General features: G+C 62.1%; 55 protein-coding genes and 1 tRNA gene (1 of these 56 only partly in view). 19 read left to right on the forward strand and 37 right to left on the reverse strand.

Translation table 11 applies throughout. The features are described 5' to 3' along the window. The 5 genes in view from C8D77_RS32485 to cpaB are tightly spaced (at most 59 nt apart) and all read right to left on the reverse strand, a layout consistent with a single transcriptional unit that may run on beyond the window. A protein-coding gene (locus C8D77_RS32485) for a TadA family conjugal transfer-associated ATPase (protein ID WP_109671511.1) crosses the window boundary here: on the reverse strand, positions 1 to 355 show its 5' end (the start). 1,067 nt of this gene lie to the left of the window's left edge; the window shows 355 of its 1,422 coding nt (coding positions 1-355); its start codon is at positions 353 to 355; its stop codon lies beyond the left edge, outside the window. After that, positions 352 to 1,566 (reverse strand): CpaE/TadZ family protein, encoded by a 1,215-nt coding sequence (locus C8D77_RS32490; RefSeq protein ID WP_109671512.1) that lies wholly within the window; start codon positions 1,564 to 1,566, stop codon positions 352 to 354. The genes C8D77_RS32485 and C8D77_RS32490 overlap by 4 nt, the downstream gene beginning before the upstream one ends. Positions 1,567 to 1,610: 44 nt before the next feature. Then, positions 1,611 to 1,880 (reverse strand): hypothetical protein, encoded by a 270-nt coding sequence (locus tag C8D77_RS32495; RefSeq protein ID WP_109671513.1) that lies wholly within the window; start codon positions 1,878 to 1,880, stop codon positions 1,611 to 1,613. Between the two features lie 4 nt (positions 1,881 to 1,884). After that, positions 1,885 to 3,303: a type II and III secretion system protein family protein gene (locus C8D77_RS32500; protein WP_425453784.1), complete on the reverse strand. Its 1,419-nt coding sequence runs from the start codon at positions 3,301 to 3,303 to the stop codon at positions 1,885 to 1,887. 59 nt (positions 3,304 to 3,362) lie between these two features. Beyond that, a complete protein-coding gene (gene cpaB, locus C8D77_RS32505) occupies positions 3,363 to 4,289 on the reverse strand; it encodes a Flp pilus assembly protein CpaB (protein WP_245462837.1) in 927 nt (308 codons plus the stop codon). 238 nt (positions 4,290 to 4,527) lie between these two features. On the opposite strand from cpaB, the gene parE reads away from it, so the two are divergent. Further along, positions 4,528 to 6,582 (forward strand): DNA topoisomerase IV subunit B, encoded by a 2,055-nt coding sequence (parE, locus tag C8D77_RS32510; RefSeq protein ID WP_109671562.1) that lies wholly within the window; start codon positions 4,528 to 4,530, stop codon positions 6,580 to 6,582. 46 nt (positions 6,583 to 6,628) lie between these two features. Further along, on the forward strand, positions 6,629 to 8,695 hold the full coding sequence (locus C8D77_RS32515) for an FUSC family protein (protein WP_109671516.1): 2,067 nt from the start codon (positions 6,629 to 6,631) through the stop codon (positions 8,693 to 8,695). Here the strand turns inward: C8D77_RS32515 and C8D77_RS32520 are convergent. Next, on the reverse strand, positions 8,692 to 9,816 hold the full coding sequence (locus C8D77_RS32520; RefSeq protein WP_109671517.1) for a DUF2336 domain-containing protein: 1,125 nt from the start codon (positions 9,814 to 9,816) through the stop codon (positions 8,692 to 8,694). The two genes, C8D77_RS32515 and C8D77_RS32520, sit on opposite strands and share 4 nt — an antisense overlap. A 153-nt stretch (positions 9,817 to 9,969) precedes the next feature. On the opposite strand from C8D77_RS32520, the gene C8D77_RS32525 reads away from it, so the two are divergent. Both C8D77_RS32525 and C8D77_RS32530 read left to right on the forward strand, forming a co-directional pair. After that, a complete protein-coding gene (locus C8D77_RS32525; protein WP_109671518.1) occupies positions 9,970 to 10,422 on the forward strand; it encodes a MaoC family dehydratase in 453 nt (150 codons plus the stop codon). Positions 10,423 to 10,425: 3 nt separating this feature from the next. Then, positions 10,426 to 11,307, forward strand: coding sequence for an HpcH/HpaI aldolase/citrate lyase family protein (locus C8D77_RS32530; protein ID WP_109671519.1), 882 nt, complete (start codon positions 10,426 to 10,428; stop codon positions 11,305 to 11,307). 12 nt (positions 11,308 to 11,319) lie between these two features. On the opposite strand, the gene C8D77_RS32535 is transcribed toward C8D77_RS32530, so the two are convergent. Continuing rightward, the gene (locus C8D77_RS32535) at positions 11,320 to 11,994 is read right to left on the reverse strand and encodes a methyltransferase family protein (protein ID WP_109671520.1); all 675 of its coding nucleotides are present in this window, start codon (positions 11,992 to 11,994) and stop codon (positions 11,320 to 11,322) included. Between the two features lie 146 nt (positions 11,995 to 12,140). Between C8D77_RS32535 and C8D77_RS32540 the strand changes: the two genes are divergently transcribed. Beyond that, on the forward strand, positions 12,141 to 12,875 hold the full coding sequence (locus C8D77_RS32540; protein WP_109671521.1) for a TetR/AcrR family transcriptional regulator: 735 nt from the start codon (positions 12,141 to 12,143) through the stop codon (positions 12,873 to 12,875). On the opposite strand, the gene C8D77_RS32545 is transcribed toward C8D77_RS32540, so the two are convergent. From C8D77_RS32545 to C8D77_RS32555, 3 genes are all read right to left on the reverse strand, one after another. Further along, positions 12,853 to 14,754, reverse strand: coding sequence for a CASTOR/POLLUX-related putative ion channel (locus tag C8D77_RS32545; protein ID WP_109671522.1), 1,902 nt, complete (start codon positions 14,752 to 14,754; stop codon positions 12,853 to 12,855). The two genes, C8D77_RS32540 and C8D77_RS32545, sit on opposite strands and share 23 nt — an antisense overlap. Before the next feature lie 157 nt (positions 14,755 to 14,911). Next, entirely contained in the window at positions 14,912 to 15,520 is a 609-nt protein-coding gene (locus C8D77_RS32550; RefSeq protein WP_109671523.1) for a flavin reductase family protein, read from the reverse strand. Next, complete coding sequence (locus tag C8D77_RS32555) at positions 15,521 to 16,105, reverse strand: nitroreductase family protein (protein WP_109671524.1); 585 nt, start codon at positions 16,103 to 16,105, stop codon at positions 15,521 to 15,523. It lies immediately after the preceding gene. A gap of 157 nt (positions 16,106 to 16,262) precedes the next feature. Here C8D77_RS32555 and C8D77_RS32560 point away from each other — a divergent pair, with 157 nt between their 5' ends. Then, the gene (locus tag C8D77_RS32560) at positions 16,263 to 17,225 is read left to right on the forward strand and encodes a hypothetical protein (RefSeq protein ID WP_109671525.1); all 963 of its coding nucleotides are present in this window, start codon (positions 16,263 to 16,265) and stop codon (positions 17,223 to 17,225) included. 12 nt (positions 17,226 to 17,237) lie between these two features. On the opposite strand, the gene C8D77_RS32565 is transcribed toward C8D77_RS32560, so the two are convergent. From C8D77_RS32565 to C8D77_RS32585, 5 genes are all read right to left on the reverse strand, one after another. After that, positions 17,238 to 18,176 (reverse strand): lysophospholipid acyltransferase family protein, encoded by a 939-nt coding sequence (locus tag C8D77_RS32565; protein WP_109671526.1) that lies wholly within the window; start codon positions 18,174 to 18,176, stop codon positions 17,238 to 17,240. 84 nt (positions 18,177 to 18,260) lie between these two features. Further along, positions 18,261 to 20,237, reverse strand: coding sequence for a threonine--tRNA ligase (thrS, locus tag C8D77_RS32570; RefSeq protein ID WP_109671527.1), 1,977 nt, complete (start codon positions 20,235 to 20,237; stop codon positions 18,261 to 18,263). A gap of 126 nt (positions 20,238 to 20,363) precedes the next feature. Further along, positions 20,364 to 21,191 carry a class D beta-lactamase gene (blaOXA, locus tag C8D77_RS32575; RefSeq protein ID WP_109671528.1) on the reverse strand — a complete coding sequence of 276 codons (828 nt, stop codon included), beginning with the start codon at positions 21,189 to 21,191 and terminating at the stop codon, positions 20,364 to 20,366. A 146-nt stretch (positions 21,192 to 21,337) separates the two neighbouring features. Next, complete coding sequence (gene yidD, locus C8D77_RS32580) at positions 21,338 to 21,709, reverse strand: membrane protein insertion efficiency factor YidD (RefSeq protein ID WP_109671529.1); 372 nt, start codon at positions 21,707 to 21,709, stop codon at positions 21,338 to 21,340. 79 nt (positions 21,710 to 21,788) lie between these two features. Beyond that, entirely contained in the window at positions 21,789 to 21,947 is a 159-nt protein-coding gene (locus C8D77_RS32585; RefSeq protein WP_109671530.1) for a hypothetical protein, read from the reverse strand. A gap of 91 nt (positions 21,948 to 22,038) precedes the next feature. Between C8D77_RS32585 and C8D77_RS32590 the strand changes: the two genes are divergently transcribed. After that, positions 22,039 to 22,944, forward strand: coding sequence for a LysR substrate-binding domain-containing protein (locus C8D77_RS32590; RefSeq protein WP_109671531.1), 906 nt, complete (start codon positions 22,039 to 22,041; stop codon positions 22,942 to 22,944). A 17-nt stretch (positions 22,945 to 22,961) separates the two neighbouring features. Here the strand turns inward: C8D77_RS32590 and C8D77_RS32595 are convergent, their stop codons facing one another. Further along, a complete protein-coding gene (locus C8D77_RS32595) occupies positions 22,962 to 23,408 on the reverse strand; it encodes an iron-sulfur cluster assembly scaffold protein (protein ID WP_109671532.1) in 447 nt (148 codons plus the stop codon). A gap of 240 nt (positions 23,409 to 23,648) precedes the next feature. Between C8D77_RS32595 and folE the strand changes: the two genes are divergently transcribed. From folE to C8D77_RS32610, 3 genes are all read left to right on the forward strand, one after another. Next, the gene (gene folE / locus C8D77_RS32600; RefSeq protein ID WP_109671533.1) at positions 23,649 to 24,284 is read left to right on the forward strand and encodes a GTP cyclohydrolase I FolE; all 636 of its coding nucleotides are present in this window, start codon (positions 23,649 to 23,651) and stop codon (positions 24,282 to 24,284) included. Between the two features lie 34 nt (positions 24,285 to 24,318). Then, a complete protein-coding gene (gene hisI, locus C8D77_RS32605; protein WP_109671534.1) occupies positions 24,319 to 24,777 on the forward strand; it encodes a phosphoribosyl-AMP cyclohydrolase in 459 nt (152 codons plus the stop codon). Positions 24,778 to 24,858: 81 nt separating this feature from the next. Beyond that, a complete protein-coding gene (locus C8D77_RS32610; protein ID WP_425453781.1) occupies positions 24,859 to 25,833 on the forward strand; it encodes a patatin family protein in 975 nt (324 codons plus the stop codon). Between the two features lie 113 nt (positions 25,834 to 25,946). Here the strand turns inward: C8D77_RS32610 and recJ are convergent, their stop codons facing one another. The 8 genes from recJ to C8D77_RS32650 form a co-directional block, all read right to left on the reverse strand. Continuing rightward, positions 25,947 to 27,731 (reverse strand): single-stranded-DNA-specific exonuclease RecJ, encoded by a 1,785-nt coding sequence (gene recJ, locus C8D77_RS32615; protein WP_109671564.1) that lies wholly within the window; start codon positions 27,729 to 27,731, stop codon positions 25,947 to 25,949. Between the two features lie 160 nt (positions 27,732 to 27,891). Beyond that, positions 27,892 to 28,116: a DUF6434 domain-containing protein gene (locus C8D77_RS32620; RefSeq protein ID WP_109671535.1), complete on the reverse strand. Its 225-nt coding sequence runs from the start codon at positions 28,114 to 28,116 to the stop codon at positions 27,892 to 27,894. A gap of 73 nt (positions 28,117 to 28,189) precedes the next feature. After that, a complete protein-coding gene (gene glpX / locus C8D77_RS32625; RefSeq protein WP_109671536.1) occupies positions 28,190 to 29,173 on the reverse strand; it encodes a class II fructose-bisphosphatase in 984 nt (327 codons plus the stop codon). Between the two features lie 203 nt (positions 29,174 to 29,376). Continuing rightward, the gene (locus C8D77_RS32630) at positions 29,377 to 29,544 is read right to left on the reverse strand and encodes a Thivi_2564 family membrane protein (protein WP_109671537.1); all 168 of its coding nucleotides are present in this window, start codon (positions 29,542 to 29,544) and stop codon (positions 29,377 to 29,379) included. A gap of 72 nt (positions 29,545 to 29,616) precedes the next feature. Next, positions 29,617 to 29,973 carry a hypothetical protein gene (locus C8D77_RS32635; protein ID WP_109671538.1) on the reverse strand — a complete coding sequence of 119 codons (357 nt, stop codon included), beginning with the start codon at positions 29,971 to 29,973 and terminating at the stop codon, positions 29,617 to 29,619. A 136-nt stretch (positions 29,974 to 30,109) separates the two neighbouring features. Further along, the gene (locus C8D77_RS32640; RefSeq protein WP_109671539.1) at positions 30,110 to 31,423 is read right to left on the reverse strand and encodes a homoserine dehydrogenase; all 1,314 of its coding nucleotides are present in this window, start codon (positions 31,421 to 31,423) and stop codon (positions 30,110 to 30,112) included. Between the two features lie 46 nt (positions 31,424 to 31,469). After that, the gene (locus C8D77_RS32645; protein ID WP_109671540.1) at positions 31,470 to 32,687 is read right to left on the reverse strand and encodes an LL-diaminopimelate aminotransferase; all 1,218 of its coding nucleotides are present in this window, start codon (positions 32,685 to 32,687) and stop codon (positions 31,470 to 31,472) included. Positions 32,688 to 32,732: 45 nt separating this feature from the next. Continuing rightward, the gene (locus tag C8D77_RS32650) at positions 32,733 to 33,179 is read right to left on the reverse strand and encodes a hypothetical protein (protein WP_245462835.1); all 447 of its coding nucleotides are present in this window, start codon (positions 33,177 to 33,179) and stop codon (positions 32,733 to 32,735) included. Between the two features lie 43 nt (positions 33,180 to 33,222). On the opposite strand from C8D77_RS32650, the gene phaC reads away from it, so the two are divergent. The 5 genes from phaC (at position 33,223) to C8D77_RS32680 (ending at position 37,936) form a co-directional block, all read left to right on the forward strand. After that, positions 33,223 to 35,058, forward strand: a complete 1,836-nt coding sequence (gene phaC, locus C8D77_RS32655; protein ID WP_109671541.1) for a class I poly(R)-hydroxyalkanoic acid synthase — start codon at positions 33,223 to 33,225, stop codon at positions 35,056 to 35,058. 216 nt (positions 35,059 to 35,274) lie between these two features. Beyond that, a complete protein-coding gene (locus C8D77_RS32660) occupies positions 35,275 to 36,510 on the forward strand; it encodes a D-Ala-D-Ala carboxypeptidase family metallohydrolase (protein ID WP_109671542.1) in 1,236 nt (411 codons plus the stop codon). A 224-nt stretch (positions 36,511 to 36,734) separates the two neighbouring features. Next, positions 36,735 to 36,809 (forward strand) — tRNA-Glu (locus tag C8D77_RS32665). Between the two features lie 88 nt (positions 36,810 to 36,897). Beyond that, positions 36,898 to 37,332, forward strand: coding sequence for a type II toxin-antitoxin system VapC family toxin (locus tag C8D77_RS32670; protein WP_109671543.1), 435 nt, complete (start codon positions 36,898 to 36,900; stop codon positions 37,330 to 37,332). A 361-nt stretch (positions 37,333 to 37,693) separates the two neighbouring features. Next, positions 37,694 to 37,936 carry a hypothetical protein gene (locus tag C8D77_RS32680; protein ID WP_109671545.1) on the forward strand — a complete coding sequence of 81 codons (243 nt, stop codon included), beginning with the start codon at positions 37,694 to 37,696 and terminating at the stop codon, positions 37,934 to 37,936. Between the two features lie 372 nt (positions 37,937 to 38,308). On the opposite strand, the gene C8D77_RS32690 is transcribed toward C8D77_RS32680, so the two are convergent. The 7 genes from C8D77_RS32690 to C8D77_RS32720 form a co-directional block, all read right to left on the reverse strand. Beyond that, entirely contained in the window at positions 38,309 to 38,713 is a 405-nt protein-coding gene (locus C8D77_RS32690; RefSeq protein ID WP_109671546.1) for a TadE/TadG family type IV pilus assembly protein, read from the reverse strand. Then, positions 38,703 to 39,143, reverse strand: a complete 441-nt coding sequence (locus C8D77_RS32695) for a TadE/TadG family type IV pilus assembly protein (RefSeq protein ID WP_170136885.1) — start codon at positions 39,141 to 39,143, stop codon at positions 38,703 to 38,705. Before C8D77_RS32695 ends, C8D77_RS32690 begins: the two co-directional genes overlap by 11 nt. A gap of 5 nt (positions 39,144 to 39,148) precedes the next feature. Continuing rightward, complete coding sequence (locus tag C8D77_RS32700; protein ID WP_170136886.1) at positions 39,149 to 40,375, reverse strand: pilus assembly protein TadG-related protein; 1,227 nt, start codon at positions 40,373 to 40,375, stop codon at positions 39,149 to 39,151. 427 nt (positions 40,376 to 40,802) lie between these two features. Further along, entirely contained in the window at positions 40,803 to 41,234 is a 432-nt protein-coding gene (locus tag C8D77_RS38565) for a DUF6074 family protein (protein ID WP_245462834.1), read from the reverse strand. A 42-nt stretch (positions 41,235 to 41,276) separates the two neighbouring features. Continuing rightward, positions 41,277 to 41,573, reverse strand: a complete 297-nt coding sequence (locus C8D77_RS32710; RefSeq protein WP_013532001.1) for a DUF982 domain-containing protein — start codon at positions 41,571 to 41,573, stop codon at positions 41,277 to 41,279. A 152-nt stretch (positions 41,574 to 41,725) separates the two neighbouring features. Next, entirely contained in the window at positions 41,726 to 41,965 is a 240-nt protein-coding gene (locus C8D77_RS32715; RefSeq protein WP_109671548.1) for a hypothetical protein, read from the reverse strand. A 111-nt stretch (positions 41,966 to 42,076) separates the two neighbouring features. Further along, positions 42,077 to 42,496, reverse strand: a complete 420-nt coding sequence (locus C8D77_RS32720; protein ID WP_109671549.1) for a hypothetical protein — start codon at positions 42,494 to 42,496, stop codon at positions 42,077 to 42,079. A gap of 200 nt (positions 42,497 to 42,696) precedes the next feature. Between C8D77_RS32720 and map the strand changes: the two genes are divergently transcribed. Beyond that, positions 42,697 to 43,524 (forward strand): type I methionyl aminopeptidase, encoded by an 828-nt coding sequence (map, locus tag C8D77_RS32725; RefSeq protein ID WP_109671569.1) that lies wholly within the window; start codon positions 42,697 to 42,699, stop codon positions 43,522 to 43,524. Positions 43,525 to 43,554: 30 nt separating this feature from the next. Here map and C8D77_RS39000 read toward each other — a convergent pair whose 3' ends face one another. The 3 genes from C8D77_RS39000 to C8D77_RS32740 are packed head-to-tail and all read right to left on the reverse strand — an operon-like array spanning position 43,555 to position 46,519. Continuing rightward, positions 43,555 to 44,880, reverse strand: coding sequence for a sensor histidine kinase (locus tag C8D77_RS39000; RefSeq protein ID WP_109671550.1), 1,326 nt, complete (start codon positions 44,878 to 44,880; stop codon positions 43,555 to 43,557). Continuing rightward, positions 44,877 to 45,644 (reverse strand): response regulator transcription factor, encoded by a 768-nt coding sequence (locus C8D77_RS32735; RefSeq protein ID WP_170136887.1) that lies wholly within the window; start codon positions 45,642 to 45,644, stop codon positions 44,877 to 44,879. The genes C8D77_RS39000 and C8D77_RS32735 overlap by 4 nt, the downstream gene beginning before the upstream one ends. Positions 45,645 to 45,661: 17 nt before the next feature. Continuing rightward, the gene (locus C8D77_RS32740; RefSeq protein ID WP_109671551.1) at positions 45,662 to 46,519 is read right to left on the reverse strand and encodes a MipA/OmpV family protein; all 858 of its coding nucleotides are present in this window, start codon (positions 46,517 to 46,519) and stop codon (positions 45,662 to 45,664) included. Between the two features lie 258 nt (positions 46,520 to 46,777). On the opposite strand from C8D77_RS32740, the gene C8D77_RS32745 reads away from it, so the two are divergent. From C8D77_RS32745 to C8D77_RS37380, 3 genes are all read left to right on the forward strand, one after another. After that, positions 46,778 to 47,434 (forward strand): JAB domain-containing protein, encoded by a 657-nt coding sequence (locus C8D77_RS32745; protein WP_109671552.1) that lies wholly within the window; start codon positions 46,778 to 46,780, stop codon positions 47,432 to 47,434. A 147-nt stretch (positions 47,435 to 47,581) separates the two neighbouring features. Then, positions 47,582 to 48,835: a tyrosine-type recombinase/integrase gene (locus tag C8D77_RS32750; protein ID WP_109671553.1), complete on the forward strand. Its 1,254-nt coding sequence runs from the start codon at positions 47,582 to 47,584 to the stop codon at positions 48,833 to 48,835. Beyond that, entirely contained in the window at positions 48,832 to 49,098 is a 267-nt protein-coding gene (locus tag C8D77_RS37380) for a hypothetical protein (RefSeq protein ID WP_146211848.1), read from the forward strand. The genes C8D77_RS32750 and C8D77_RS37380 overlap by 4 nt, the downstream gene beginning before the upstream one ends. A 190-nt stretch (positions 49,099 to 49,288) precedes the next feature. On the opposite strand, the gene C8D77_RS32755 is transcribed toward C8D77_RS37380, so the two are convergent. From C8D77_RS32755 to C8D77_RS32765, 3 genes are all read right to left on the reverse strand, one after another. Then, on the reverse strand, positions 49,289 to 49,708 hold the full coding sequence (locus C8D77_RS32755; protein WP_109671554.1) for a hypothetical protein: 420 nt from the start codon (positions 49,706 to 49,708) through the stop codon (positions 49,289 to 49,291). Positions 49,709 to 49,720: 12 nt separating this feature from the next. Then, a complete protein-coding gene (locus tag C8D77_RS32760) occupies positions 49,721 to 50,326 on the reverse strand; it encodes a BRCT domain-containing protein (RefSeq protein ID WP_109671555.1) in 606 nt (201 codons plus the stop codon). 33 nt (positions 50,327 to 50,359) lie between these two features. Then, a partial coding sequence (locus tag C8D77_RS32765) for an excalibur calcium-binding domain-containing protein (RefSeq protein WP_146211849.1) occupies positions 50,360 to 50,744 on the reverse strand: 385 nt, incomplete at its 5' end.

Here is a 50,744-nt window from a genome sequence, read left to right on the forward strand (position 1 = left end):
GACCGACCATCTCGTCGACGATGTCGTCGACCAGCGCATCAAGTTCGACGGTGTTGATCGCCATCCGCTCCTGCTTGGTCTTTTCCGACACGAAATCATGCACTTGCCGGCGCATCTCATCCTTGGGCAAACGCTCCAGCGCGACGAGATTGATCTCCTCGAGCAGCAGCCGGTGGATGCGCACGCGCGCATCGAGCACCTTGTTGGCATTCTTTGCCGGTGCTGCTTCCGGCTTTACCGGCAAAGCCTTTCGGCTCGTCGGAATGACGACGGCATGATGGGCGACCGGCATTGGCTCGGCAGTCCGCTGCGGACGCGCATCGCGGTTCTGCAAGGTGGAGAAGCGGCTGGTCATCCGGCTTTCCTCTTCAGCAATCCACGGCCCATGCCAAACAGCGAGCGTGATTTCGCTCGGGTTGGGACCGCTTCCTCCGGCAGGATGATCTTCTTCAGATCATTAATGACATTGGCGTTCGGATCGATCTCGTGCAGCGGCACACCGCGATCGACCGCCTCACGCACCAGCCTGTAGTTGTTGGCGATGCCGCCGACGAAATGCTCGCCGAGAATTTCCTGGACGTCCGCCTGCTTGATGCCGTTGTCGAACATCTTCTGTTCGAAGCGGTTGACGATGACGTTCGGCTTCACCTCCTTGCCGGCGGTCTCGTAGACCGCCTGGATCAGCCGCTGCGTATGGCGCAGGCACGGCACCGTCATCTCCGCGACGATGTAGAGCTTGTTGGAACCGAGCAGCACCGTCTCCGTCCATGGAAACCAGGTGCGCGGCATGTCGATGACGACATTGTCGAAATAGGCCGAAACGAGATCCAGCATGCGCACCACGACATCGGTCTTGAACGAGCGCATTTCCGACGGATGCGTCGGTGCCGCCAGCACGCAAAGTCCGCTGGCGTGCTTGGACAGCATCACATCGAGCAGTTGGCGATCGAGGCGCTCGGGCTGGTTCTCGATCTCGGTGATGTCGAAGCGCGGTTCGAGGTCGAGATATTCGGCACAGGCGCCCTGCTGGAAATTAAGGTCGACGACGCAGGTCGAGGCGCCGCGCGTCACCGAATGATGCAGCTGGAAAGCGGTTTGCAGTGCCAGCGTCGTGGTGCCGACGCCGCCCGCGGCCGGCATGAAGGTGTAGATCTGCGACTCGGTGTTTTCCTCGCGCCCGGGTCCTTGCAGCGCTCGCACCACGGAGCGTACGAGATCGGCGGTGGTGATCGGCTTGACCAGGAAATCCGCGACCTTGAGCTGCACGAGAATGCGCACCGCGGCCGCGTTGAACTCCTGCGTGACGACGACAACCGGCACCTTGTCCTCGAGCCGGCGCATGACGCGCTGCAGCGACTCGACCTCCTCCAGTCTTGCCGCATCCATGTCGACGATGATGGCGCCGAAGTCGGCTTCCTGGATCTCGCCGCGCAGCTCCGTAACACTCTTCTCCACTGTCGAGAGCTGGATGATCTCGGAGGCGGCGAATGCGGTCCGCGTGTCCTGCACAAAGGTCCTATCGGTCGATACGAGCAGGATCTTCCTGGTCTTGATGCCGTTTGCCATTCTGTCAGCCTGTCAGGTCGCCATTGGACCAGTTGCCCGTTGGATCAATTAGTCGTGCTGGACTGCGACGCCTTCGTTTCGGCCGCCTGATCGGGGGTGACGGCCGCAGCGGCGCCTCGCTGGGCCGGCACCAGAAGTCTGGTGTTCTGGACTCCGTACTTCCAGGGATCGACCATCTGCATGACGGTGTTGGCAGCCTGCGCTTCGCCGGCGCCGATCGTCGGCCCTTCGCTGCGCACATAGTCGTCGCTGGTGCAGCCGGCGGCAAAACCTGCCAGCAGCAAGGCGATGCTCGATCTCAAGACCAGGCGCATGACTTCAGTCCTTCGGCAGGTCGAGGAAATGCCCGACCGTGGTGACGGCAGCCGGCTGCGCGACGCTGCCGTCGGCCATTGCCAGCGCGCGGTTGGCGTCGGACGTCTTCACTTCCTCGGTGTTGTTGAGAAAATAGTCGGCGTTGCTGGCCGGCTGCGTGCCGTCGGTCGGCTCGACGAGCTTCTTCGACGGATCGACCGGCTTGACCAGATAGGGGGTGACGATGATGACTAGGTCGGTCTCACGCCGCTGATAGGATTTCGAGGAGAACAGCGCTCCAAGCACCGGCATCTTGCCGAGACCGGGAATGCGCGACGTGGTGATGTCGTTTTGCGACTGCAGCAATCCGGCGATCATGAAGCTCTGGCCGTTCTTCAGGTCGACCGACGTCCTGGCACGGCGCACGATGAAGCCGGGAACCGAGATGGTGCCGATATTGTAGGAGGCCGAAGCGTCGATCGAGGAGACTTCCGGCGCGATGTCCAGGCTGACCAGCCCGTCCTTCAGGACGGTAGGCGTGAAATCCAGGCTGACGCCGTATTTCTTGTAGCTGACCGAGATCTTGCCGTTGTCCTCGGAGACCGGGATCGGGAACTCGCCGCCGGCGAGGAAGCTCGCCGTCTGGCCGGACCGGGCGATCAGGTTCGGCTCGGCCAGCCGCCGCGCCAAGCCGCGCTCTTCCAGCGCCTTGATGGCGATATCGATCGACACACCGCTCGACAAAAGCCGGCCGATGATCTCGCCGGTGCCGGCGGTCGGTACTGAACCCGGATCGATCGTCACGTCGCGTCCGCCGATGCCGTAGGCGAAATTGGCGGCGTACTTGGCACCCAGCTCCTGGCCAGCCTGGCGGTTGATTTCGACGAAGCGGACGTTGAGCTGGACCTGCTGCGACGACGAGATGTTGACCGAGTTGATCACCTCTTCGGTGCCGGAAAAGCGCGTCGCGATCTTGTTTGCCTTTTCGGCGGCGACGGCGTCATCGGCCTCGCCCGACAGCACGACACGGCCATTGGCCGAGCCGACCTTGATCCTGGCATCCGGCACGCTGGCGCGAATGGTGCTGGCCAGTTGGTCAGTGTCGAGCGTCACCTCGATGTCGATGGTGCCGACAAGCTGCTTCTTCTCGTCGAACAGCGCGATGCCGGTGGTGCCGAGATTGTTGCCGAGCACATAGAAGGACTTGTCGGTCAGCGGATTGACGTTGGCGATCTCCGGATCGCCGATGACGATCTGGTAGAAGGCGGCACTTGTCATGATCGTCTTTGGCTTGCCCTTGGCAACCTTGATCGACGCATTCTTGGTCGACGACACATAGACGATGTCGTTGTCGGCCTTGGCGCAGGTGCCGAAGGCCAGCATCGTGGCGGCAGCCAGCGAAGCCGCGACAGCCACGGTGCGCAAAACGCGCAACCGTCCCATGACCCTGTATGTGATCAGCCCGAACATTGTCCCGTCCCTCACCCAGTCCCCACTGGCTTCTATTTCTGGTCCGGCGAAGGAACCTGGTATTCCTCGGCCTTTGTGCCGCGCGTTACGATGACCGTCTTGAATTTCGGCTTCTCCGGCTCCTTGGTGACGGCGTCGAACAATGAGCCGGCCGCGGCCTGCACATTCGAGGCGACGGATCCACCGAAGGAAGAGATGGTGGTGACGCCGTTCTTGTCGTCTCCGCCTTCGCTGGAGGACCGAAGCGACAAGGACAAGGTGCCGACGGTGCGGGCCAGTGCCACTTTCTGCGCGCCGTCGGTCGTCACCTCGATGGTCACGGAATTGGAAATCTGCGGCGTCGTCTGGCGCTCGTCGGCGCCCTGCCCGACGCTCAGCACCTTGGCATCGGCAACGACGATCTCGGAAGTGATGGTGGAACCGGCAGCGCCCTGAGCGTTCTTGGCCACTTCCTGGATTTCGCCGGCATCGCGTGTCAGCACGACATCGACCCGGTCGCCCGGCGTGACGAAACCGCCAACCCCGGCGATCTCATCGGTACGGATGGTTACCGCCCGCATTCCGGGCGTCATCATGTTGGAGAGCGTCGCGCGGCCATTTGGCCCGGACAACTTGGTCAGCAGCACCGGTTCGTTGACTTCGATCGGCGACAGCACCACGCGGCTACCGTCGGCGAGCAACGCATTGATAGTGGTGAAGGCGCCCTGCGGCACGGACTCTTCCGACCACGGAATTTCGCTAAGCTGCGCCCGGTCGAGTTCCATGCCGTAACGCAGCGGCGCATTCGCCACCACGATGGTCTTGAACTCTACCCTGGGCACGACAGGTGCCGGGATCGACGCCGTCTTCTCTTCGGAATCGGCCTTGGCCTGGCTCTTGACCCAGAAATCCGCGGCAAAGATCGAGATCGCGCCAAAAACGGCGGCGATGCCGATCATCGATATGGCCTTGCCCCTCACGCCGAAACCCCTGATGCCCGCAGTTTCTTGTTTTGTTGGGCTTAACCCTAGGCGGCATTGTTAAAGAATCAGGAATTTCGCACGGTGGTATCCGACCTATTTCCGCCGACTTGGTTATCGAATGGTTTTGGGTTAAGAAGGACCATATCCCCGAACGGAACAGGAACCTCGGTCGCTTGGCGCTGAAAAGCGTGGCAGTATCGCGAGGTGATTCGCAGCATCGGACCCTATGGCAGGCATGGACGACAACAACGATCTCTTCGGCAATATGGACAAGCAGCCGCAGCCGGTTCGCACGCCGGCGCGGCCGGCGGATCCGCTGGTTCAGGCCACCAAGCGTCCTGCCGCGACCAAGGATGGCAGCGAAGGCTATAGCGCCGCCGACATCGAGGTGCTGGAAGGGCTGGAGCCGGTGCGCCGCCGGCCAGGCATGTATATCGGCGGCACCGACGACAAGGCGATGCACCATCTGTTCGCCGAGGTCATCGACAATTCGATGGACGAAGCGGTGGCTGGCCATGCCACCTTCATCGATGTCGAACTCTCGGCCGACGGCTATCTCGCCGTCACCGACAATGGCCGCGGTATCCCGGTCGATCCGCATCCGAAGTTCAAGAAGCCGGCGCTCGAAGTGATCATGACGACGCTGCATTCGGGCGGCAAGTTCGACTCCAAGGTTTACGAGACATCGGGCGGCCTGCATGGCGTCGGTGTGTCCGTGGTCAACGCGCTGTCGGACCATCTCGAGGTCGAGGTCGCACGTGGCCGCCAGCTCTATCGCCAGCGCTTTTCACGCGGCGTTCCCGTGACCGGCCTGGAACAATTGGGCGAGGTCCACAATCGGCGCGGAACAAAAATCCGCTTCCACCCCGACGAGCAGATTTTCGGCAAGGGCGCGGCATTCGAACCGGCGCGGCTCTACCGCATGACGCGTTCGAAAGCCTATCTGTTCGGCGGCGTCGAAATCCGCTGGACCTGCGATCCGTCACTGATCAAGGAAAAGGATCCGACACCGGCCAAGGCTGAATTCCATTTTCCCGGCGGCCTGAAGGATTATCTCAAGGCATCGCTCGGCGACGACTTCCAGGTGACGCGCGAGATTTTCGCCGGCAAGAGCGAGAAACAAGGCGGCCATGGCTCGCTCGAATGGGCGGTGACCTGGTTCGGCGGCGACGGCTTCATCAATTCCTACTGCAACACCATCCCGACCGGCGAAGGCGGCACCCACGAGGCCGGCTTCCGCAATGTACTGACGCGGGGCCTGCGCGCCTATGCCGATCTCGTCGGCAACAAGCGCGCCTCGATCGTCACCTCGGAAGACGTCATGATCTCGGCGGCGGGCATGCTGTCGGTGTTCATCCGCGAGCCGGAATTCGTCGGCCAGACCAAGGACAGGCTGGCGACGATCGAGGCAATTCGAATTGTCGAGACCGCGATCCGTGATCCGTTCGACCATTGGCTGGCCGACAATCCGCAGGAAGCCTCGAAGCTACTCGAATGGGTGATCGCACGTGCCGACGAGCGGGTGCGCCGGCGGCAGGAAAAAGAGGTGTCGCGCAAGAGCGCGGTGCGCAAATTGCGGCTGCCGGGCAAGCTCGCCGACTGCACGCAAAATGCCGCGGCCGGCGCCGAACTGTTCATCGTCGAAGGTGACTCGGCCGGCGGATCGGCCAAGCAGGCACGCGACCGCGCCAGCCAGGCCGTCCTGCCGCTGCGTGGAAAAATCCTCAACGTCGCCAGTGCCGGCAACGACAAGCTCGCCGGCAACCAGCAGATATCCGACCTGATCCAGGCGCTCGGCTGCGGCACGCGATCGAAATATCGCGACGAAGATTTGCGCTACGACCGGGTGATCATCATGACCGACGCCGATGTCGATGGCGCCCACATCGCTTCGCTGCTGATCACCTTCTTCTACCAGGAGATGCCGGCGCTGGTGCGCGGCGGCCATCTCTATCTTGCGGTGCCGCCGCTTTACTCGATCAGGCAAGGCGGCAAGGTCGCCTATGCCCGCGACGACGCGCACAAGGACGAACTCCTGCGCACCGAGTTCACCGGGCGCGGCAAGGTCGAACTCGGCCGCTTTAAAGGTCTGGGTGAGATGATGGCCGCGCAGCTCAAGGAAACCACCATGGATCCGAGGAAGCGCACGCTGCTTCGGATCGATGTGATCGATGCCGAGGCGGCGACCAAGGACGCCGTCGACGCGCTGATGGGCACCAAGCCGGAGGCCCGCTTCCGCTTCATCCAGGAACGCGCCGAATTCGCCGAGACGGAAGTGCTGGATATCTAGCCGCCAGCCAGTCCATAACACGAGCTCCAGTTGCGGAGACGAGCATGTGACCTGGGTGCGGCTGAAAGGCTATTTCGAAACCAGTTTAGCCGGGTTGACCCAACCGACGCGCTCGGACTGGATTTTTGCCCTGCGCACCGTTTCGGCCGGCCTGATCGCGCTGCTGGCCGCCTACGCGCTGAAACTCGACCACCCGCAATGGGCTATGATGACGGTGTTCATCGTCGCTCAGCCGGTTGCCGGCATGGTGCTGGCGAAGGGCTTCTACCGGCTGCTCGGCACGCTTGCCGGCGGCGTTGCGGCGATCGGCATCACCACGGTTTTCGGCACCAACCCCTGGGTGCTGGTGACGGTGCTTGCCGTCTGGATCGGCATTTGCACCTTCGTCTCGTCGCTGCTGCGCAATCCCGAAGCCTATGGCGCCGCCCTTGCCGGCTACACCGCGATGATCATCGGCCTGCCCGCCTTCGGACAACCGCACCTCGTCGTTAACCTCGCCGTCGCACGCTGTGCCGAGATCGTGCTCGGCATTGTCTGCGCCGGCCTGACCAGCCGGCTGATCCTGCCGAAACTGGCGAGCGACGCCATCATCTCGCGCCTGAAACGCTGCATCCTCGATCTTGCCACCTATGCCGGCGGTGCTTTCTCCGGCGGCGATCCCGCAACGCTCTCCGGCCTGCATCGAAAGCTGGTCACTGACACCCAGACGCTTGGCGAGATGCGCGCCTATGCCAGGCTCGAGGCGCCGAGCTTCGCACCGCGTGCACATCCGGTCCGGCGCACCATAGGACAGCTGCTCTCGGCCCTGTCGGCGGCACGCGCGCTGCATTCGCACGCTGCCCCGAAGAACGCCGCACTCATTCCGGTGCGCTCGGAATTGCAGGCTCTTGTCGGCGAACTGGCAACCAAGTCAGGCGCGCTGGATGACACCGCACCCTGGGTGGCGCGGCTCGACGCCATTTCGGCCAAGGCCCGGCAAATGCCCGATGCCTCGACCGACCAGGGCGACGACAGGGTCGGCACCATCACCCGCCTCACCATCGCCGCCGATTTCGCCGAGGCGCTCAAGCAGGTACTGCGCGGCCTCGACGCCTTGCGCGCGCCTGCCACGCGCCCGGTCCGGGGCAGCAGGCAGCCTGCGCTGGTGGTGCATCGCGATTACCCCGGCGCGTCGCGCAATGCCGTGCGCGCTGCCCTTGCCACGCTGCTGGTCGCGGCCTTCTGGCTGACAACGAAATGGTCGGAAGCGGCGGGCACGGTCATTCTCGTTGCCGTCGTATCGAGCCTGTTTGCCGCTCGCCCCGACCCGGTACAGGTGGCCTGGGGCTTCTTCAAGGGAACGCTGCTGGCGCTCCCCTTTGCCTTTCTGGTCGGCCAGATCGCGATGCCTGCCCTGCCCGGCTTCGGCTGGTTCGTCCTGTTTGTCGTGCCCATCCTGGTGCCGACGGCGCTGGGCATGGCCAATCCGCGCTATGTCGGCGTGGCCACGGCCTTCGCCATCAACTTCCTCGCTTTCCTCAGCCCGCATCAGGCGATGACCTACGATCCTGGCCCGTTCTTCGCCGGCTCGGCATCGGTGCTGGTTGGTATCCTGCTGGCGATCGGCGTTTTCATCCTGGTGCTGCCCGCCGATCCGTGGCTGGCGGCCAATCGCATCGTGCGCGCCATGCGAGAGGATCTGGCGCGGCTTTGCCTGCATGAGCGGGTGCCGAGGCGTTCGGCCTTCGAGAGCCTCGCCTATGACCGCATCAACCAGTTGATGCCGCTGGTGCAGAACGCCGGCAGGAAGGGCGATGCGGTTTTAGGCGGCGGCGTCGCCGCCGTCACCGTCGGCCTGGAGATTCTGCGGCTGCGCGACGCAAGCCAGGGCCATGCCATCCCATCCGAGACCGCGCTTTCGATTGCCAACTTCCTGAGGGGGCTGGCGCGCGAACTGCTCTTCCGCGCCCCCGGCGATCCGCAGACCTCGACGGTCACCGTCGCCCGCCAATATGCGGCTGGTATCGCCCAACGAAACGGTGCCGGCGAGATGCTGCAGATCGCGGCATCACTGCGTATCATCGCCGCGGCGATGGAGGATTTTCCGGATTTCTTCGCAAGGGATAAAGGTTAAGCGGCAGCGATCGCCAGCGCGTGGCCCCGCGCGTTCTCGCGCAGCGCATCGAGATGGATCGACTTGACCAAGGCGGCGAGATCGCCTTCGGCGGATTGCCCGCCCACCTCCTTTAGCATCAGCCAGCTGACCTCCTGCACTCCGGCGACGCGCTTGCCGTTGGCGACCTCGCGCCAGGTCTTCAGCGCGCGCAGGATAATGGCATGCGTGGCAGCGGCGAGGCCGGCGCTGCGGAACAACGCCTGCAAGGCAACGTCGTGCCCGCCGGCCAGAAGCGCCCTCACCCTTTGTTCGGACTGCTGGCTGAGCGCGACCAGCGCCGAGCCGAAGAAGTCGACCTTGCCATGCGCGATGGTGCGGATGAGGAAGCTCGCGGTCAGATCGCCGCGCAGCCTGAGATGCTCGATCAGTGCGGCATGCTCTTCCTGGCGCGTGCCCTCGATCAGCGTCACCGAAGCCTTGACGCAGGCGTCGTGCATGACGCGGTCGGCTCGCGCCGCGCCCATCAGTGCCATCACCAGCGGCGACGTTTTCAGCATCTCTCCGAGCTTGACGAGCAGCATATGCCGGCAGTCGGCAGGCAGGCGGGCGTCCGATATCAGCGCCTCGCGCACCAAAGGCAGATGCCCGTGCCGTTCGGCCATGCGGCGGAAACTGAGCGAAGCGATGTCGGCGCCGCTGTTGGCGAGCAGCACGGCGCAGGCTTCCGCCTCGCCGATCTCGGCGATGGCCGCCGACAGCGCCATCGAGACGAGCGGCCGGTCGGCGATCAATTTTTGCGTCGCCCTCGGACTTGAGGCCACGCGGTTGATGAGATCGGCGTCGGTGAGCAGCGGCGAGCGCGCCAGCACCACGCCGGCGACTTCCGGCTGGTCGGAGGCAAGCACGCTGATGATCTGCAATGGCGCGTGGTGGCTCATGGACAGCGCCTCGGCCATCGCCAGACGCACCTTCGACGAGGCATCGTCGAGCAACAGCGTCAGCGCTGCCTCGGCGGCGCAACGGTCCTCGAATGGCAGGTCGGAATTTACATAGGCCCGGGCCAGCGCGCTGGCCGCGGCGGCGCGCTCCGACACCCTGGCGGTGTAGATCCATTTCAGGAAATGCGAAACAACAACCATGCCCGCCTGCTTACGCCCCTTGCCAGAAGGTTTCTGGCCCCAGTCAGGACCGTAGGCAGAAATGGTTTACGAACGGTTCACCATGTTCATTAACTGGCTTGCGAGCCCTGAATGCAGCGCCTATCAACCGTCAAACAGTGGAGGAGAGAGAAAATGGCCGGGCTTTATCTCGAAGAGTTCGTCGTCGGCCATGTCTTCCAGCACACGCTGCGTAAGACCGTAACCGAAAGCGACAACATGCTGTTTTCGGTGATGACGCTGAACCCGCAGCCGCTGCATATCGATTTCGATTTTGCCGCCAAGAGCGAATGGGGCAAGCCGCTGGTCAACTCGCTGTTCACGCTCGGGCTGATGATCGGCATTTCGGTCAATGACATCACCGTCGGCACCACGGTGGCCAATCTCGGCATGAAGGAAACCGTGTTTCCGCATCCGGTCTTCCATGGCGACACCATCCGGGTCGAGACGACAGTCATCTCGGTGCGGGAGTCGAAATCGAAACCCGATCGCGGCATCGTCGAATTCGAGCATCGCGCCTACAACCAGCATGGCGATCTCGTCGCCAAATGCACCAGGCAAGCGATGATGCTGAAGAAGGCGATCTGACGCATGCGTTCGCTGCTGTTCGTCCCCGGCGATTCCGAGAGGAAACTGGAAAAGGGTTTTGGTGCCGGTGCCGACGTGGTCATCGTCGATCTTGAAGATTCCGTGGCGCCGCACAACAAGGCGCTGGCACGCGAGGTGGCGGCGCGCTTCATCGCCGAGCGCAGGGCGCAAACCAGCTCGGCGATCTACGTCAGGGTCAACGACCTGTCGACGGGGCTGACGGATGACGATCTGGCGGCACTCGTTTCAGCCAAGCCCGACGGCATCATGCTGCCCAAGTCGAACAGCGGCCAGGATGTGCAGCACCTGTCGGCAAAGCTCAGGGTTCGCGAGGCTGAAAACGGCCTGGCCGACGGCGCGATCAAGATCCTGCCAATCATCACCGAAACGCCGGCAGGCGTGCTGGCGGCGGCCACCTATGCCGGGACGAGCGCGCGGCTTGCCGGTCTCACCTGGGGCGCGGAAGACCTGTCGGCGGCGATCGGCGCACGCATGGCCCGCGACGAACATGGCCGCTACACGGACGTGTTCCGTCACGCCCGCACCATGACAATACTTGCCGCTGGTGCGGCGGAGGTCGCGGCGATCGACACCGTCTTCCCGAATTTTCGCGACATGGCGGCCTTCCAAGCGGAATGCATGGAAGCCGAGCGCGATGGCTTCACCGGCAAGATGGCGATCCACCCCGCTCAGGTGTCGGTCATCAACGCCGCCTTCACGCCGTCGGGCGAGGCCGTGAGACAATCGGCGGCAATCGTCGCCGCGTTCGCGGCAGCGGGAAATCCCGGCGTCGTCGGCATCGACGGCAAGATGTACGACCGCCCGCATCTGCGACTGGCCGAACGACTTCTGGCGCGGGCAAAGGCGGCAGGTGTTTCCGCCTGAGCGCCCGAATCGCTACCAGACCAATGGAATCAGGCGGTAGCGAACATGGGCCGCATAGTCGTCATAGCCTCGCAGGCCAGTCCGAAGCGTGCTTTCTTCGATGAATGTGCGGATGGCCAAAAGAATGATGAACACGAGCACCGATGCCAACCCCCACCAGGAGCCAAGCAGGAGTGCCGTGCCGGCAAAGAAGAGAATGGCGCCGGCATACATCGGATGGCGGATGTAGCTGTAGGGACCCGTGGTGATCACGCGCTGTCCGCGCTCGTCCTGGATCTTCACAACGGGCGCCGCGAAACTGTTCTCCAGCATCGTCAGATAGCAGATCCAGATGCCGAGCAGCAGGACAGCCGCGCCTATCACCTGTACCCAGACGGGAACCGCCGACCAGCCGAAACGGATGTCGAGCCCCATGAGGGCCTGCCAACCGAAGATAGCGGCCAGCAATACGCTCAACAGCACCTTGTCAGCTGCGGTCTGATTCTTCTGGATGGGAGGGCTCAGTCTCTCATTCATCAGGCCGGGATCGCGCCGGGCCAGCGCTACGCCCAAGCTGAGGCTAAGCCCCACCATCACCACCAGGAACACCCAGGCTCCCGGCCAGTGCAGCGTGCCGGCCGACAGGAAGAGCAAGGCGCCCATGACGCCGAACCACACGAACGTCTGGAGAATCAACTTCGATATCATGACAAACCTTCCGCGATATGCCCCCGCCAGCATTGGCCTGACTAGACCACTGGTCTATTATACCGACCGACGGTCTACCATTCAAGTGGATCGAGGACCATCACGCATCTGGACGAGAGCGGCCATCGCGTGCAGAAGCTTTTGTCATGCCCCGTGTCATCAAGCATCCTGAGCTCAGGCGAGAAGAACTTCTGGATCATGCCCAGGCCCTGTTCCTGACGCAGGGCTACGACAAAGCGAGCCTCAACGACGTGATTGCGGCTGCCGGCATCTCGAAAGGCGCCTTCTATCATTACTTTGCCTCCAAGGACGCTCTTCTGGTGGCGCTGGCCGAGCGCTTCGCGAGACAGGCATTGGCTGGAGTCCAGGACATACTCGACGATCCCGATCTCGATCCGCTCAGCCGCCTGAATGGCCTGCTTGCCCAGTCGCGGCGGGCCAAGATCGAGACTGCACCGGAAGCCTGGGCTCTTTTCGAAACGCTGTTTCGGCCGGAGAACCTGGTGCTTTTCCACCGCATCAACCTGGCCGCCAGCGCGTCGTTTTCACCCTTGCTGGTCAAGATCATCAGGCAAGGCATCGAAGACGGCACCTTCAGGACATTCGACCCGGAGGGTGTCGCCGACATCGTCATGCAGTTCGGCATGGCCACTCACGACATCATTGCCAAGGCATTCGCCGGCGGCACCGACGCCGACATGGACGTCGCCATCGAAGCCCTGGAGACACGCGTCAGGCTCTACGAGATCGCTCTCGACCGCATACTCGGCCTCCCCGATGGGAGCATTCGCATCGGCGAGCCCGGCTACGTGCGCGCCGTCATGACAGCCAGGCGGCGGACGAGTGCCGGCACGGCCCTCAGTCCCGCGCCAGCACGATGATCCGGTCCTCCGGCAGATAGGCGAGTGCTTCCGACCTCAGCGGGTTGACGGTGACGCCGCCCAGCGCCCGCTGGTCGGCCTCTCCGGCGCGGATGCGCCGGTAACCTATGGCGATTTCGCTGCGCAACCGCGCCGATTCCGCGATCGTCCAGAAGGTCACCGGCCGGTCGATGGCGACATAGTCGGCGACCGGACGCATGTAGATTTCAGAACCCTTCTCGTCGAGCAGGTCGTCGAAGATCGCAGCGAGATACTGATTCTCGGATGCCTGCGCCAGCATCAGGCTGACCAGCCGGTTGCTGACGACGAAATCATCGGCCTTGGTCACCGCCGCAAGCTCTCGGTTGCGCACGTCGATCATCTCGCTGACGATGCTGATGTGCATGCCGGCATCATCTGCGATCTTGCGCAGATGCAGCAGCGTCACCAGCGTGCGCGTATCGGCCGGCTGTGCTGCCATGGTTTCGCTGTAGCCGAGGACGAGCACGTGGTCGTAGGAAGGCACGTCCAGGCTTGCCAGCGCGGCGCTGCTCGACGTGTCGGTGACGCGGCAGGATACCGACAGATTGTCGCCCGCGACCGGCAGTTCGGCAACTTCCTGTTCGAGGCCGGGCGTATCGGCGGCGATCGTCAGGATCGACCCAGGCGCGACATAGCGCGACAGTTCATAGGTGATGATTGGACCGCGCCGATTCCAGCCGAGGATCAGCGTGCGCTCCGGCTTCGCCTCGATGGATCGCGGGCCGAGGATCGCTGCTGCGTCGATCTTGATCCCAGCGCTTCCCAGCTTTATCGCGGCATCGTCCTCGGCGATGATAATGGCGCGCATGTCCTTGCCGATCACCAGATCCGACGGCGGGTTGAGATTGACGCGGCCCTCGCGGTCGCAAAGCCCGATCAGCGCGCAGTGCTCGTACGCCATGACCGCCTCGCCGAAGCTTTTGCCGGTGAGGTCCGGCTGCTCGGTCGTGTAGATTTCACAGCCGTCGAAATCGAGCAGCTCCGAATAGACGCCGCTGAGACCTGACTGCCGGCTCGAATGCACGACGATGCGCGAGATCAGCTGGTCGGCCAGCACGAGTTGAACCTCGGCTCCGCCGACGACCCGGGCGACCTCGGCATTCTTGCCATCGCGAATCTCGGCGGCGATGTTGTAGGGGGCGGTGCGCCGGTTTGGATCGTTGACCAGCGCCAGCACCGTCTTGATGACCTGCGAATCCGGGTCGTCGCCGTCCGGCGACAGCACGATGACCGACCGCGAGGTCTGCGGATTGACGATGACCAGATCATAGAGATCGGTCGGGTCGCCGCTGCGGCAGATGATGCGCGTGTTGCCCAGTTTGCCGACCTTGGCCGCGATCTCGTCCTCCATCTCGACCTTGTCCATATTGGCCATCACGACGATGCGCGGACGGCGGCGGCTGGCATTGGCAATGACGAGTTCGGAGATGACGTCGAAGATCGACGGCGACCAGTTGAGGATGATGGTGTGATCGGTCTCCAGCACCCGCGAACGGCCCTTGCGCAGTTCGTCGAGCTTGCTGTCGACGCCGGCGCTAAGCACGCCGATGAGGGCCGACACGACGAAGATACCGGCAAGCGTGACAAACAGCATAACGAGGCGGAAGGCCCAGCCTGTGTCTCCGCCCATCGTGCCGGAATCGAGCGTGCGCATCAGCGATTCCCAGAACGCTTCGACGAAGTTCAGCGGCTCGCCGCCTTCCGGCGCGATGCGGGTCACCGCAAGGAAGCCAGCGGCGGCGATGATGATCAGCAGGGAAACAACGGCGAGCCAACCGATCAGCGCGATCGGGCCGGCGGCCATGCTCTTGTCGAACCAATAGCGCAGCCGGGTTCCCAGCGAGTCTCGTTTCTTCATGTCGCCCGCGCCCCGCAATATCCCCAAGGTCGATGCGTAACCCCAACGCATCGCCGAAGCCGCTCTCTTAGCGTGTGTTCAGATAAAGGGGAATCGCTTTCGCGTGCCCACGGCTATTGAATCCGGCGACGCGGCGGACGGCGGCCGAACCTAAGACTTAGTCCTTGTCCCAGCGCGGCCTTCGCATCGAAAACACCTCGTCGACGCTGGCATAGTCCATGTAGCCGAGACGAGCGACATTGCCGGCTTTGGTGATGTCGAACAGGCCGTCTGTCAGGAAGGCGTCGTCGATATGCACGCCGACCACCTCACCGGCGACGACGACGGCACTTGTCGGCGATCCGTCCAGCGCCTTTGGCCGAAAGACCTCCGTCACCCGGCATTCGAGCGCTGCAGGCGCTGCCGCCACGCGCGGCGGCGCGACCAGGCGCGACGGCGCCATGGCAAGATCGGCGTAGACGAACTCATTGACGCCGCGCGGTGCGCTGACGGATGTGCGGTTCATCTTCTCCGCAAGATCGCGACTGACCAGATTGGCGACAAACTCGCCGGTTTCCTGGGCAAAGGAGGCGCTGTCCTTCTCGCCTTCGGAGGAGAACCAGACGATGAACGGCCGCGTCGAAACGGCATTAAAGAAAGAATACGGAGCGAGGTTGATCTCACCAGCCTTGTTCAGCGTCGAAATCCAGCCGATCGGACGCGGTGCCACGATCGCCTTCGACGGGTCGTGTGGCAGGCCATGGCCCTTTGAAGGCTCATAAAACATTCAGCCGTTCCATGGTCCCGAATAGTCGCCGTAAAGCTTTGCCGGATCGGGCCGCGGCCGCTCCGGCGCCGGGCCGGCATAAGAGCCGATATGGATAAAGCCGATGACCCGCTCCTGCGGCGCCAATCCTAGCAGCGCCCGGCCCTCCGGTACATCGGAATACCAGTTGCTGATCATGTTGGTGCCATAACCCAGCGCGTTGGCTGCTATCATCAGGTTCATCGCCGCCATACCGCCCGACAGGAACATTTCCCATTGCGGGATTTTTGGATTCTCCCTGGGGATAGATACAACGCCGATCACCAGCGGCGCGCGCGAGAACCGCGCCAGTTCCTGGTTGCGGCGGCCTTCTGGCAAGGGCCCCTCCCGCTGCTCGGCAAGGGCTGCCAGTTGCCTGCCGATCTCGACGCGCGCTTGGCCACGGTAGACGATGAAGCGCCAGGGCTCCAATCGGCCATGGTCGGGCACCCGTGAGGCAGCGGCGATCATCGTTGCGATTTCCGTATCGCTCGGCGCCGGCTCCTTCAGATCCGGAATTGGCGCGGAGTTTCGGGTCAGCAGGAAATCGATGATCGGCGACGCCATGGGCGCAAGTCTCCTAGACATTCTGTTTTGAGCTGAAGCGCACCATCGGGAATTCGGGCGGCTCGGGCATTGGCGCGGGATACGCCGGACGGAAGAGTCCTATCGATCGGACTCTTAAGCCTTGAAATTGCCACCGCCATGGGCTTCAACGCAAGGCATGTTTGAGGGGACTGTCCGTCTTTTCCTGATCTGGCTCGGCGCCCTGCTGTTGATGGCGCCGGTTTCGTTCGCCATAGCGCAGAACGTCGACGGTGTCAGTGACCTGAAGCTTCCGGGAATTTCAAGCTATGCGACGCCGAAAGGCGAGACATCGCTGGCGTTGAGCGGCGGCGGCGCCATCACACTGTCCGCCCAGTTGACCGACAAGGGTTCCGACATCACGCGCGGCATCGTCTGGCGGGTCTTCAAGCCCGAAGCCGTCAACGGCAAATTGCCGATGGTCGCTTCCTCCCATGGCGGCACCGCCGTCTTCCAGCTCGAACCCGGCAGCTATCTGGTTCATGCCTCCTACGGCCGGGCCGGCGCCACCAAGCGCATCACTGTCGGCAAGGATGCCAAGCGCGAAAGCCTCGTGCTCGATGCCGGCGGCCTCAAGCTCGACGCCGTGCTGTCCGGCGGCGTGCGCATTCCACCGAAGAACCTGCGCTTTTCGATCTACGAGGGCACCGCCGAGGCCAATGGCGACCGCGCGCTGATCATTCCCGACGTCGAGCCCAACAGTGTCGTGCGGCTCAACGCCGGCATCTACCATGTCGTCTCGACCTATGGCGCGGTCAATGCGGTCATCCGCTCCGACATCCGCGTCGAGGCCGGCAAGCTGACCGAAGCCACCGTCGAGCACCATGCCGCCGAGATCACGATGAAGCTGGTGCGCGAAACCGGTGGCGAGGCGATCGCCGATACCTCCTGGTCGCTGCTCAACGAATCCGGCGATCCAATCAAGGAAACCGTCGGCGCCTTCGCCTCGATGGTGCTGGCCGAGGGCGACTACACCATCATCGCCAAGAACCGCGACCGCATCTATCAGAAGGATTTTACCGTCGTGGCCGGGCAGAACCAGGAGATCGAGGTTCTGGCCACCGAGGCTGCGGCGATGGATCCTGAAGAAGGCGCGGACTAACCGCTTCTGACTTCAGGCCGCCAGCTTGGTCCGCGCCGGCAGGAACGGAATGCGCCGGCGCGCCACGACTGGCGCCAGGTCGAACACGCCGCGATAAAGCCGGTCGAGCAACGCCTTGCGGTCGCGCAACGGCTCCAGTTCGCTCCAGTTCAGCACATCGCCGACGCGCACGTCGATCGCCTTGCCGGACAGCCGCGCGAATTCATGGATTAGCAGCGACGTGCGCAAGGTCAGCGAGGCCTTGCCGACGAATTTCGCCACCCGGCCGTCGCGCTCGGCCATGTTCATCGGCCCGCTGACCAGATGGAACAGCCTGCCGTTCTGCCCGGAAAAATGCATCGGAATGACCGACGCCTTGGCGTCCTGGACGAGACGGGCCGGAAACATCTTCCACGGCAGGTCGCGCGCCCGGCCAAAGCCCTTCGGCGCGGTGGCGACACCGCCGGCCGGAAACACCACGATGGTGACGCCCTCTTTCAGCAACCGCACCGCTTCATGGCGCACGGCCATGTTGTTCTTGAGCGCGTCCTTGGTCTCGGAGAAGTCGATCGGCAGCGAGTAAGGCTCCATCTCGCGGATCTTGAGCAGATCCTTGTGGATCATCACCCGGAACGGTCGTCCGAGCTGCTCGGCCAGCGACAGCACGGCAATGCCGTCACCGATGCCGAACGGATGATTGGCGACGATCACCAGCGGCGTATCCGGCAATTGTGCGGGCGGCCATTGATCTGATGTCCGCACCCGGACGTCGATCAGGTCGAGCATGCGGCTGAACACGCGTTCACCGGTCGGCACGACCTGGCGGCGCCAGAAATCATAGAGCGCGGTGTAGCGGTCGCGGCCCGACAGGCCCTCGACCGAATGAATGAACCAGCGCGTCAGCGCCGGCTGGCGCGGATTGGCATAGGAAAGCTCGGGAAAGGGTCGTTCGCGAAATTTCAGCTTGAGCATAGGGGCTCGTTACAAGGTCGGCGTGACAGGGATATGAAAATGGCGGTGGATCGCTCCACCGCCATGTCGTCGGAACTGTGCCGATTACGCAGCGCGTTTGCGGCGGCGATCAGGTGTCATGGCCTCTTCGGTCAACTGCGCGATCGCCTGGTCGAGGCCAAGCGATTCCTGGTCGCGTGAGCCCAGCCGGCGCATGTTGACCGTCTGCTCTTCCGCCTCACGCTTGCCGCAGACGAGGATGACCGGAACCTTGGCCAGGCTGTGCTCGCGGACCTTGTAGTTGATCTTCTCGTTGCGCAGATCCGCTTCCGCCAACAGCCCGGCGGCCTTCAGCCTTGCCACCACCTCGGTCGCATAGCCGTCGGCGTCCGACGTGATCGTCGCCACCACCACCTGCAGCGGCGCGAACCACAGCGGGAAATGGCCGGAATAGTGTTCGATCAGGATGCCGAGGAAGCGCTCCATCGAACCGCAGATGGCGCGGTGCACCATGACCGGCTGCTTCTTCTCGGAATCCGAGCCGATATAGAAGGCGCCAAAACGTTCTGGCAGGTTGAAGTCGACCTGCGTCGTGCCGCACTGCCATTCGCGACCGATGGCATCCCTGAGCACATACTCGAATTTCGGCCCGTAGAAGGCGCCCTCGCCCGGATTGATCGAGGTCTTGATCCGATTGCCGGACCTTGCCCTGATCGTCTCCAGCACGTTGCCCATGATTGCCTCGGCGTGGTCCCACGCCTCGTCGGTGCCGACGCGCTTGTCCGGTCGTGTCGACAGCTTGACGCTGACTTCTTCAAAACCGAAATCGGCATAGGTCGACAGGATCAAATCGTTGATGCGCAGGCATTCCGCTGCCAGCTGTTCCTCGGTGCAGAAGATGTGCGCATCGTCCTGCGTAAAGCCGCGCACGCGCATCAGCCCGTGCAGTGCTCCGGACGGCTCGTAACGGTGCACATTGCCGAATTCTGCAAGCTTTACGGGTAGATCGCGATAGGACTTCAACCCATGCTTGAATATCTGCACATGGCCCGGACAGTTCATCGGCTTCAGCGCGAAGACGCGGTCGTCATCGGTGTCGTCGCCGGCGACCGTCACCTTGAACATGGCGTCGCGATACCAACCCCAGTGGCCTGACGTCTCCCACAGGCTCTTGTCGAGAACCTGCGGTGCGTTGACCTCCTGATAGCCCTGCTCGTCGAGGCGGCGGCGCATGTAGTTGACCAGATTCTGGAACATCTTCCAGCCCTTGGCGTGCCAGAAGACGACGCCCGGTCCCTCTTCCTGGAAATGGAACAGGTCCATCTCGCGGCCGATCTTCCTGTGGTCGCGCTTCTCGGCCTCCTCCAGCATCGTCTGGTAGGCTTCTAGCTGCGCCTGGTCGGCCCAGGCGGTGCCGTAGATGCGCGTCAGCATCGGATTGTTCGAGTCACCGCGCCAATAGGCGCCGGCCACCTTCATCAATTTGAAGGCGTTGCCGATCTGCCCGGTCGAGGCCATGTGCGGGCCACGGCAAAGGTCGAACCAGTCGCCCTGCGCGTAGATCTTGAGATCCTGATCCTCGGGAATGGCGTCGATCAGCTCGAGCTTGTAGCGTTCGCCCTTGTCGGCAAACACTTTTTTCGCCTTGTCGCGCGGCCAGACCTCTTTGGTGAACAGCTTGTTGCGCGCAATGATTTCGCGCATCTTCTTCTCGATCACCGGAAAATCGTCAGGCGTGAACGGCTCGTTGCGGGCAAAGTCGTAGTAGAACCCGTTCTCGATCACCGGCCCGATGGTCACCTGCGTTCCCGGCCATATCTCCTGCACGGCTTCCGCCAGCACGTGTGCGGTGTCGTGGCGGATCAGTTCCAGCGCGCGCGGATCATCGCGGGTGACGATCTCGACCTTGCCGGACTTACCCAGCGGGTCACTGAGGTCGCGCACGGTCCCGTCGATGGCGTAGGCGACGGCCTTCTTGGCCAAGGACTTCGAAATCGATTCGGCTAGGCCAGCACCGGTCATCGCCGCGTCGTATTCGCGAACGGAGCCGTCGGGAAATGTCAGGGAAACGGAATTCAGCATGTGTATCTCCTATCCAGTCCCGCAAACGAGCGCGGGTGGTCGTGGGAAAAGCCGGATGCGTCCGGCGGCGGCTGTCTTTTATGGACAGATTCCGCCGCCGTAAAGCCCGGCTCAGGTGTCAGGCCTTCATTTGATGAGCAGCGGCAGATCCTTCAGGAACGCGGCCCGGGTCTTGAGGCCCTTCGGCATATCGGTGCGGTTGGTGTCGACGACAAGCCGCGCAAAGACGATCTGGCGGCCATCCTTGTTCGCCCAGCCGACGAACCAGCCGAGCGAGCGCTTGTCCTGGACCTTGTCGGCGTCGTTACGCAGCCTGGTGCTGCCGGTCTTGCCTTGCACCGTCCAGCCTCCGGCCTGGAAGGTCGGGATAATGGCTGATGTCATGTCGTAAGCCTTGGCCGAGACCGGCAGCTTGCGGGCCAGTAGCTTGCGCAGGAAATCGACCTGCTCGACCGGCGTGATCTTGAGCGAGGAATTCACCCAGGACTGGGTCAGACCATCATTCTTACCGGGATTGCCGGAAACATCGGCGTTGCCGTAGTCGAATTTCGAGACGTAGCCGGCAAAACTCTGCTGCCCGAGCCGGCGGGTGATTTCCCGGGAGAACCACAGGATCGAATCCCGCTCCCAGACCACCGGGTCGACTGTCTTCTGATCCCGCTTCACCGCGTTGAATTCAGGCTTGTAATCCCAGCTCGGCGTGTGCTCGTCGTTCAGGATCCCGCTGTCGTAGCCGATCAGCGACAGCGGCACCTTGAACGTCGAAGCCGGGCTGAACCGCTGGTCGCACACACCATCCTGGTAAAGCGTCGTGCCGCTCGCCGCGTCAGCGATCACCGTGCATTCGACGTCCTTCAGCGGCGCCGATTGCGCGCGCAACGGAAATCCCAGCAGCCAGGCGAGCAGGAACAGGATTCCGGCAAAGATGAAGGGAAGACGGTCGAAATTGCGCATTGATGCTCGCTCCAGAAGGGTGTTCGCGAGCGGCTTAGCGAGGTCTCTTGTCTCGATTTTGTCTCAAATGCGCAGTCTTTGTGCAGGCTTGTGTTAACCCTACCAGATCGTAAACGCGCAGTGCCGCCGGAACATGACCGGCGCCATCAGCCCTGCGCTTCGCCACGCTTGCTGCCGATCCGCCAGTACCGCCAGGGCATGAACCAGACGTAGCGCTCCGCCAAGGCTTCCGGCACGCGGTCGATGCCGTGCGTGCCGAATGGCCCGCAGCGCAGCACGCGGAAAAACCCCATCCAGCCGCCGGCCCACAAGCCATGGCGGGCGATCGCCTCATGCGCATACTCCGAACAGGTCGGCAGATGCCGGCAGGAATTGCCGACAAAGCCGGACAGCGTCAGCTGATAAAGGCGCACGAGCGACGTACCGAGCAGACGGCCGGGCGTCTTGCGCCACGGGCCGGGCCAGTTGCGGCCGCGCCCCGACGGTTTGGCAATATGGGCATGCCCATGCGGATCCACCGCGGTCTCCGTATCACGTTCCAGCTCGATAGATGTGGGCTTCGGCGGAAGAACGCAATCCCCGCCTGTCTGCCTGTCGTCATGGGCGGGAACGGCGAAACGGCTGCCTGTCAACCGAAGGCGTCCAGCAGCCGGGGCTGGCCGGCTCTTCGCCGCGCTTTCCATGCTGTCTTTCGTTACGCCATTGGAACGTCGCGATCCGCATGACATCGCCGAAGATGCTCAGGAACTGGATCATGGTCGTATCTCCTTTGACGCGATTAGACCGCCGCTGGCCTTCGCCTTCAAACGAGTATAATTTCCACTTCGGATAATCCTGGGTTATGCGAATGAAACGCGGACGCTTGCCGCTGACGGCATTGAGAAGCTTCGAGGCGGCCGGCAGGCATCTGAGCTTCAGCCGGGCCGCCGAGGAGCTTTTCGTCTCGCAGGCGGCGATCAGCCGGCAGATCCGCGAGCTCGAAATCTTTCTGCGACAACCCCTGTTCGAACGTCACCATCGCCGCGTCGAACTGACGGATGCAGGCCAGCGTCTGCTGGATCAGCTTGTCAGGAGTTTCGACGCCATCGACACCTTGCTTGGGGAACTGGTGGCGACGCCGATGCAGTCCGTGGTTCGCGTCAGTGTCGAGCCGTCGCTTGCATCCGTGTGGCTGGTGCCCCGGCTCAATCGATTTCGCCAATTGCGGCCCGATATCGACGTCTCTCTCGAAGTGGACCCAAGGCTGATCGAGTTCCGCAGCGATCAGCCCGAACTCGCCTTGCGCTTCAGCGCACATGCCAGCTCGTGGCCGCGCAGCCAGGCTGAGCGGCTTGCCTCGACAGTCGATTCGCCGGTTCTGTCGCCGGCGCTGCTAGCTTCCGGCCCTGCCCTCGAGAGGCCGATCGATCTTGGTCGCTATACGCTTTTGCACGAGGAGAACCGTCAGGGCTGGGCGCGCTGGTTCGAAGCGGCCGGCGTGCCGGCCGACGCCGTGCCCGCGCGCGGTCCGATGCTGGCGGACGCGTCGCTTTCAAAGCAGGCCGCCCTGCTCGGACATGGCGTGGCACTGGGCGATCTCCTGCAGATCGGCGGGGAAATCAAATCCGGCACGCTGATCAAGCCGTTCGACATCAACGTCGCATCCGGCGCCTATTGGCTGGTGGCCAGAAACCTGCGCGATCTGCCGGAACCTGCCGCCGCGTTCGCCGACTGGGTACGCGGCGAATTTGCCGAAAGCAGACGTGCTCTGTAACGGTCGGTTATCGGCCCTCAGGCCGCTTCTTCGGCGCGCTTCTTTTCGATCTGGCCGATCGCGTCGACCACGGCATCGAAAGTCAGCATGGTCGAGGCATGACGCGCCTTGTAGTCGCGCACCGGCTCCAGATATCTGAGGTCCGCGAAGCGACCGTCCGGCGGGGCGCCATTTTCTTTCAGCATCTTCAGCATGGTGTCGCGCACCGCGCGCAATTCCTCGGCACTGGCACCGACGACATGCTGCGCCATGATCGAGGACGACGCCTGGCCGAGCGCGCAGGCCTTCACGTCATGGGCAAAGTCCGTGACCACGCCATCGCGCATCTTGAGGTCGACGGTGACGGTCGAGCCGCAAAGCTTGGAATGCGCCTTGGCGGTCGCGTCAGGATGATCGAGGCGACCGATGCGGGCGATGTTTCCGGCAAAACCGAGAATTTTCGTATTGTAGACATCGTTTATCATTATTTTCCAATCCGTCGCCGCCAAGCGAACAGCGATTGCCGCTGTCGTGTCTTCCTTTCGCTCATCGTGACCATATATAATGCTGGTAGTCCGGTATCGACAAGACAACGAAAGCCAATGTCCTTGCCGGGAAGTTCACGCCACTTACGGGGCTGGAAACGGGGCGAGTTTCCGAAACCGAAAGGTCGTGGTCCGTTCAACTCGTTCCTCCGCCGAGAGGGACTACGGGAGACGCCTTTTATGGATGCCGTCATCAAGAAACTCATGCCCCAGTCAGCCTATATGGAGAAGCCGGTTACCGACCGGCCGAGCGAAGCCGAAGTCGAGGCCGCCGTGCGCACGCTTTTGCGCTGGACCGGCGACAATCCGGACCGCGAAGGGCTGATCGACACACCGAAGCGGGTGGCCAAGGCCTATCGCGAAATGTTCGGCGGCTACGACATGTGCCCGGCCGAGGAACTCGGCCGCACCTTCGAGGAGGTCGCCGGCTACGATGACCTGGTCATCGTCAAGGACATAACATTCCATTCGCATTGCGAGCACCACATGGTGCCGATCATCGGCAAGGCGCATGTCGGCTATCTGCCGGACGGCAAGGTCGTCGGCCTTTCCAAGATCGCGCGTGTCGTCGACATCTTCGCCCACCGCCTGCAGACGCAGGAGGCCCTGACGGCGCAGATCGCCGGCGTCATCCAGGACGTGCTCAATCCGCGCGGCGTCGCCGTCATGATCGAGGCCGAACACATGTGCATGGCCATGCGCGGCATCCGCAAGCAGGGTTCCACAACGCTGACCTCTACCTTCACCGGTGTCTTCAAGGACACGCCCGAAGAGCAGGTCCGTTTCGTCACCATGGTGCGCGGCGGCGGGGTCTGATAGCCCCACCGACTTCGCTAGATAAGGACCGGCGATGTCGGCACTTGAATTCCCGAAAGCTCCGTCAGACAAGAAAGCGCTCGAGGAAGGCGCGGTGTTTTCACCGCGCTTCGACGCTGCCGGTCTGGTCACTGTCGTCGTCACCGACGCCCAAGATGGCATGCTGTTGATGGTTGCGCACATGAATGCGCAGGCGCTGGCGCTGACGCTGGAGACAGGCATCGCTCACTACTGGTCACGCTCGCGCAACGCGCTTTGGAAAAAAGGCGAAACCTCGGGCAATTTCCAGCATGTCGTCGAGATGCGCACCGATTGCGACCAGGATGCGTTGTGGCTGCGCGTCAAAGTGTTGGGCCACGACGCAACCTGTCACACCGGTCGGCGTTCATGCTTTTATCGGACGGTGGGGCTGGTCGATGGCAAGGGGACGCTTGCCGGCGACGGCAGCAAACCGCTGTTCGATGCGGAAAACACGTATCGGAAGCCTCTGTGAACCATTCAATATTCACAAACCACTCATGTTCACTATTCTCAAACGTACTTCCTGTAGAAAGGGAGTGGGACAAGGGAGATCATGATGCTCGAGTGGGCGTCATTGCGTAACAGACCAGATGTCAGGGAGGCCAACGGCCTGTCCTCGTCAGGCGGCGCGTCCGAAACGAAACCTCCGAAGAAAACAGGCATTTCGCTCGCCTTGGGCGGCGGTTGCGCCCGCGGTTGGGCGCATATCGGCGTACTGCGCGCGCTCGACGAAGCCGGTATCGAAGTGTCGATGATCGCCGGCACCTCGATCGGTGCTCTGGTCGGCGGTTGCTATCTTGCCGGCAAACTGGACGAACTCGAAGAATTCGCCCGCAGCCTGACCAAGCGACGCATCTTCGGCCTGCTCGATCTCAACCTGCGTGGCAGCGGCCTGTTCGGCGGCATGAAGCTCGACGCCCGGCTGCGCGAGCACATGGCCGGCATTCGTTTCGAGGATTTGGTCAAGCCGTTCGTCGCAGTCACGTCCGAAATCCGCACTGGCCACGAAATCTGGCTGTCGAGCGGCTCGTTGATCACCGCCATGCGCGCTTCCTATGCGCTGCCCGGCGTGTTCGAGCCGGTGAATTGCAATGGCCGCGTGCTGGTCGACGGCGCTCTGGTCAACCCGGTGCCGGTTTCGGTCTGCCGTGCCTATGAGCAGCCGCTCGTCGTAGCGGTCAATCTTCACTATGACTTGTTCGGCCGTGCCGCCGTTATCAAGCACAGCGCCGGCGAACTGGTCGTCGAAAAGGACGCGCCGAGACCCGGTCAGGTCGACGCCGAGCACCAGTCGCATCAGACGCGACTCGGCATCACCGGCGTCATGGTCGAGGCCTTCAACATCATCCAGGACCGCATTTCGCGCGCCAGGCTTGCCGGCGATCCGCCCGACATGTCACTGCAGCCGAAGCTCAGCCATATCGGCCTGACCGAATTTCATCGCGCCGACGAGGCGATCAACCTCGGCTATCAGGCGACGATGGCCCAGATCGGCGAACTGACCCGGCTGCAGTCCGTTCTGGCCTAGGCCTATCTGCCCCTTTCAACACATGATTGGTGCGTTCCGTCACACTGACGGAGCCATGCTGCCCCGCGACGCTGTTGCCCTCTGCACCGGCTAGTTGAGTTGGCCGCAGGCGACTATGCGCGCGCCGCATCGACAATGCGAAACTGCACCGTGCGGTTGCCGTTCCAGTAATTGCCCGACAGCGAACCGGCGACGTGGATAATCTTGCCCCGGTTCTTGAACAGGAACTCGCCAAGCGCGGTATCGACGGCGCGAAAGGCGATCGCCTGGATGCGACCGCCGCTCTCCGATTGCAGCTCGACGCGGATGTGGTTGGTGCCGACCGGCCTGGCGTCTGCCAGCCGATGGCGCGGCAGAGCGAAAACGGGTGCTGCATGCCCGGCACCGAACGGTCCGGCCTTTTCCAGCGCGTCGAGCAGTCCAAGCGTCGCGCCTTCAGCGGCAAGCGCGCCGTCGATCGCCAGGCTTTCCTCGCCTTGCAGCCGGAACACATCGGCTGCCGCCCGCTCTTCGAAAAACGCCCTGAGCTCGCCAAGCTTCGCCCGCTCCACGGTGATGCCGGCCGCCATGCCGTGGCCGCCACCCTTGACGATCAGCCCCGCATCGGCCGCCTCGCGCACCAGCCGGCCGAGGTCGAAGCCGGACACCGAACGGCCCGAGCCGGTGCCGACGCCATTGGCGTTGAAGGCGATGGCGAAGGCGGGTCGGCGGGCATGGTCCTTCAATCGTGAGGCGAGCAGGCCGACAATGCCCGGATGCCAGCTGTTGCTGGCGGTGACGACGATGGCGGGGCCATTGCCGCCGGCAAGCTCTGCATCGGCCTCGGCACGCGCTGCGGCGAGCATCTCCTGCTCCATCAGCTGCCGTTCCTGGTTGAGCCGATCGAGCGTCTCGGCGATGGTGCGCGCCTCGACCGGGTCGTCGGTCGCAAGCAGCCGGCTGCCGAGTGCGGCATCGCCTATGCGCCCGCCGGCGTTGATGCGAGGGCCGATCAGATAGGCCAGATGGAAAGTGCTGATCGGCTCGCCGATGCGCGACACCCGTGCCAGTGCCGCCAGCCCTTCGTTCTTCAGCTGGCGCGCCATCTGCAGCCCTTTGACCACGAAGGCGCGGTTGACGCCGGTCAATGGCACCACGTCACAGACGGTGGCCAGCGCTACAATATCAAGCAGTGAAAGCAGGTCCGGCGGGGTGGCATCGGCCATGCGGCCGCGCAGGATCTTGGCCGTCTGCACAAGGGCGAGGAAGACCACGCCGGCGGCACAGAGATGGCCCTGCCCGGAAAGGTCATCGTCGCGATTGGGATTGACGACAGCGATTGCCGCCGGCAAAGCACCGCCGACCTGGTGGTGGTCGAGCACCACGACATCGGCCCCGGCATCGTTGGCGGCATCGACGGAAACGGCACTGTTGGTGCCGCAATCGACGGTGACGATCAGTGTCGCGCCACGCGAAACAAGCTCGCGCATGGCATCCGGATTGGGGCCATAGCCCTCGAAAATACGATCCGGGATGTAGATTTCCGACGGCACCGAGAAATGCGTAAGGAACCGCTTCAGCAAGGCCGACGAAGCGGCGCCGTCGACATCATAGTCACCGAAGATCGCCACCTTTTCCCTGGCCATCACCGCGGCGGCGATGCGTGCCGCCGCCCTGTCCATGTCGGTCAGCGATGCCGGATCCGGCAGAAGATCGCGGATCGTCGGGTCGAGAAACCGCTCCGTCTGCTCGGCGGTGACGCCGCGACCGGCAAGCACCCGCGCAACGACATCGGGCACGCCATGGCCTTGCGCGATGGCGAGCGCGATCATGTCCTGCCGCTCGGTCAGCCGGTGCTCCCAGGAGACCCCGGTAGCCGACTGCCTGACATCGAGGAAGAGGCGTTTTTCGCCGGTCATACGCTTTGCCAACTCATGATTGGCCGCAGGATAGTGCATGTCACCCAAAAGTGCGCAGCGGTTTTGGGACAACGACATGCATGAAAGCGCGTCGCGTGAACGCGACGCGCTTTCGGCCAAAGGCAGGCAAAGCCAAGCGGTTCACGGGTGTTCAAGAAAACTACGCTTTCCGCTTTTCAGCCCGGCGCCGAAGCCATTCGTCGGCTGCATCGCCCATCGTCTTGTCCGCACCGTCCTTGAGCCAGGCCATGAAAGGCCGGTCGAATCTGAACGCATCGCCGCATTCCCGGGTGAGAAAACGGCGCACGTTCTGGGTGTTGCGATAGGACTTCGTGATGGCGGTGGCGCGCGAAATCGGATCCGCGTGCCAGTCGAACGGTTTCATCGTCAAATCCTTGCAGCCAGCATCGGATGCGCCCGAATGGCTAACAATTGCAAGGTGGCTTCGCAAGCGAGCGTCAGAACTTATCCAGGTCCTGATGCCTGGCCTTGATCTCCCGCACCGTCCGCGACGACGAGCGCAGCACGATCGTGTGGGTGGTGATGTAATTGCGGCCGAACTTGACGCCAGCCAGCATGTTGCCGTCGGTGACACCGGTCGCCGCAAACAGCACATCGCCGCGCGCCATGTCCTCCGTCCGATAGACCCGTTTCGGATTGGAAATACCCATCTTTGCCGCGCGAGCGACCTTTTCCGGCGTGTCGAGGATCAGCCGGCCCTGCATCTGGCCGCCGGTGCAACGCAGCGCGGCCGCCGCCAGCACGCCCTCGGGCGCGCCGCCAGTGCCGAGATAGATATCGATGCCGGTTTCTTCGGGATCCGTGGTGTGGATGACGCCGGCGACATCGCCGTCGCCGATCAGCCGGATCGCGGCACCCGTGGCGCGCACCGCATCGATCAGCTTGGCATGACGTGGCCGGTCGAGGATACAGGTGGTGATATCCGATATAGTGACACCCTTGGCCCTCGCGAGATTGGCGATGTTTTCGGCCGGCGAGGCATCGATGTCGATGACGCCGTCTGCATAGCCAGGGCCGATGGCGATCTTGTCCATGTAGACATCGGGTGCGAACAGCAGGCTGCCCTTCTCGGCGATCGCGATGACGGCGAGCGCATTGGGCAGGTTCTTGGCGCAGATCGTCGTGCCTTCGAGCGGATCGAGTGCGATATCGACGGCCGGACCTTTGCCCGAGCCGACTTCCTCGCCGATATAGAGCATCGGCGCCTCGTCCCTCTCGCCCTCGCCGATCACCACCGTGCCCTTGATGGCAAGGCGGTTGAGCTCCTGGCGCATGGCATCCACAGCGACCTGGTCGGCCGCCTTTTCGTCGCCGCGTCCACGCAGCCTGGCGGCCGCGACGGCGGCCCGTTCGGTGACGCGCACCAGTTCCATGGTGAGTATCCGGTCAAGACCGGCGACGATGTTCTGGGCCACATTCATCTGGTGATTTCCTCGTTGGCAATGCGGCCTCCCGCCGGAGGCGGGCCTGTTTTGTCAGGCGAGCATGACAACGGCAAGACCCATCCAAAACTTTATCGAATAGCCAGCAATATCAATCGATTAAACGCATTTTGAAACGACGCCGGCCCGGTCGCAAAGAACCGGGCCGGCATGAAAAATTGAACATCGGCGCCCTTCGCGGCCTAGAAAACCGCAAGGTATTTGAGCAGCGAAATGATGCCAATGATGATCACGATGATCTGGGCGATCTGCCTCATGCGGGCATCGAGCGGCAGACGCTGAACCAGATAGAGAACGAGGATGATGACGAGGAATGTGATCAGGATGCTGATCAATGCGGATGAAGCCATAGTGCCCTCCTTAAAGATGACGTGCTGAAAACAGGGAAATGAGCCGGAGAAACCGGCCCTATCGCGCCGTGGTCAATACCAGCGGCGCGACGTGTCGTTCATCGACTGGCCAATGGCGAAGCCGGCCAGAAAGCCGAGTAGGCCGATCACGCCGACCACGGCTGTCGTCGTACCGGGATTTTCGCGTGCGACTTCCGAAACAGCATGGGCCTGGCTGCGCAGCTGTTGGGCGGTTCGCGACGCACGGGCAGCCGCCGTGTCGTAGAAATCGGAAGCCTGTTCGCTGGCGTCATCGAGCATTTCCGCGCCCCGCGCCGAAATGCTCTTGTTGATCTTGGTGATCTCCTTGCGCAGTTCGGCAATCTGCTTTTCCAGCGTCTTCTGGATGTCGTCGATGTGCGGGGTGTCGGATTTGTTGGTGTCGGCCATGAAGCGGCTCCCTCTGGTTGCTGACCAAGAGAACGGCGGCGACGCGAATTCGTTCCGGCCGGAAGCGGCTGTTTGCCGTCAGGCCGAACCTCGATGCCTGCGGGATTCCTGTCCCACGCGGCTATCCCCAGGAAAACTACCCTGCCCGCTCGATGCGGATGACCTGAGGCTTGTCGGTCAGATGGCCGTCCTTGGTGATGCCGTCGACGGCCTTGCGCACGGCGGCCTCCGTCGTCTCGTGGGTGACGAGGATCACCGTCTTCTGAGCTGCCGCCTCGCCGTTGACCGCGTGCTGGACGATCGATTCCAGCGAAATGTCGTTGTCGGCCATGCGCTTGGCTATCGCCGCAAACACGCCGATGCGATCATGCACGGTCAGCCGGATGAAGTAGCCGCCGGCATGGCTGCGCATCTGCGCCTTCTTGTACGGTTTCAGCTCCTTCGCCGGCCGGCCGAAGACCGGACCGTGCTGGAAGCCCGGCCGGCTCTTGGCGATGTCGGCGATGTCGCCGATGACGGCCGAGGCGGTGGCATTGCCGCCAGCACCGGGGCCTGACAGCAGCAGCTCGCCCAGAATGTCGGTCTCGATCGCCACCGCATTGGTCACGCCGTGCACCTGCGCGATGACCGAGGCGGTCGGCACCATGGTCGGGTGAACGCGCTGCTCGATGCCGCTCTCGGTGCGCTGGGCGACACCAAGCAGCTTGATCCGGTAGCCAAGATCGCCGGCCGCGCGGATGTCAGCCTGGGTGATGTTGGAAATGCCTTCCATGTAGATGTCGTTGGCGGCGATCCTGGTGCCGAAGGCAAGGCTGGTCAGGATCGACAGCTTGTGCGCGGTGTCCTGGCCCTCGATGTCGAAGGTCGGATCGGCCTCGGCATACCCCAGCCGCTGCGCGTCCTTCAGGCAGGCGTCGAATGAGATGCCCTCGGCCTCCATGCGGGTCAGGATATAGTTGCAGGTGCCGTTGAGGATGCCGAACACGCGGGTGACCGAATTGCCGGCCATCGCCTCGCGCATCGTCTTGATGACCGGAATGCCGCCCGCCACGGCCGCCTCGTAGTTGAGCAGCACGCCCTTCTTCTCGGCGATCTCGGCCAGCGCCACGCCGTGCTTGGCGAGCAGCGCCTTGTTGGCAGTGACGACGTGACGGCCGGCTTCGAGTGCCGCCTTTACCGATGAGCGCGCCGGCCCCTCGTCGCCGCCGATCAGTTCGACGAACACGTCGATTTCGGCGGCCTGCGCCATCTTGACCGGATCGTCGAACCACTTTGCCGAACTCAGATCGACGCCGCGATCACGCTTCTGGTCGCGCGCCGAGACGGCGGTGACGATGACGTCACGGCCGCACTGGCGGGTCAGCTCCGCCGCCTTGTCGCGCAGCACGCGCGCCACCGACGCGCCAACCGTGCCGAGGCCGGCAATTCCAACACGCAATGCTTCAGCCATAGAAGGCAACGTCCCTCAAGTCAGATCGAAATGGTGTGCGGCAAGCTTACCGGTGAGCGGAAAGCGGCACCACATTGTTGGGTTGCTTGGCGCTGGTCGCCAGGAAGCGCTTGATGTTGCGCGCCGCCTGCCGGATCCGATGCTCGTTCTCGACCAGCGCAATGCGCACGTGATCGTCGCCATGTTCGCCGAAGCCGACACCGGGCGCCACCGCCACGTCGGCATGTTCGATGAGCAGCTTGGAGAATTCGAGCGAGCCGAGATGCCGGAACGGCTCCGGGATCGGCGCCCAGGCGAACATCGACGCCGCCGGTGCCGGAATGGTCCAGCCGGCGCGGCCGAAGGCATCGACCATCACGTCGCGGCGCTTGTGGTAGATGTCGCGGACCTCGGCGATGTCGGCGCCGTCGCCGTTGAGCGCGTGCGCTGCAGCTACCTGGATCGGCGTGAAGGCGCCGTAGTCGAGATAGGATTTCACCCGCGTTAGGGCCGAGATCAGCCGCTCGTTGCCGACGGCAAACCCCATGCGCCAGCCGGGCATCGAGAAGGTCTTCGACATCGAGGTGAACTCGACGCAGACGTCGATCGCGCCCGGAACCTGCAACACCGAAGGCGGCGGATTGCCGTCGAAATAGATCTCCGAATAGGCAAGGTCGGACAGGATGATGATGTCGTTCTTCTTGGCGAAGGCGACCACATCCTTGTAGAAATCGAGCGAAGCGACCAGCGCCGTCGGGTTCGACGGATAGTTGAGGATCAGCGCCAACGGCTTCGGGATCGAATGCTTGACACCACGCTCAAGCGCCGGGATGAAGCCATCATCGGGCTCCACCTGCAAGGAGCGGATGACGCCGCCCGACATGATGAAACCAAAAGCGTGGATCGGATAGGTCGGATTGGGGCACAGGATCACGTCGCCAGGCGCCGTGATTGCCTGAGCCATGTTGGCGAAGCCTTCCTTCGAGCCAAGCGTGGCCACCACTTGCGTATCGGGATTGAGCTTCACGCCGAAGCGCCTGTTATAGTAGGCGGCCTGGGCGCGGCGCAGGCCCGGAATGCCGCGCGACGAGGAATAGCGGTGCGTACGCGGATCGCGCACGACCTCGCACAGCTTGTCGACGATGGCCTTGGGTGTGGGCAGGTCCGGATTGCCCATGCCGAGGTCGATGATGTCGGCGCCGCGCGAACGGGCGCTGGCCTTGAGCCGGTTGACCTGCTCGAAGACGTAAGGCGGAAGCCGGCGGACCTTGTGAAATTCTTCCATGGCAGTTCCAGACAGCAAAGGGGGTATTGGGCGCGCGCTATATACTTATTTGCAGGTAGGGTCGAGGGCGGGATCGCATTTGGCTTCGATCTGCTTCAGCGTTTCGTCGCCATGCTTCTTGGCGAGATCCGTCAGTGCCGCCTGGTTGGCGACCTTCGGACCGCCGCCTTTGGCTGCCTGCGCGTTCTCGTCCGCCTTCAATTGCGCAAGCTTGGCGTTCTTCTCGGCTTCGGTGAACTGCGGCGCCGCCACTTGCGGCTTAATGTTCAGGTTTGGAAAGGTGCCGGTATCCTTCGGCCCCGTCCCCGCAGCAATAGGCGTCGGGCCGCTCGTGTTGGCGCTCGAGCACCCGGCAATCCCCATGAGGACGATCGACGCGCCGATGCGGCAAAAACGTCCGGCACCGAAAAAAACAGTCTCGCCAATATTAATCGTCATATTGTTTCCTTGGCAGCCGAGGTAAGCGAGATTGGACCCGGTCGGATGTCCCATGTTAATATGTCAAGAAAAGGCCTCGGGAGGAACCCCGCCAACCATGTCCAAAACACCCGATTCGGGCAAAGCGGAAGATGACGAGCCTTCGACCGTCGAGCAATATCTGGTGAAGGACCCGGAACGCTTCGCTCTGAACATGGCGCGCATGATCGAGCAGGCCGGCAAGGCGGCGTCCGCTTGGGCCGAGCCGCGCGAAAAAGGCGACGTGCGCGATCACGTCGCCGAGCCGGTTGTCGACATGGTGAAGACCTTTTCCAAGCTCAGCGAATACTGGCTTTCCGATCCGCAACGCGCGCTGGAAGCGCAGACGCGGTTGTTCTCCGGCTACATGACGGTCTGGGCCAACGCCATTCAGCGCACCAGCAACGCCGCGGAAGCCACCGAAGACGCCGTCAAGCCGGAGCGCGGCGACAAGCGCTTCCTCGACCCCGAATGGGGCCGCAACGCCTTTTTCGATTTTCTCAAGCAGGCCTATCTCGTCACCTCGCGCTGGGCGGCCGATCTGGTCGAGCACGCCGACGGTCTGGACGAGCACACCCGCCACAAGGCCGGCTTCTACGTCAAGCAGGTGTCCAACGCCATCTCGCCGTCGAATTTCATCCTGACCAATCCGGAACTGTTTCGCGAAACCGTTGCCTCGAACGGCGAGAACCTGGTGCGCGGCATGAAGATGCTGGCTGAGGACATCGCCGCCGGCAAAGGCGACCTGAAGCTGCGTCAGGCCGACTATTCACCCTTCGAGATCGGCAGGAACATCGCCACCACCCCTGGCAAGGTGGTTGGCCGCAGCGATGTCGCCGAGATCATCCAGTATGACCCGGCGACCGAGACGGTGCTCAAGCGACCGTTGCTGATCTGCCCGCCATGGATCAACAAGTTTTACATCCTTGATCTGAATCCCCAGAAATCCTTCATCCGCTGGGCGATCGAACAGGGCCACACCGTGTTCGTCATCTCCTGGATCAACCCGGACGAGCGCCACGGCGCCAAGGGTTGGGAGGCCTATATCCGCGAAGGCCTGCAATATGGCCTCGACACGGTCGAGAAGGCCACCGGCGAACGCGACGTCAACGCTATCGGCTATTGCGTCGGCGGCACGCTTTTGGCGGCGGCACTGGCGCTGATGGCGCGAGAAGGCGACGACCGCATCAAGTCAGCCACCTTCTTCACCACGCAGGTCGATTTCACTCATGCCGGCGACCTGAAAGTGTTCGTCGACGAGGAGCAGGTCGCCGCGGTGGAAAAATCGATGAGCGAAAAGGGCTATCTCGACGGCACCAAGATGGCGACCGCCTTCAACATGCTGCGCTCGGGCGACCTGATCTGGCCCTATGTCGTCAACAACTACATGCGCGGCAAGGATCCCCTGCCCTTCGACCTGCTCTACTGGAACGCCGATTCGACCCGCATGGGCGCGGCCAATCACTCTTTCTACCTGCGCAATTGCTATCTCGAGAACAATCTCTCGCGAGGCATGATGGAGCTGGCGGGCCACACGGTCTCGCTCGGCGACATCACCATCCCGATCTACAACCTCGCTTCCAAGGAAGATCACATCGCGCCGGCGCTTTCGGTATTTCTCGGCTCGAAATATTTCGGCGGCAAGGTCGAGTACGTGATGGCGGGATCGGGCCACATCGCGGGTGTCGTAAACCCGCCGGCATCCAACAAATACCAATACTGGACCGGGGATACGCCAACGGGCGACTTCGGCCAATGGGTAGCCAAGGCCACTGACCACCCAGGATCCTGGTGGCCGCACTGGCAGAGCTGGATAGAGGCCAAGGACAACACCCGCGTGCCGGCCCGCAAACCCGGCAAGCATATGAAAACCTTGGGGGATGCTCCCGGTACCTATGTGAAGGTGCGTGTGTAACGGACTGTAATGTCTGGTGAGTTGACGGGCCGTCAAAAGCGGGCGAAATGGTGTCGTCAACCATCAAGCAGCCGTAATTTGGCAATCACTGCAAAAATACTTTCAGGCTTGCGGATTTGACACAGGTCTCGTTTCCGGATCGGAGACAAAGGTCACCTTGACAGCGACGTATGCGTGCCGCGCCAAGGATATACCGACCGGGCATCGAGGGGGAATTTGACTTTGAAATCAGCAGGATGGAGCCTCGCAAAGGGAGAACGCCGCGCCATTGTGGCAGCGCTCTGTTCCTTGCTTCTGGCCTCCTGCACCTCGGCTGGTGATCCGACAATGTCGGTCGGAATGCCCGGCTACAATGCCACCGCATCGGACATAAGCGCGGCCTCCAGCGGCAAGGCGACCGTCACTTCCGATTCGACCGAGCAGACGACCGTGATGACGGCAAGCGATACGGCGCTGCCCGAGAAGGTCGCCTATGTGCCGATGGCCAATCCCGCAGCCGCCTTTCCGCTGACCACTCCGGCCGGCGCCGAAACGATCGTCGGCAACACGCCGCAGTCGCTGACGCAGCAGGCACAGACGGCGCAGCAGAACGACACGGTTGCTCAGCAGATCGCAGCCGCCGACGCCGGTGTAAACGCGCAGAAGCCGACAGCTGCTCCGGCCATGAACAACCCGGTCTATGTGACGGCTGGCGAGATGCCCCAGGCCGAAGCACCAAAGAAAAAAGGCTTCCTGGCCTCGATGTTCGGCGCCACGCCGGCCTCGGCGACGCCCCTTATCAACACCCGATCGGGAGAGCAGCCCCCTGAGCAGGCCAAACCGGCATCGGAAGCGGCAAAGCCGATCATCACGCTCGCCTCGGCCAATTCCACGGCAAAACCGGTGCAGCTGGCTTCGCTCGGCGGCGATACCGGCGGCCACATCACCGGTAGCGACGCCCTGCCCGGCGTGCGCCAGACAGCCCTGTTCGAAATCAAGCGCAAGTCCGGCATTGATGACGAAAGCGACGTCGACCTCAACGAGGATGAGGGGCCAGTCGGCGGCTCCTATCAGGTTGCGTCCGCCGCCGGCATGGCCCGGCTGGCGCCCAACGGGCTGCTCAAGCAGAACGAAAGCGTCGATGTGGCCTGCTTGAAGCCGTCGCTGGTGCGCGTGCTGAAGACGATCGAAGGCCACTACGGACGCAAGATGACGGTGACGTCAGGCTATCGCGACCCGGCCCGCAACCGGCGCGCCAACGGCGCCAAGAATTCGCTGCACATGTATTGCGCCGCCGCCGACATCCAGGTGCCCGGCGTTTCGAAATGGGAGCTGGCGAGCTACATCAGAAGCATGCCCGGCCGCGGCGGTGTCGGCACCTACTGCCACACAGAATCGGTTCACGTCGACGTCGGTCCGGAGCGCGACTGGAACTGGCGCTGCCGCCGGCGCAGCGGTGGTGGCGACGGCTAGCGGCAACTTCGTCATCCCTGGCCGGAGCAGGAGCGAAGCTCCGTCGCGAAGACCCCTGGGATCCATGCCAGGACAGTAGCCGACGAGTGCAGCAGAGCAGAATTCCGCACCTTGCCGGACATAGCGAAATCCTTGATTACAAGGCTCGGAAAAAAGTTGTCCAAGGTGGCACCTGACGGGTTGCCGGTTGCGCACAACGCCAGTATAAGCCGCTTCGTCTGAGCGCGCCCATCGTCTAGCGGTTAGGACACCGCCCTTTCACGGCGGTAACAGGGGTTCGATTCCCCTTGGGCGTACCAGGCTTTTCAATGTCTTAGTTAGTTTTGATACCGATGCGCCGAATAAACGCCGGCGGATTTCAGCGAACATTGGCTTTGAAGTTGGCCCATGAAGGTGATGCTGGACACAAATGTCTTCAACCATCTCGTGGAAGGTTCGATCGATCCTGCCTCAATCCCAGCAGAATGGGAGCCTGTGATCACGCATATCCAGAACGACGAAATCGAGCGGACATCCGATCCCACAAAGCGAAACGCTCTCCAAGCCATGGTCACCGCAGTTACGCATATTCGAATTCCGACCGAGACTGCGGTGTGGGGTATGTCTCGATGGGGTGAGGCGAAATGGACCGGCCCCGCATCCCTCTGTAGCGAACTGAAGGATCAGCTGGACCGTGAGAAGAAAAGGCCGAGCAACAGCGCAGACGCCCTTATTGCCGACACCTGCATCCAGAACGGTTTTCTGCTCGTCACCAATGACCAAGCTTTGAAGAAAATCGCTAGCGCGAATGGTTGTGCCGTACTTGACCTGCGAAAGCCATGAGGCTGTCGTCGCCCTAGCCGTCCGGTGCCAATTGCGGTGCCAGTTCTTTCCTGCGACGGTCGATAGTCGGTATGGCGGCGGGAAGATGGACTGGATCAATATTGCGGCTCTCGCAGTCGCCCTGATCGCCTTGGCGATGTCTGCTCATTTCTGGAGGCGTCAGTTTCGCCCACTCGTCACTGCGATGGTCAAAACCCATCGGGGGACGTGGTCATCCAGAACGACTAGCACCATACCCGGACCCAGCTCTGAGGAGGAGCCGGGTCGGGACCAAAGGGATAGGGCGTTCTCCTTTTGAGGGAATCGCGAACCGTGAAGAGGCGGCGTATAGGTGGCCATCGTACAGTGAGGAGCCGTCACGATGCTCTTTGAACCGCTCACCCTGGACGGCCGAAAGCGAAGCGCCGCCTACCACGCAACACGGCTTTCGACCCTGCGCGGCCGCCTGGCGAAGAAGCTCGACCAGGTCGACCATGCGGCCGATCGGGTTGAACAGGCAGCGGCCGTTTTGGTCGAGGCCACCCGTCAACCTGACACGGACGTGACGATCGCACCTTCGGTAGTTTTGATGCATCTGGAAGCCAGTCAGACGCTCGGTCTCTGACCTTTGGGAAGCGGCGAATGTCCTCGCGCGCGCGGCTTTGGCGCCAACACAAGGAAGACGTAGGGCATGAGGCCCCACACCCCCATTCCGTTCAGCTTCGCGGACGGGCATGCTCGCTCGACCGTTCATGCAGCTGAGTCGCATTCTGCTCATGGGGAGAAGAGCGTGGATAAACTAAACATAGGAGCTGATCAGGCTAAACTCTGGCGAGACCAGGCCCTGCGCGGTCGCCGGAGGCGTCTATCGCATAACGTCGTGTCGTGGGCGCTGATCCTGACGGCGATAATCATCCTCTGTGGTCTGATCGCGCTCAAGGCGTACAAGTAAGCAGCGCCCAGCGCGCGGTCTCGCCGATCGCTGTCCTGTCAGAGCCTAGCCGCCGACCAGCGGCACGGTAACGGTTGTCGCGTAGTTGATCGGGAAGGCGCTGAAGTAAGGGAAGTCGATGACAAAGGCGTAGGTGGCGGTCAGATGCGCCATGCGGAAGCCGCCGCTCGCCGGGTCGATGGCGATCGTGACGTTCACATCCTTCAAACCCAGGGCCTGCAATTTCTGCGTGGCGATCGATTGGATGTCGGCCTGGGTCAGCGTGTTCTGAAGCTGCAGCGAACGCGAGGACGTCTCCAGCGTATAGCGAACACTGGAGACCGAGTTCATCGACCAGCCGAAGGCGAAGATCCCGAACAGCAGCATGACGAGGAAAGGCGCGATCAGCGCGAACTCCAGCCCGGCCCCGCCCGATCGATCCCGCCCGAACGTGCTTGCCCTAGCGGACACGGATCATCTCCTGGTGACCGATGGTGGTGGAAGCAGCAAAGGCGCCGAAGGCAATGGGCGGCACCCAAGTGGCCGATGCCTGGATCTGGACATAGACCGATGGTGCTTTCGGCCCACTGCACAAGGTGGCAGCGTCGACGACGGTCGTCCCGCACATGTAAGTCCGGCTTAGCGTGACCTGGCCATCCTCCGGCCGATTCTCCCAGCTCGCAATGGCAACGGCCTTGGTCGCCGTATCATTGGTCGATCCGCCCATGACCAGGTTCGCGGCAGTCTTCACGCCGGCGCGCATCGACAGCGAACTCGTTACGTAGGACCAGCCGTCCAGAATGCCGAGCAGCACCAGGCACAGGATGGGCAGCACCATCGCGAACTCGACCGCCGCAACGCCCGCTTTATCGCTGAGGATCGGCGCCGATCGGCGTTCCACGGAGGCTACTCTACCAGCGCCACGGACAGCCCCGCCGGAATGTCGCGCATTCCGAGGCTCGTGCAATCCTGGTTGATGGTTGTGCTGCCGGACCATTGAATCGTATTGGCGACGACCTGGGTGCAGCCGCCGTTGCCTGAGAAGTTGCCAAGATAGTTTACTTGCTGTTTGGGGAAGTAGATGGCTCCGGTCAGCAGCGAGTCCGCTGTGCCGTTGAATGTGCTGGATGCGGGGGTACCGGTCCTGTCGCCGTAGAACAGCATACCGGAATAGGTGCCCGAGGTCGGCGCGCTGAGCTTCACAGAGGCGTTGCCATTCATGCTGACGGTCGAACTGCCCGACATGAAGATGGTCACACCGCTGCCGATAATGGCCGCGTTGGCGTTTATCTTAAGATCGCCCTGAACGACATAGACGCCAGGCGAAAGCGTGACATTGCCCTTCAGCGTCATGCCGCCGCAATAGGTGCCTGGGCTCAGCGTCGGCTTGTTGTCGTTCTGGCAAGGGTTCGAGGCCGCCGGGGCTGGCAGGTCGGCAAATGGATCGGCGGCAGGCAGCGCCTGGGTGATCGGGGCCGCGCAGACCGTAGTGACGGGATTGCTGAGCGAGACGCCGCCCGCCGAAATCAGGCAATCGATCTGGAGGCCCGCCGAGCCCTGAAGCTTGATGGCGTCAGGGGCGATCGAATTGGACATCACCACGCAGCCGGTAACCTTCACGATAGTATTGCCGGAAAACAGCGCTGCCTGCGGGGCGGCCGGATCGAGCGCGGTCATGCAGGCCTTCGAGGCGTTGGTGATGAGGGCGACCGCCCTCGCCTGTTCGGGAACCTGGGCCTGCGTGAAGATCAAGGTAAACATCCGGTCGAGCTTCTGGCCGACGATCACCTCGACCGCTTTCTTCGCCGTATTCGGTCCGGACGCTGGCGGCGTATTGACGACGATGGTGCCCGAGCCCAGTCCGTTCGTCGCTGCCGACTGGGTCGCGGCCGCGACGATTGTCGGCTTGTCGGAACCCGAGACCTGTTCAAGCGCGCCGGCATAGGCGGCGGCATCAGCCGTCGCCTGCAGTCTCAGGCTGTTGTAGTACCAATAGGAGGTCTCGACACCGAAGCCCGCGGCGCCGACAACGATCGGCAAGGTCAGGGCGAAAATGGTGGCAACATTTGCGCGGGTGCTCCGGCATATACCGTCCGCCACAAGCCGAATTCGGGTGAAGCAATTGGAGACCATGGCATAGATTAGAAAGCACGCATATATGAACGAACGGCTAAAAAGTTCCGTTCAATTTTGACCAGTGATCTATTGGCATCCAGAACAAGGGGATTCATGGCCGATCGACGGCATTAAAGGCAGCAACACGACCAAAAGCCCGCGTCCCACGTGGACGATTGCCGGCGACAGTTTACCGTTTGCTAACAATGCAATTGCGGAGATGGTGGCAAGTGACCCGCTATGGGGCAGGACTGCCATCCATTCGCGATGGGATTTATGCGCGGCAAACCGGGACCCACTCCATCGGATACCGAGCCAGCGAGCACTCCGTGCCCTTGCCTACCAGTTCACCCTGAACTCGATATTGCCGCCATGGTCTGCATCCGATCGGCGAACTTGCTGTCGAAGGTGGCGAACACCGATGTGTTGCTACCCCGGTTCAGCTTTAAGCGGAAAGAATTGGCATCGACTCCGCAGCCGTTTCGGCCATCATCTCTCTCTGTACGGCCAGGAAGAACCTGCGCACTTCATCGCTGGCTGCTGTTCTGTCCCTGCCGGATCCGACCACGCGATCGAGCAACTCCGACGCCTTGGCCCTCCAGAAGGAGGTGGCGGTCTCGCCATGCAGATTGCCGAGCTTGGCGGCAACTTCCCTGACCAAGAATACCTGACGGTCGATCGGGAATGCACGAACTTTTTCTAGGGACATCTTCCGAACCATGAGACTGACGCAACGAATCAACCATTGCCAACAAGCAATGGCGTAGCCGGGAAGGTGGAAACGGAAGCTTAACGGCGCTGACGTTGGTGCGCCTGGTGAGGTCGTCGGGGACAAAAGGCGCAGCCATACGCCCACGACATCGCCGTGTGCGTTCAAACGCCATCGTTGGCGTTGGGCAGGTGAAACGGGCGACGGCCCTCAGGCCTGGAGCGCCCTTGCCTCACCGCCGCGCTTGCGCGGCGTCATCATGTCCCTGGCCATCAGTCCGCTCGCCCGGCAAAACGCCATGAATGCCCGGCAGGCATCCTCGGTCTTGACCACGTCCACCGTGGCGCCAAAGCAGGCGTTGAACGCTTTCTGATAGATCGGGCCCTGACGGCGCGCAGGCCAGTCCTGAAGAAAATCGAGCGCCTGCTCGACGCCGTAAATCTCCTCGACTGGCAGGCCGGGCGCGGGTGCGATGCGCACCGGCACCTCGAATTGCAGTCTGTCCATTTCCTATCTCCCGAACCGGCGTCACCGAGGCAACGCCATTCGTCGTCAAAAGTTGCTTTGACGGGCTTTTGACCCAGAAATGTGTCGTCACTTGGGTCGCTGAACAGCCACGTCGCCCAAAACAATTGAGGATATACTTTGGGCGACTGCGCTCACTGGTTCGCTGGATCCGTCTCCGCGTCGAAAGCCATGCGAATCGCGGTGATCAGCACAAATATCGTCGGCACGGCGAAGATGCCGCCGAGCACAAGGGCCGACATCGGCGACAGGCCGAGTGTCTCGGCAACCGCCCAATAGACGGTTCCGATGCAGATGAGCGCCTGAACGGAGAGGAACGCGGCAGCCGAGGCCGCACGCGACAGGGTTTTGAAAGTCTTGATGCGTTGTTGCATTGAAATAGTCCGGAAATGCCGCGCCGCGCGACCGCGGCGCGGCCACAGCCGCCGCACGATCACGACGCGAACAGGGATAGCGATGAGGTGAAGGGTGCGGCTCTGGACCGCTTAGGCCGCGATGCCCGGCGGTGCGCGCGGCTGGTTGGTGCCCGCCCTCGGAGCCGAGGCCGCTCCGTATCCCGAAACAGCCGCTCCCGGCAGGGTGCGCTCGACCCCGGGGAAGACAGCGTCGGGGACCGGCAGGGCGGGGTGGCCGCCGGCGAACTTGACCAAGGCCGGACGGACGGCGCGAACTTCCAGCGCTTGCACCTTACCGGTGACACGCAGCAGCGCCGCCACCTCGCCAGACCGCTCGACACCGATGCTGGCACCGCTCGGCGCACTATCCGCGAAGGCTGGCGCCGCCGGCCGGCCGAGGCATAGCATCGCCAGCAGCACCATGCCCATCAGGCATGAGCAGGCTGCCGTCAGCGGCGCTTCAAGCCATCTGGCTTGCCTGGCCGTGAAGGGGCGCGATCTCGAAAACATCACCCGCCCTACCGCACGATGGCCAGAAAGGAAAGTAAACCGGGCAAAACCCGGCGAGACATTACCCCATGCAAGGCAAATATCCCGAATGCACGGCTGCATCAGGCAGTTCTTCCTTGAACCTTTTGCCCTCAAGTGCCAAATCTGGGGAGATTTTCACGTCGGCTCTCTTGCAGAGCCCTACCGACTACACGGACAAAATGGTCACCTATCTCGACGCCGCCACGGCACCGCTCAGAAATACCGGCCAGATTCGCCTCTATGGCGAGGACGGCTTTGCCGGCATGCGCAAGGCATGCGATCTCACCGCGCGCTGTCTCGACGAACTGGTGCCGATGGTCGAGCCCGGCGTCACCACCGAAACCATCGACCGCTTTGTCTTCGAATTCGGCATGGACCACGGCGCGCTGCCGGCGACACTCAACTATCGCGGCTACACGAAATCGTCCTGCACCTCGATCAATCATGTCGTCTGCCATGGCATTCCCGACAACAAGCCGCTCAAGGATGGCGACATCGTCAACATTGACGTCACCTACATCCTCGACGGCTGGCACGGCGATTCCTCGCGCATGTATCCGGTCGGCACGATCAAGCGCGCTGCCGAGCGCCTGCTCGAAGTCACGCATGAATGCCTTATGCGCGGCATAGCGGCGGTCAGGCCCGGCGCCCGCACCGGCGCCATCGGCGCCGCCATCCAGACCTATGCCGAGGGTGAGCGTTGCTCGGTGGTGCGCGATTTCTGCGGCCACGGCGTCGGCCAGCTTTTCCATGACGCACCGAACATCCTGCACTATGGCAGTGCCAATGAGGGCGTCGAGATGCGGCCCGGCATGATCTTCACCATCGAGCCGATGATCAATCTCGGCCGACCGCACGTGAAGGTTTTGTCGGACGGCTGGACCGCGGTGACGCGCGACCGCTCGCTGTCGGCGCAGTACGAGCACACGATCGGCGTGACCGACACCGGCTGCGAGATTTTCACCCTGTCGCCCAAAAAGCTCGACCGCCCCGGCCTGCCGGCTTAAAGCGCGTCGTCTTACCCGGCACGAGGCCGTCTAAGACGGTTGGGCACTTGGACCATTCGGCAGGTCGATGGTGACGACCAGTCCGTTGGGTTGATTGTCCTGCAATTCGATCCTGCCGCCGTGTCCCTGGACGATGTCGGCAACGATCGAAAGACCCAGGCCAAAGCCATGCTTCGATGCAATGCCGCGCGACGCATCTTCTTTGAAGAACGGTTCGAAAACACGAGCGCGCGCCGTCATCGGAATGCCCGGCCCGTCATCGCCAACCGTGATGCGTGCCACCGTGTCGGTCGCCGTCAATGCGACCGTGACAGTGCCAGCGAATTTGACCCCGTTGTCGCAGAGATTGGCGATCGCCCGCGCCAGTGCATTGGGCTTGCACCAGCCCAGAAGCCGATCCGGTCCGGAATATGAGACCGGAAACCCGACATCGGAGAAATCAGCACAGACGGTTTGCAGAACGCTGGCAATGTCGGCGCGCTGCAGCTTCTCCGTCGAAACGTCGTTGCGCAGATAGGTCAGGGTCTCGTCGATCAGGACTTCGATGTGCTGGACATCGGAGAGGATCGCGGTTCGAACGGGGCCATCATCCATGCGCTCGGCGCGAAGCCGCAGCCGCGTCAAAGGCGTGCGCAGATCATGACTGACGCTGCGCAACATGCGCGTGCGGTTTTCTATCATCGTTCGGATACGCGTTCTCATCCTGTTCAGGGCGCGCGCCAGCCCAACCATCTCAATGGAGCCGCGTTCGACGAAAAGCTGGTCGCTGTTCTCAATCTCGGTCGAACCGACTGCCGCCGAGATGCGCTTCAGCGGGTCCGTTACGGCCCATACCGCAAACAGCCAAATCAGGACGGGCAAGGCGACGAACGCCATGAACCTGTAGAACGAGGCACGCACGAGGCCAGATGTCAGCCAGGAATCGGGCATACCGAAATGAGCAAGGACGTCATGCTGGTCGAGGTCGATCACAAACGCGTATCGGCCGCCGATCCTTATCCAGCGCCCATCAACCGCCCCCCTGTCGATGCGGAAAAGCCATTCGATACTTCGCCACTGCAGATAGGAATAGGGAATGCTGCGGATCTGTTCCTTGGGCAGCACCTTGAGATCAAAACCAGCTCGCGCAGCTGTCGCCAGAATTGCGCCACGCGCTTCCGCTGGCGTTTCGCGCAACAAGGCAGCAAAAACGGCCGCTCGCCTGGCGCTATCTTCCACAGCGGGAAGGTCGACGTTCTCTATGAAACTCTCGACGACCGATCCGACGGACATGATCACAATCACCGCGATGAAAATGATTGCCGCAAACTGCCCGCGCACGGACTGGGGCAGAAAACGGCGAACGAAACCCCTCATGCTTCTTCCACCGTTGCGGTGAAGATGTAGCCACCCAACCGAACAGTCCTGAGAAGCACCGGATCGCGCGCGTCCTTTTCGATCTTCTGGCGGATCCGGCTGACATGCACATCGACGCTTCGTTCGATCGGTCCGGCGAGCCCGGCGTGGGTCACGCTGAGCAGTTCTTCGCGCGAGAGAACCCGGCCCGCATTGCGGCAGAACGCAAGCAGCAGGTCGAATTCATGCGTCGTCGTCGCAACCCGCGCATTGCTCGGATCATGCAATTGCCGGCGGATCGGATCGAGGCTCCAGCCGTTGAAGCGAAGCACCTTCGACCGGTCCCGCTCGTCGGGAGCATAGGTCGTGCGGCGCAGCAGCGCCCGTATCCTGGCCGTCAGTTCGCGCGCGCTGAATGGTTTCGTCACATAATCGTCCGCGCCGATTTCCAGTCCGAAGATACGGTCGATTTCTTCGCCAAGCGCGGTCAGCATCAGGATCGGAATGTTCGTTCCCGCACGAAGACGGCGGCAGATGTTGAGACCGTTCTCACCCGGCAGCATGACATCGAGCACGATGAGATCGAATTTGTGATTGCGAAGCGCGGCATTCATCTGGACGCCGCTCTCAGCAATTTCCACGATCATGCCATTATCGGTGAGCGTCTCACCCAGCATGCGCGCGATCTCGATATCGTCTTCGACAATGAGGATACGCGAATCCTGCCTTGCCGATTTGAACTTGGCGTTCAAATCGCTCCGGCTCGCGTTTGCCGCAGCCTGCATCGTTACCTGTGTGGGCATTAAAACCTGTATCCGACAAGAAGCATCCCGGAAGGCTGGATCTTGTCGACGACAATAGGGCTGTCGGCGGCGTCACCCACAAGAATGCCGACCCCCGCCTGGCCACGCACCATCCAGTTCTCGTTGAGCATATATGTGGCGGAGACGGAAAAATCGGCGCGCTTCAACCCGGCGCCGGCATCATAGCGCGCCAGCCCCGAACGAGCCGACTGTTCCGGCGTGACGCCAAAATAGGCCTGCATGTGATTTTCGTCGGCGAAGACAACGGATGCGCTGGCGCCGATCATCAACGATTGCGACAGAGGCTGGGTCACCTCGATCCCGATCGTGCCCAACAGGCCATCGCTGCCGCCGATGGTCTTGTCCAGTTGTGCGAAGATTTCAGCCGGGCCGAACTTCACCGCGGCCTTCGCGCCGACTGTCGCGCCCATGTCGACATCGCCCAAGCCGCGCAGGTGATCGGAGTCGTCTTCCTTGCGACCCATCTCATAGCCAAGCCGCGCACTCAATGCGAACGGCCCTTGGTCATAGACGGCGATGTTGGCACCTGTCGGATCGATCGTCACCGTGTCGCGGAATGTGGCCGTGACGAAAGGCACCGGCATGATCTTGAACTCGTCGCTGCCCTCGTATTTGGGGACGATGATGGCGCCACCGCCAAGCACGACGTGCCAGTCGGCCAGTTTTTGTTCGATGCGCCCGAAACGGGAAGGTTCGGGCGGCGGGGTGAAATCGTCGGCATCGACTGCAATGGCGTCGGCCGCCAGCACGATCCCCGAATGCGTTGAAAACAGGATTGCCATCGCCGCAAGAGAGGCCCGGCCAGTGAACATTCCAGAATCGATCTTGGCGAACATGCGTGCTCCAGAACAGCGAGGCGGTGAGCCCCTGATGCTCTGACTATTTCAGGTGAAAGTGGCTGCATGCGTGAAGTGATGTTAAGTTTTGTTGCGCAATCTTGGTCTCATCTTGGCGCCTGCACGAGAGAAGCCGGAAGTTGATGGCAAAAGCTGGCATGCCCCCCGCGCCGGTCATCTCACGCTCGCAGAACAGAACGGTTTTCAATCCAGTCCAGAACGGTTTTAATGTTCGCATCGGAGGAGTGTGGGCGGCATATGGGGAACATCAGCGACGACGACGAGCGGAGTTTCTTCGCCGAAGTGCCGATGCGGCCAGCGGCGAAAGCCAAGGCGGCAGACGAAAAGCCGCATTATCTCGGCCATCGTGACCGCTTGCGCGAGCGCTTTGCCTCGGCAGGTCCGGACGCCCTGCCCGATTACGAACTGCTGGAACTTCTGCTCTTTCGCCTGATCCCTCGCGCCGACACCAAGCCGGTGGCCAAGGCGCTGCTGGCGCGCTTCGGCACGCTGGCCGAAGTGCTTGGCGCGCCTCTTGGCCTGCTGCAGGAGGTCAAGGGCATCGGCCCGGCGGTGGCACTCGACCTGAAAATTGTCGCCGCGACGGCGCAGCGCATGGCACGCGGCGAGGTCCACGGCCGCGAGATCCTCTCGTCCTGGCAGCAGCTTCTCGACTATTGCCGTTCAGCCATGGCCTTCGAGGCGCGCGAGCAGTTTCGCATCCTGTTCCTCGACAAGAAGAATGCGCTGATTGCCGACGAGGTGCAGCAGACAGGCACTGTCGACCACACGCCCGTCTACCCGCGGGAAGTGATCAAGCGCGCGCTCGAACTCTCGGCGACCGCCATTATCCTGGTCCACAATCATCCCACTCACCTCTTTTCAATCACGCACGATCACTCTTTAGCACATTGATATATATTGTTTTTTCGACTTGTCGCAGAGTCGGATATCGTGGCATATTGGGGTCGGTTTTAGGGGGATCGAAGCCCGTCTTGAGCCCAACCACAGACCCCTATTACCCGTCAGCCGATCCCACTCGAAAGCCTACGGGAGACCCCAGTGCCAAGCCTTACCGATGGAGAGATTCGCCGCGCTTTGAAGCAGGTCGAGGAGACCAGAAAGCAGCAGAACCTTGTCGATGGCGAGGGCCACGGAACAGGCCGCCTCGTTCTCGTGATAAAGCCAATGCCAACCCGGGTAACGGCGGACTGGATGGCCCAGCAATGGCGAGACCAAAAGCGTCTGAAGAAAAAGCTCGGCTCGTATCCGTCAATGGGCCTCAGCCAAGCCCGCGAGATTTTCAAACGCGACTTCGCCGACATGATCCAGAAGGGACGGAGCATCAAGATTGCGGGCGACACGCGACCCGGCACGGTCGCCGATCTGTTTGAGGCTTACGTCGCGTCGCTCAAGGCAGATGGAAAACCGTCCTGGAAGGAGGCCGAAAAGGGATTGAACAAGATCGCCGATTCGCTCGGTCGCAACCGCCCTGCCCGCGACGTCGAGCCTGATGAGATCAGGGACATCATTCGCCCGATCTATCAGCGAGGCAAACGGTCCATGGCCGATCATGTTCGCAGCTATATTCGATCCGCCTACAGTTGGGGGCTGAAATCCGAGCACGACTACCGCTCGACCTCGGTCCGTCGCTTTCGTCTCATCTACAATCCGGCTGCTGGTATTCCGACCGAACCAAAGAAGGTTGGAACGCGTTGGTTGGACGAGGAGGAATTTATCCGTCTCTATCGCTGGCTCGAATCTCCCGATGCACCGGTCCACCCTCCTTATACGCGTGCCGTAAGAATTCTTATGCTGACCGGCCAGCGCGTCGAGGAGATCGCTAGGCTACACGTCGACCAATGGGATGCGGCTGAGCGCATTATCGATTGGTCCAAAACTAAGAATGGAAAGCCTCACGCCATCCCCGTGCCCAAGATCGCAGCCGAGCTTATCGGGTCGATCAAGCCGAATGATTTTGGCTGGTTTTTTCCATCCGCAACCGACCCGTCCAAGCCGGTCAGCCATGGCACGCTCTATTCGTTCATGTGGCGCCAACGCGATCGCGAGGTTATCCCCGTCGTGACAAATCGCGATCTCCGGCGCACCTGGAAGACGCTTGCTGGAAAGGCAGGGCTCTCGAAAGAGATCCGAGACCGATTGCAGAACCACACTCTCCAGGACGTCAGTTCCAAGAGCTACGATCGCTGGAATTATATGCCGGAAAAGCGTGCTGCCATGGCGCGGTGGGACAACTTTGTCCGCGAGATCCTGATGAAGAAGAAGCGTAAAGCGGCACTCGAGGAAGCTGCATGACCATCTGTATCGCCGCAGGGGTAGAGCTTCCCTGGGGAACAGACTACGGATCTGGGGGTCAGGAGTTCGAATCTCTTCGGGCGCACCATTCCATCCAATTGATTTCCCTGCGCTTTTTGACACATGAGGTGAGTCGGTACCGGCTTGATTTTTGGAATTCAGCCGGTTTTTCAGCCGGTTTTGGAAGAACGGGCATTCCTTCGATTGATGTCGCAGCTTGGCGTATGCGCGGCTGGGAGGGGAAGAGAAGCATGCCATCGTGATTCCCTCGAGAGGCCGCGTTCGCATGCACCAACTACTCGCCAAGTCGCAACCGATAGAGCGTTGCCCTCCGAAGGCAGAGGTCACAGGTTCGAATCCTGTCGGGTGCGCCAAGAAAATCAAGCACTTAAGTACCGTTTTTTCCGATATGCGGCTCGGTCCCACACAACCTTCCCACATAGTCGTCGCGCTTCACGGAATCGAGCTACATTTCCCTATGGTGATAGCAGGGGTATCTTGTGTGGAATCGCCATCGATGAAGCCGAAGCCATAGGTTTCTTGGAACCGAAGAGTGGCCTCATTGAACACGAACCCGGAACCGAGCCCGCCGCAAAGGAGATGAATCGGGCCTCCTGGAGGCAGGTCGTTCGTGCACCGGTGCGTCGGATAGGCTTCACCAAGCTTGGTCACTGTATACGTGCTGCCGCTACTGTCGGCAGGCGCGATAGTGAAGCGCATGTCCGTGACAATGAAATTCGTCGACAACCATCCGGTGCCCGTGAACTTGAACCCTGTGGAGAGATCGGCGGCGCAGAAGAACTGACCGGCTTCCGCGGGGAGCGACTGGCTAAGGAGTGCAGCTAAAATAGCATGTCGGACGTGCAGGGGCATATGTCGCCACTCTCAGAGGAAGCTGACCCAATGGCTTTCGGCGACGATCGAGATCGGCAACCCTTGGTCGCGCCAGCCGGCTGCCTTGACGATTTTGTCTCCGAACGACGAATGCTTCCACGATTCTGTGGCGTAGGCCCCTATCACCAAGAACTCTGTTTTCTGGCTGAGACCACCCGAAAAGCCGCCGCGATCGGCGATCGCCTGTTCGCAATATTTTCGCTGGCCAAAATTGAATGTGCCTGTGAAGCAGTAAAGTCGCCCGGCGAACGTTAAGGTCGGGGCGGGATCGGAGAGTGGAAGCGAAGTCGGCTTGAGCACTTCTCCTAGTTCGAAATCGCGATTAGAGAAGCTGTTTAGCGTATCCAAAAGTTGGGCGTGTTCATCTGAATCGAGCACTCCGTCCTCGAGGATTTCATTGACCCGCTGGTATAAGATTCGGATGATTGGTTGAGCGCTGATCTCTGCATTCGCTGCCAGCCACTTTTGAAGAAACTCGACCTCGGTCTTGGTGATAGCCCCGTCCGCAGCCAGGCCGCGCGCAAGCCCTATGAGTTCATCGATCTGACGCGATGAAATCCGATCACCGCCGACACGATTGTAAAATTTCTCGTCCATTTCTACTTCCCCCAAGCGACCTTCGTCCGAGCGCTAACACAGGCTCTCACAAGGTATGCCGTCCTTGTCGCGGTCGAGCTTTCCGCCCCAGGGACGGTTCTGCAGATACCAGTTGGCTTCCTCGCACGAGCCGATCTGTTTGCACGTTCGCCGCGGCTCGCACGAATAGCCGCTCTGCGCGACGAGCCGCCGGCTGATGATCCCTAACGGTTTGCTGGCAGCCGGCTTCGCGCCGTTCGCATGCCCGGCGCGCCAGTCCCAAGGCGCCTGAAACGTTCCGGCCCACAGACCGACCTTTGCCGCCTCGGCCTTTGCGTGCTGCCCTGCGTACGCGCCGTGGCTGTAGCGCGGCCAATCGAGCGCCTGGCCGTGCTCGACCATCCACGCAGCAACGCTGGTGCCGTCGGCGCGCCGGCAG

The organism is Mesorhizobium loti (assembly GCF_003148495.1).
Taxonomy (GTDB): domain Bacteria; phylum Pseudomonadota; class Alphaproteobacteria; order Rhizobiales; family Rhizobiaceae; genus Mesorhizobium; species Mesorhizobium loti.

Coding starts and splice junctions, on each gene's coding strand:
- recJ (WP_109671564.1), bottom strand. CDS start 27,731: ATGACCGGCGAAAAACGCCTCTTCCTCGATGTCAGGCAGTCGGCTACC.
- C8D77_RS32540 (WP_109671521.1), top strand. CDS start 12,141: ATGCCCCGTGTCATCAAGCATCCTGAGCTCAGGCGAGAAGAACTTCTG.
- C8D77_RS32760 (WP_109671555.1), bottom strand. CDS start 50,326: ATGGACGAGAAATTTTACAATCGTGTCGGCGGTGATCGGATTTCATCG.
- C8D77_RS32635 (WP_109671538.1), bottom strand. CDS start 29,973: ATGGCCGACACCAACAAATCCGACACCCCGCACATCGACGACATCCAG.
- C8D77_RS32610 (WP_425453781.1), top strand. CDS start 24,859: ATGATGCTCGAGTGGGCGTCATTGCGTAACAGACCAGATGTCAGGGAG.
- C8D77_RS32595 (WP_109671532.1), bottom strand. CDS start 23,408: ATGATAAACGATGTCTACAATACGAAAATTCTCGGTTTTGCCGGAAAC.
- C8D77_RS32745 (WP_109671552.1), top strand. CDS start 46,778: ATGGGGAACATCAGCGACGACGACGAGCGGAGTTTCTTCGCCGAAGTG.
- C8D77_RS32490 (WP_109671512.1), bottom strand. CDS start 1,566: ATGGCAAACGGCATCAAGACCAGGAAGATCCTGCTCGTATCGACCGAT.
- C8D77_RS32710 (WP_013532001.1), bottom strand. CDS start 41,573: ATGGACAGACTGCAATTCGAGGTGCCGGTGCGCATCGCACCCGCGCCC.
- map (WP_109671569.1), top strand. CDS start 42,697: ATGGTCACCTATCTCGACGCCGCCACGGCACCGCTCAGAAATACCGGC.
- C8D77_RS39000 (WP_109671550.1), bottom strand. CDS start 44,880: ATGAGGGGTTTCGTTCGCCGTTTTCTGCCCCAGTCCGTGCGCGGGCAG.
- C8D77_RS32640 (WP_109671539.1), bottom strand. CDS start 31,423: ATGGCTGAAGCATTGCGTGTTGGAATTGCCGGCCTCGGCACGGTTGGC.
- parE (WP_109671562.1), top strand. CDS start 4,528: ATGGACGACAACAACGATCTCTTCGGCAATATGGACAAGCAGCCGCAG.
- C8D77_RS32525 (WP_109671518.1), top strand. CDS start 9,970: ATGGCCGGGCTTTATCTCGAAGAGTTCGTCGTCGGCCATGTCTTCCAG.
- C8D77_RS32715 (WP_109671548.1), bottom strand. CDS start 41,965: ATGCAACAACGCATCAAGACTTTCAAAACCCTGTCGCGTGCGGCCTCG.
- thrS (WP_109671527.1), bottom strand. CDS start 20,237: ATGCTGAATTCCGTTTCCCTGACATTTCCCGACGGCTCCGTTCGCGAA.
- C8D77_RS32530 (WP_109671519.1), top strand. CDS start 10,426: ATGCGTTCGCTGCTGTTCGTCCCCGGCGATTCCGAGAGGAAACTGGAA.
- C8D77_RS32740 (WP_109671551.1), bottom strand. CDS start 46,519: ATGTTCGCCAAGATCGATTCTGGAATGTTCACTGGCCGGGCCTCTCTT.
- C8D77_RS32670 (WP_109671543.1), top strand. CDS start 36,898: ATGAAGGTGATGCTGGACACAAATGTCTTCAACCATCTCGTGGAAGGT.
- C8D77_RS32700 (WP_170136886.1), bottom strand. CDS start 40,375: ATGGTCTCCAATTGCTTCACCCGAATTCGGCTTGTGGCGGACGGTATA.
- C8D77_RS32620 (WP_109671535.1), bottom strand. CDS start 28,116: ATGAAACCGTTCGACTGGCACGCGGATCCGATTTCGCGCGCCACCGCC.
- C8D77_RS32630 (WP_109671537.1), bottom strand. CDS start 29,544: ATGGCTTCATCCGCATTGATCAGCATCCTGATCACATTCCTCGTCATC.
- C8D77_RS32520 (WP_109671517.1), bottom strand. CDS start 9,816: ATGGTTGTTGTTTCGCATTTCCTGAAATGGATCTACACCGCCAGGGTG.
- C8D77_RS32535 (WP_109671520.1), bottom strand. CDS start 11,994: ATGATATCGAAGTTGATTCTCCAGACGTTCGTGTGGTTCGGCGTCATG.
- hisI (WP_109671534.1), top strand. CDS start 24,319: ATGTCGGCACTTGAATTCCCGAAAGCTCCGTCAGACAAGAAAGCGCTC.
- folE (WP_109671533.1), top strand. CDS start 23,649: ATGGATGCCGTCATCAAGAAACTCATGCCCCAGTCAGCCTATATGGAG.
- phaC (WP_109671541.1), top strand. CDS start 33,223: ATGTCCAAAACACCCGATTCGGGCAAAGCGGAAGATGACGAGCCTTCG.
- blaOXA (WP_109671528.1), bottom strand. CDS start 21,191: ATGCGCAATTTCGACCGTCTTCCCTTCATCTTTGCCGGAATCCTGTTC.
- C8D77_RS32545 (WP_109671522.1), bottom strand. CDS start 14,754: ATGAAGAAACGAGACTCGCTGGGAACCCGGCTGCGCTATTGGTTCGAC.
- C8D77_RS32560 (WP_109671525.1), top strand. CDS start 16,263: ATGTTTGAGGGGACTGTCCGTCTTTTCCTGATCTGGCTCGGCGCCCTG.
- C8D77_RS32590 (WP_109671531.1), top strand. CDS start 22,039: ATGAAACGCGGACGCTTGCCGCTGACGGCATTGAGAAGCTTCGAGGCG.
- C8D77_RS32565 (WP_109671526.1), bottom strand. CDS start 18,176: ATGCTCAAGCTGAAATTTCGCGAACGACCCTTTCCCGAGCTTTCCTAT.
- C8D77_RS32500 (WP_425453784.1), bottom strand. CDS start 3,303: ATGGGACGGTTGCGCGTTTTGCGCACCGTGGCTGTCGCGGCTTCGCTG.
- C8D77_RS32680 (WP_109671545.1), top strand. CDS start 37,694: ATGCTCTTTGAACCGCTCACCCTGGACGGCCGAAAGCGAAGCGCCGCC.
- C8D77_RS32550 (WP_109671523.1), bottom strand. CDS start 15,520: ATGTTTTATGAGCCTTCAAAGGGCCATGGCCTGCCACACGACCCGTCG.
- C8D77_RS32735 (WP_170136887.1), bottom strand. CDS start 45,644: ATGCAGGCTGCGGCAAACGCGAGCCGGAGCGATTTGAACGCCAAGTTC.
- C8D77_RS32650 (WP_245462835.1), bottom strand. CDS start 33,179: ATGGGACATCCGACCGGGTCCAATCTCGCTTACCTCGGCTGCCAAGGA.
- C8D77_RS32755 (WP_109671554.1), bottom strand. CDS start 49,708: ATGCCCCTGCACGTCCGACATGCTATTTTAGCTGCACTCCTTAGCCAG.
- C8D77_RS32720 (WP_109671549.1), bottom strand. CDS start 42,496: ATGTTTTCGAGATCGCGCCCCTTCACGGCCAGGCAAGCCAGATGGCTT.
- glpX (WP_109671536.1), bottom strand. CDS start 29,173: ATGAATGTGGCCCAGAACATCGTCGCCGGTCTTGACCGGATACTCACC.
- C8D77_RS32585 (WP_109671530.1), bottom strand. CDS start 21,947: ATGATCCAGTTCCTGAGCATCTTCGGCGATGTCATGCGGATCGCGACG.
- C8D77_RS32645 (WP_109671540.1), bottom strand. CDS start 32,687: ATGGAAGAATTTCACAAGGTCCGCCGGCTTCCGCCTTACGTCTTCGAG.
- C8D77_RS37380 (WP_146211848.1), top strand. CDS start 48,832: ATGACCATCTGTATCGCCGCAGGGGTAGAGCTTCCCTGGGGAACAGAC.
- C8D77_RS32555 (WP_109671524.1), bottom strand. CDS start 16,105: ATGGCGTCGCCGATCATCGATTTCCTGCTGACCCGAAACTCCGCGCCA.
- C8D77_RS32495 (WP_109671513.1), bottom strand. CDS start 1,880: ATGCGCCTGGTCTTGAGATCGAGCATCGCCTTGCTGCTGGCAGGTTTT.